General features: G+C 64.5%; 61 protein-coding genes and 1 pseudogene (2 of these 62 only partly in view). 24 read left to right on the plus strand and 38 right to left on the minus strand.

Annotated elements, in window-relative coordinates; translation table 11 throughout:
• Positions 1-537, minus strand: the 5' portion of a protein-coding gene (locus ACQ651_RS13725; RefSeq protein WP_430449554.1) for a ribonuclease T2 family protein. 96 nt of this gene lie to the left of the window's left edge; 537 of the gene's 633 nt are visible here — the first part of the coding sequence; the start codon lies at positions 535-537; its stop codon lies beyond the left edge, outside the window.
• A gap of 131 nt (positions 538-668) precedes the next feature.
• On the opposite strand from ACQ651_RS13725, the gene ACQ651_RS13730 reads away from it, so the two are divergent.
• Positions 669-1421, plus strand: a complete 753-nt coding sequence (locus ACQ651_RS13730) for a DUF1013 domain-containing protein (protein WP_227286852.1) — start codon at positions 669-671, stop codon at positions 1419-1421.
• 72 nt (positions 1422-1493) lie between these two features.
• Positions 1494-1904 (plus strand): DUF4453 domain-containing protein, encoded by a 411-nt coding sequence (locus ACQ651_RS13735; protein WP_227286853.1) that lies wholly within the window; start codon positions 1494-1496, stop codon positions 1902-1904.
• An 8-nt stretch (positions 1905-1912) separates the two neighbouring features.
• On the opposite strand, the gene ACQ651_RS13740 is transcribed toward ACQ651_RS13735, so the two are convergent.
• From ACQ651_RS13740 to clpS, 4 genes are read right to left on the minus strand one after another with little or no spacing between them, the layout of a single operon-like run.
• Positions 1913-3046 carry an aminotransferase class I/II-fold pyridoxal phosphate-dependent enzyme gene (locus tag ACQ651_RS13740; protein WP_430449555.1) on the minus strand — a complete coding sequence of 378 codons (1134 nt, stop codon included), beginning with the start codon at positions 3044-3046 and terminating at the stop codon, positions 1913-1915.
• Positions 3047-3057: 11 nt separating this feature from the next.
• Positions 3058-3867: an SDR family NAD(P)-dependent oxidoreductase gene (locus ACQ651_RS13745; RefSeq protein ID WP_121896312.1), complete on the minus strand. Its 810-nt coding sequence runs from the start codon at positions 3865-3867 to the stop codon at positions 3058-3060.
• 16 nt (positions 3868-3883) lie between these two features.
• Positions 3884-4882, minus strand: a complete 999-nt coding sequence (locus ACQ651_RS13750; protein WP_430449556.1) for a methyltransferase — start codon at positions 4880-4882, stop codon at positions 3884-3886.
• 22 nt (positions 4883-4904) lie between these two features.
• Positions 4905-5249 carry an ATP-dependent Clp protease adapter ClpS gene (clpS, locus tag ACQ651_RS13755; RefSeq protein WP_227286856.1) on the minus strand — a complete coding sequence of 115 codons (345 nt, stop codon included), beginning with the start codon at positions 5247-5249 and terminating at the stop codon, positions 4905-4907.
• Positions 5250-5337: 88 nt separating this feature from the next.
• On the opposite strand from clpS, the gene ACQ651_RS13760 reads away from it, so the two are divergent.
• The 5 genes from ACQ651_RS13760 to ACQ651_RS13780 all read left to right on the plus strand — a co-directional run bounded on the left by ACQ651_RS13760 (position 5338) and on the right by ACQ651_RS13780 (position 7969).
• Entirely contained in the window at positions 5338-6036 is a 699-nt protein-coding gene (locus ACQ651_RS13760; protein ID WP_430449557.1) for an HAD family hydrolase, read from the plus strand.
• Between the two features lie 76 nt (positions 6037-6112).
• The gene (locus tag ACQ651_RS13765; RefSeq protein WP_430449558.1) at positions 6113-6442 is read left to right on the plus strand and encodes an ArsR/SmtB family transcription factor; all 330 of its coding nucleotides are present in this window, start codon (positions 6113-6115) and stop codon (positions 6440-6442) included.
• 7 nt (positions 6443-6449) lie between these two features.
• Positions 6450-6884 (plus strand): SRPBCC family protein, encoded by a 435-nt coding sequence (locus tag ACQ651_RS13770; protein ID WP_227286859.1) that lies wholly within the window; start codon positions 6450-6452, stop codon positions 6882-6884.
• Positions 6885-6906: 22 nt separating this feature from the next.
• Entirely contained in the window at positions 6907-7218 is a 312-nt protein-coding gene (locus ACQ651_RS13775; protein WP_227286860.1) for a YciI family protein, read from the plus strand.
• Positions 7219-7357: 139 nt separating this feature from the next.
• Positions 7358-7969: a CDP-alcohol phosphatidyltransferase family protein gene (locus tag ACQ651_RS13780; RefSeq protein ID WP_430449559.1), complete on the plus strand. Its 612-nt coding sequence runs from the start codon at positions 7358-7360 to the stop codon at positions 7967-7969.
• A gap of 65 nt (positions 7970-8034) precedes the next feature.
• On the opposite strand, the gene ACQ651_RS13785 is transcribed toward ACQ651_RS13780, so the two are convergent.
• Complete coding sequence (locus ACQ651_RS13785; RefSeq protein WP_430449560.1) at positions 8035-9024, minus strand: NAD(P)H-quinone oxidoreductase; 990 nt, start codon at positions 9022-9024, stop codon at positions 8035-8037.
• A 13-nt stretch (positions 9025-9037) separates the two neighbouring features.
• The gene (locus ACQ651_RS13790; protein WP_375551483.1) at positions 9038-9736 is read right to left on the minus strand and encodes a COQ9 family protein; all 699 of its coding nucleotides are present in this window, start codon (positions 9734-9736) and stop codon (positions 9038-9040) included.
• 115 nt (positions 9737-9851) lie between these two features.
• Between ACQ651_RS13790 and rpsU the strand changes: the two genes are divergently transcribed.
• Positions 9852-10058, plus strand: coding sequence for a 30S ribosomal protein S21 (rpsU, locus tag ACQ651_RS13795; RefSeq protein ID WP_121896303.1), 207 nt, complete (start codon positions 9852-9854; stop codon positions 10056-10058).
• A 92-nt stretch (positions 10059-10150) separates the two neighbouring features.
• Here the strand turns inward: rpsU and ACQ651_RS13800 are convergent, their stop codons facing one another.
• From ACQ651_RS13800 to ACQ651_RS13820, 5 genes are all read right to left on the minus strand, one after another.
• On the minus strand, positions 10151-10789 hold the full coding sequence (locus ACQ651_RS13800; RefSeq protein ID WP_430449561.1) for a hypothetical protein: 639 nt from the start codon (positions 10787-10789) through the stop codon (positions 10151-10153).
• Positions 10786-10926, minus strand: a complete 141-nt coding sequence (locus ACQ651_RS13805; protein WP_227286865.1) for an aa3-type cytochrome c oxidase subunit IV — start codon at positions 10924-10926, stop codon at positions 10786-10788. The genes ACQ651_RS13800 and ACQ651_RS13805 overlap by 4 nt, the downstream gene beginning before the upstream one ends.
• A gap of 89 nt (positions 10927-11015) precedes the next feature.
• Positions 11016-11474, minus strand: a complete 459-nt coding sequence (locus ACQ651_RS13810; RefSeq protein ID WP_430449562.1) for a DUF6173 family protein — start codon at positions 11472-11474, stop codon at positions 11016-11018.
• A gap of 3 nt (positions 11475-11477) precedes the next feature.
• Positions 11478-12497: an MBL fold metallo-hydrolase gene (locus ACQ651_RS13815; protein WP_227286953.1), complete on the minus strand. Its 1020-nt coding sequence runs from the start codon at positions 12495-12497 to the stop codon at positions 11478-11480.
• Positions 12497-14194, minus strand: a complete 1698-nt coding sequence (locus ACQ651_RS13820) for an acyl-CoA dehydrogenase (protein ID WP_430449563.1) — start codon at positions 14192-14194, stop codon at positions 12497-12499. The genes ACQ651_RS13815 and ACQ651_RS13820 overlap by 1 nt, the downstream gene beginning before the upstream one ends.
• A 127-nt stretch (positions 14195-14321) precedes the next feature.
• On the opposite strand from ACQ651_RS13820, the gene ACQ651_RS13825 reads away from it, so the two are divergent.
• Positions 14322-15281 carry an L-threonylcarbamoyladenylate synthase gene (locus ACQ651_RS13825; RefSeq protein WP_430449564.1) on the plus strand — a complete coding sequence of 320 codons (960 nt, stop codon included), beginning with the start codon at positions 14322-14324 and terminating at the stop codon, positions 15279-15281.
• On the opposite strand, the gene ACQ651_RS13830 is transcribed toward ACQ651_RS13825, so the two are convergent.
• Positions 15278-15868, minus strand: coding sequence for a YqgE/AlgH family protein (locus ACQ651_RS13830; RefSeq protein WP_430449565.1), 591 nt, complete (start codon positions 15866-15868; stop codon positions 15278-15280). The genes ACQ651_RS13825 and ACQ651_RS13830 overlap by 4 nt on opposite strands.
• A 115-nt stretch (positions 15869-15983) precedes the next feature.
• Here ACQ651_RS13830 and ACQ651_RS13835 point away from each other — a divergent pair, with 115 nt between their 5' ends.
• Positions 15984-16808, plus strand: coding sequence for a protein-disulfide reductase DsbD domain-containing protein (locus ACQ651_RS13835; protein WP_375551477.1), 825 nt, complete (start codon positions 15984-15986; stop codon positions 16806-16808).
• On the opposite strand, the pseudogene ACQ651_RS13840 reads toward ACQ651_RS13835, so the two are convergent.
• The 5 genes and pseudogenes from ACQ651_RS13840 to ACQ651_RS13860 form a co-directional block, all read right to left on the minus strand.
• A pseudogene (locus ACQ651_RS13840) lies at positions 16809-20206 on the minus strand (efflux RND transporter permease subunit).
• 4 nt (positions 20207-20210) lie between these two features.
• The gene (locus ACQ651_RS13845) at positions 20211-21674 is read right to left on the minus strand and encodes an efflux RND transporter periplasmic adaptor subunit (protein WP_430449566.1); all 1464 of its coding nucleotides are present in this window, start codon (positions 21672-21674) and stop codon (positions 20211-20213) included.
• Between the two features lie 96 nt (positions 21675-21770).
• Positions 21771-22313 carry a molybdenum cofactor biosynthesis protein B gene (gene moaB, locus ACQ651_RS13850; protein ID WP_227286873.1) on the minus strand — a complete coding sequence of 181 codons (543 nt, stop codon included), beginning with the start codon at positions 22311-22313 and terminating at the stop codon, positions 21771-21773.
• On the minus strand, positions 22310-22906 hold the full coding sequence (locus ACQ651_RS13855) for a metallophosphoesterase family protein (protein WP_430449567.1): 597 nt from the start codon (positions 22904-22906) through the stop codon (positions 22310-22312). Before ACQ651_RS13855 ends, moaB begins: the two co-directional genes overlap by 4 nt.
• Positions 22903-23721 carry a uracil-DNA glycosylase gene (locus tag ACQ651_RS13860; RefSeq protein ID WP_430449568.1) on the minus strand — a complete coding sequence of 273 codons (819 nt, stop codon included), beginning with the start codon at positions 23719-23721 and terminating at the stop codon, positions 22903-22905. Before ACQ651_RS13860 ends, ACQ651_RS13855 begins: the two co-directional genes overlap by 4 nt.
• Positions 23722-23925: 204 nt before the next feature.
• Between ACQ651_RS13860 and ACQ651_RS13865 the strand changes: the two genes are divergently transcribed.
• From ACQ651_RS13865 to ACQ651_RS13890, 6 genes are read left to right on the plus strand one after another with little or no spacing between them, the layout of a single operon-like run.
• The gene (locus tag ACQ651_RS13865) at positions 23926-24882 is read left to right on the plus strand and encodes an aspartate carbamoyltransferase catalytic subunit (RefSeq protein WP_227286876.1); all 957 of its coding nucleotides are present in this window, start codon (positions 23926-23928) and stop codon (positions 24880-24882) included.
• Entirely contained in the window at positions 24879-25397 is a 519-nt protein-coding gene (locus ACQ651_RS13870; protein WP_430449569.1) for a hypothetical protein, read from the plus strand. Before ACQ651_RS13865 ends, ACQ651_RS13870 begins: the two co-directional genes overlap by 4 nt.
• Positions 25394-25861: a hypothetical protein gene (locus ACQ651_RS13875; protein WP_227286878.1), complete on the plus strand. Its 468-nt coding sequence runs from the start codon at positions 25394-25396 to the stop codon at positions 25859-25861. Before ACQ651_RS13870 ends, ACQ651_RS13875 begins: the two co-directional genes overlap by 4 nt.
• Positions 25858-27132, plus strand: a complete 1275-nt coding sequence (pyrC, locus tag ACQ651_RS13880; RefSeq protein WP_430449570.1) for a dihydroorotase — start codon at positions 25858-25860, stop codon at positions 27130-27132. Before ACQ651_RS13875 ends, pyrC begins: the two co-directional genes overlap by 4 nt.
• Positions 27132-27734, plus strand: coding sequence for a glycerol-3-phosphate 1-O-acyltransferase PlsY (gene plsY, locus ACQ651_RS13885; RefSeq protein WP_227286954.1), 603 nt, complete (start codon positions 27132-27134; stop codon positions 27732-27734). The genes pyrC and plsY overlap by 1 nt, the downstream gene beginning before the upstream one ends.
• A 55-nt stretch (positions 27735-27789) precedes the next feature.
• The gene (locus tag ACQ651_RS13890; protein WP_430449571.1) at positions 27790-28176 is read left to right on the plus strand and encodes a DUF805 domain-containing protein; all 387 of its coding nucleotides are present in this window, start codon (positions 27790-27792) and stop codon (positions 28174-28176) included.
• On the opposite strand, the gene ACQ651_RS13895 is transcribed toward ACQ651_RS13890, so the two are convergent.
• The 5 genes from ACQ651_RS13895 to ACQ651_RS13915 are packed head-to-tail and all read right to left on the minus strand — an operon-like array spanning position 28173 to position 32528.
• Positions 28173-29543: a glutamate--cysteine ligase gene (locus ACQ651_RS13895; RefSeq protein ID WP_430449572.1), complete on the minus strand. Its 1371-nt coding sequence runs from the start codon at positions 29541-29543 to the stop codon at positions 28173-28175. The genes ACQ651_RS13890 and ACQ651_RS13895 overlap by 4 nt on opposite strands.
• Before the next feature lie 59 nt (positions 29544-29602).
• Positions 29603-30121 (minus strand): hypothetical protein, encoded by a 519-nt coding sequence (locus ACQ651_RS13900; protein WP_375551467.1) that lies wholly within the window; start codon positions 30119-30121, stop codon positions 29603-29605.
• The gene (locus tag ACQ651_RS13905) at positions 30121-30909 is read right to left on the minus strand and encodes a hypothetical protein (RefSeq protein WP_430449573.1); all 789 of its coding nucleotides are present in this window, start codon (positions 30907-30909) and stop codon (positions 30121-30123) included. The genes ACQ651_RS13900 and ACQ651_RS13905 overlap by 1 nt, the downstream gene beginning before the upstream one ends.
• Positions 30910-30963: 54 nt before the next feature.
• Complete coding sequence (locus ACQ651_RS13910; protein WP_430449574.1) at positions 30964-31800, minus strand: GNAT family N-acetyltransferase; 837 nt, start codon at positions 31798-31800, stop codon at positions 30964-30966.
• Positions 31797-32528: a 16S rRNA (uracil(1498)-N(3))-methyltransferase gene (locus ACQ651_RS13915; protein WP_375551465.1), complete on the minus strand. Its 732-nt coding sequence runs from the start codon at positions 32526-32528 to the stop codon at positions 31797-31799. Before ACQ651_RS13915 ends, ACQ651_RS13910 begins: the two co-directional genes overlap by 4 nt.
• 12 nt (positions 32529-32540) lie before the next feature.
• Here ACQ651_RS13915 and ubiA point away from each other — a divergent pair, with 12 nt between their 5' ends.
• The 3 genes from ubiA (at position 32541) to ACQ651_RS13930 (ending at position 35805) form a co-directional block, all read left to right on the plus strand.
• Positions 32541-33506, plus strand: coding sequence for a 4-hydroxybenzoate octaprenyltransferase (gene ubiA / locus ACQ651_RS13920; protein WP_430449575.1), 966 nt, complete (start codon positions 32541-32543; stop codon positions 33504-33506).
• A 66-nt stretch (positions 33507-33572) separates the two neighbouring features.
• Positions 33573-35486, plus strand: coding sequence for an OmpA family protein (locus ACQ651_RS13925; protein WP_227286886.1), 1914 nt, complete (start codon positions 33573-33575; stop codon positions 35484-35486).
• Positions 35473-35805: a hypothetical protein gene (locus tag ACQ651_RS13930; protein WP_121896279.1), complete on the plus strand. Its 333-nt coding sequence runs from the start codon at positions 35473-35475 to the stop codon at positions 35803-35805. The genes ACQ651_RS13925 and ACQ651_RS13930 overlap by 14 nt, the downstream gene beginning before the upstream one ends.
• A gap of 29 nt (positions 35806-35834) precedes the next feature.
• On the opposite strand, the gene ACQ651_RS13935 is transcribed toward ACQ651_RS13930, so the two are convergent.
• From ACQ651_RS13935 to ACQ651_RS13970, 8 genes are all read right to left on the minus strand, one after another.
• Positions 35835-36275, minus strand: coding sequence for a molybdenum cofactor biosynthesis protein MoaE (locus ACQ651_RS13935; protein ID WP_227286887.1), 441 nt, complete (start codon positions 36273-36275; stop codon positions 35835-35837).
• Between the two features lie 5 nt (positions 36276-36280).
• A complete protein-coding gene (gene moaD / locus ACQ651_RS13940; protein WP_375551464.1) occupies positions 36281-36526 on the minus strand; it encodes a molybdopterin converting factor subunit 1 in 246 nt (81 codons plus the stop codon).
• 4 nt (positions 36527-36530) lie between these two features.
• The gene (pgsA, locus tag ACQ651_RS13945) at positions 36531-37193 is read right to left on the minus strand and encodes a CDP-diacylglycerol--glycerol-3-phosphate 3-phosphatidyltransferase (RefSeq protein WP_227286889.1); all 663 of its coding nucleotides are present in this window, start codon (positions 37191-37193) and stop codon (positions 36531-36533) included.
• A 163-nt stretch (positions 37194-37356) separates the two neighbouring features.
• Complete coding sequence (gene uvrC / locus ACQ651_RS13950) at positions 37357-39219, minus strand: excinuclease ABC subunit UvrC (protein WP_430449576.1); 1863 nt, start codon at positions 39217-39219, stop codon at positions 37357-37359.
• Positions 39220-39530: 311 nt separating this feature from the next.
• Complete coding sequence (locus tag ACQ651_RS13955) at positions 39531-40304, minus strand: SDR family oxidoreductase (protein ID WP_227286891.1); 774 nt, start codon at positions 40302-40304, stop codon at positions 39531-39533.
• 17 nt (positions 40305-40321) lie between these two features.
• The gene (locus tag ACQ651_RS13960; RefSeq protein ID WP_430449577.1) at positions 40322-41275 is read right to left on the minus strand and encodes a calcium/sodium antiporter; all 954 of its coding nucleotides are present in this window, start codon (positions 41273-41275) and stop codon (positions 40322-40324) included.
• 3 nt (positions 41276-41278) lie between these two features.
• Complete coding sequence (locus ACQ651_RS13965; RefSeq protein ID WP_375551462.1) at positions 41279-41467, minus strand: hypothetical protein; 189 nt, start codon at positions 41465-41467, stop codon at positions 41279-41281.
• Between the two features lie 3 nt (positions 41468-41470).
• Positions 41471-42271, minus strand: a complete 801-nt coding sequence (locus ACQ651_RS13970) for a S49 family peptidase (RefSeq protein WP_430449578.1) — start codon at positions 42269-42271, stop codon at positions 41471-41473.
• 144 nt (positions 42272-42415) lie between these two features.
• On the opposite strand from ACQ651_RS13970, the gene modA reads away from it, so the two are divergent.
• From modA to modC, 3 genes are read left to right on the plus strand one after another with little or no spacing between them, the layout of a single operon-like run.
• Positions 42416-43225 (plus strand): molybdate ABC transporter substrate-binding protein, encoded by an 810-nt coding sequence (gene modA, locus ACQ651_RS13975; protein ID WP_430449579.1) that lies wholly within the window; start codon positions 42416-42418, stop codon positions 43223-43225.
• A complete protein-coding gene (gene modB / locus ACQ651_RS13980) occupies positions 43222-43920 on the plus strand; it encodes a molybdate ABC transporter permease subunit (protein ID WP_430449580.1) in 699 nt (232 codons plus the stop codon). The genes modA and modB overlap by 4 nt, the downstream gene beginning before the upstream one ends.
• Positions 43917-45008: a molybdenum ABC transporter ATP-binding protein gene (gene modC / locus ACQ651_RS13985; RefSeq protein ID WP_430449581.1), complete on the plus strand. Its 1092-nt coding sequence runs from the start codon at positions 43917-43919 to the stop codon at positions 45006-45008. The genes modB and modC overlap by 4 nt, the downstream gene beginning before the upstream one ends.
• A gap of 3 nt (positions 45009-45011) precedes the next feature.
• On the opposite strand, the gene ACQ651_RS13990 is transcribed toward modC, so the two are convergent.
• The 7 genes from ACQ651_RS13990 to ACQ651_RS14020 all read right to left on the minus strand — a co-directional run bounded on the left by ACQ651_RS13990 (position 45012) and on the right by ACQ651_RS14020 (position 51903).
• Positions 45012-45815, minus strand: a complete 804-nt coding sequence (locus tag ACQ651_RS13990) for a 3-hydroxybutyrate dehydrogenase (RefSeq protein ID WP_430449582.1) — start codon at positions 45813-45815, stop codon at positions 45012-45014.
• Positions 45812-47326 carry a class I adenylate-forming enzyme family protein gene (locus ACQ651_RS13995; RefSeq protein WP_430449583.1) on the minus strand — a complete coding sequence of 505 codons (1515 nt, stop codon included), beginning with the start codon at positions 47324-47326 and terminating at the stop codon, positions 45812-45814. The genes ACQ651_RS13990 and ACQ651_RS13995 overlap by 4 nt, the downstream gene beginning before the upstream one ends.
• Before the next feature lie 96 nt (positions 47327-47422).
• On the minus strand, positions 47423-48280 hold the full coding sequence (gene phnE / locus ACQ651_RS14000; RefSeq protein ID WP_430449584.1) for a phosphonate ABC transporter, permease protein PhnE: 858 nt from the start codon (positions 48278-48280) through the stop codon (positions 47423-47425).
• Positions 48277-49185 carry a phosphonate ABC transporter, permease protein PhnE gene (phnE, locus tag ACQ651_RS14005; RefSeq protein WP_430449585.1) on the minus strand — a complete coding sequence of 303 codons (909 nt, stop codon included), beginning with the start codon at positions 49183-49185 and terminating at the stop codon, positions 48277-48279. The genes phnE (ACQ651_RS14000) and phnE (ACQ651_RS14005) overlap by 4 nt, the downstream gene beginning before the upstream one ends.
• A gap of 11 nt (positions 49186-49196) precedes the next feature.
• Positions 49197-50009, minus strand: coding sequence for a phosphonate ABC transporter ATP-binding protein (gene phnC, locus ACQ651_RS14010; RefSeq protein WP_227286901.1), 813 nt, complete (start codon positions 50007-50009; stop codon positions 49197-49199).
• A gap of 122 nt (positions 50010-50131) precedes the next feature.
• On the minus strand, positions 50132-51061 hold the full coding sequence (phnD, locus tag ACQ651_RS14015) for a phosphonate ABC transporter substrate-binding protein (RefSeq protein ID WP_430449586.1): 930 nt from the start codon (positions 51059-51061) through the stop codon (positions 50132-50134).
• A 215-nt stretch (positions 51062-51276) separates the two neighbouring features.
• The gene (locus ACQ651_RS14020) at positions 51277-51903 is read right to left on the minus strand and encodes a DapH/DapD/GlmU-related protein (protein WP_375551452.1); all 627 of its coding nucleotides are present in this window, start codon (positions 51901-51903) and stop codon (positions 51277-51279) included.
• 186 nt (positions 51904-52089) lie between these two features.
• On the opposite strand from ACQ651_RS14020, the gene ACQ651_RS14025 reads away from it, so the two are divergent.
• Both ACQ651_RS14025 and ACQ651_RS14030 read left to right on the plus strand, forming a co-directional pair.
• Positions 52090-53244 (plus strand): alpha-D-ribose 1-methylphosphonate 5-triphosphate diphosphatase, encoded by a 1155-nt coding sequence (locus ACQ651_RS14025; RefSeq protein ID WP_430449587.1) that lies wholly within the window; start codon positions 52090-52092, stop codon positions 53242-53244.
• A gap of 16 nt (positions 53245-53260) precedes the next feature.
• Positions 53261-53674, plus strand: the beginning of a protein-coding gene (locus ACQ651_RS14030) for a sugar phosphate isomerase/epimerase family protein (protein ID WP_430449588.1). 423 nt of this gene lie beyond the right edge of the window; only the first 414 of its 837 coding nucleotides appear in the window; its start codon is at positions 53261-53263; its stop codon lies off the right edge, out of view.

Below are 53674 nucleotides of genomic sequence, written 5' to 3' on the forward strand. Positions count from 1 at the left end.
CCGCACCTCCTGCACGCGGCCATCCCGGCAGGTCACGGTCAGCATGTCCGGCTCCAGCGCCGGATTTGCCTCCAGGAACGCCTCCTCGATCACGGCCGCGGGCAATCGGACCTCCCGGTCCAGCTGCCGCAAAAGGGCCGGGCGGGAGATACGCCCGTAAGCCTCCCGGGAGAGCGCGAAATAATCCCGCGCCGAAAGCCCGGAGCAAACCCCGTGCTTGCGCCACTGGTGCCAGGCCAGACCGCTGGAGCCCATGATATCGCTCATATCCCCTGTCATCGCGCGGGACGGCATCCGCTCCGTGGTCGGGCAGTAACTGGGCCAGCCCCGCTCGAATTGCGGCCAAAGCCCGTGCAGCGTGAAGCCGAACCCGCGGCCCGGATCGCATTGATCCGATCCGCGCGCGTCCCCCTCGATCGCGCACCATGACGGGGTCCAGCTCAGCGCCAGGACATAATAGTCGAACGCACCCGCGGGCTCTCCGTCGGCGCGGACCGCACCCGCCATGAGGACAAGCGCAAAAAGCATCCGGATCATTTGCCTCTTCCCTCCAACGGCCTGCGGGCTTATATAGCGGCCAACTTCCCCGAAATCGAGGAACCGCGAGGGCCAGCCCCCGCAGCCGATTTTCCCGGCACGTCCGAAGTGCATCTGAGAGGAGCCCCGAGATGAACAAACCGATCATGGCCAAAGCCACCGCCGTCTGGCTGGTCGACAATACCACGCTGAACTTTCGCCAGATCGGCGTGTTCTGCGGCCTGCATGAACTTGAGGTTCAGGGGATCGCGGACGGGGATGTCGCAGCAGGCGTCAAGGGCTTCGATCCGATCGCCAACAATCAGCTGACCGCCGAGGAGATCGCCAAGGCCGAGGCCGATCCAAGCTACGATCTCAAGCTGAAGTTCAACCCCGCCGCCGTGGGCGAGGAAAAGCGCCGCGGGCCGCGCTATACACCTCTGTCCAAACGGCAGGACAGGCCCGCGTCGATCCTATGGCTGGTGAAGTTCCACCCCGAACTGACCGACGGGCAGATCTCGAAACTGGTGGGCACCACCAAGCCGACGATCCAGTCGATCCGCGAACGGACCCATTGGAACATCTCCAACATCCAGCCCATCGACCCCGTCGCGCTTGGCCTGTGCAAACAGTCGGAACTTGACGCCGCGGTTCAGAAGGCCAACGCCAAGAAAGCCAAGGACGGCGAGGTGATGAGCGACGAGGAGCGCCGCAAGCTGGTCTCCACCGAGCAATCGCTTGGCATGGACCCGGAACCGAAGATCCCGAGTGCGATCTCGGGGCTGGAGACCTTCTCCCTCGGCGGCAATGACGAGGACGAGCCCGAGGAAAAACTGGTCGACGCCGACAGTCTGTTCAACCTCCCGGACAATCCCGAGGATGACGATGAGGATGAACAGCGCTGAAAAGCCACTTGCACTGGCGCTCGGCGCGGGGGGTGATAGGCTACGGCCAGACACATCAATCGCGGCCCGGACATGATAACCGGACGACCCACTTTCTGCTCCGGACCTATCATTCCGGCCTGGCGCGCCTTTGGCGCGGTTCTGGCCTGTATTCTGGCTTTCTCCCTGACCGGCTCGGTTGCCGCACAGGTGAGCGAGGGTCCGGCCTTCACGCTCGGGCTGCTCACGGTGCTGCCCACCCCTGCCGGGACGGAGACGACCTGCACCGGATACCTCGGTCAAACCGTGCAATTGCGCGCCGCACCGGATGACGAGGCGGACCCTGTCGGCAGCGTGATGGAGGGGGACCGGGTGGTGTTCGCCCACGAGCCGCAAGGCGACTGGCATTACGTGACGGTCACGTCAGGCCAGGGCGTGATCCCCCAATCGGACGGATGGCTTCACCTTCCGGGCGGCATCGACTGCGCGGAGACCACCGACTGATCGCCCGATCAGCCCGCGCCGGCCATGATCTCGGAGGTCAGACCGTTCAGCCGCGCCAGACCTTCCCGCAAATGGGGCTCCGGCAGGGCGGAGCTGAAGCGGAAATGCCCCTCCAGGCCGAATTTGTCGCCGGGAATGACCAGAACATCCTGTTCCCGCAGCAGGCGCAGGGCGAAAGCCTCGGCCCCCAGGGGTAAATCGAATTTCACGAAGGACATGGCCGATGCCTGTGGCGGCACGACGGAGAAAACGCCCTGATGCTCCTGCAGCGCTTCGGTCAGGGTCTCGAAGCCGCGCCGGATCAGGCCCCGCGCCCGTTCTGTCAACTTGGCGCGGGTCGCCGGGGCAAGCGCATGTTCCGCCAGTTTCATCGACATCATGCTGGCCGAAATCGACGCGTATTCATGCCGCCGCCACAGTGCCGGAATCATATCTTCCGGGGCCACCAGCCACCCCAGCCGCAGGCCCGGCAATCCATAGGCCTTGCTCATGGAGTTGATGGCGATCACCCGCGCCTTCTGCCCCCAGAAACTGGCTGTCGGGGTGTCGGTCGCGCGCTCGGTTCCGGCATAGACCTCGTCGGCCACGATCCATGCGCCGACGCGCTCCGCCGCCGCCAGTATCGCCGCCCGGTCCGCGTCCGACAGGACGCCGCCGGTGGGGTTGTTGGGGTTCACCACATGAATGATTTTGGTGCGGTCATCGACGGATGCGGCCAGCGCCTCACGATCCACCGCCCAGCCGTCGGCCTCGATCAGGTCGACGAGGCGCAGCTCGATACCCAGATTGCGAGCGTTGCCGGCCATCTGCTCATAGGTCGGGCGGAAAACGACCATGTTGTCGCCCGGCTCAAGCAGCGTATTGGCGACCAGTGTATTGGCTTCGGTGGCGCCGACGGTGACAAGCACGTTTTCCGCAGCCGCGCCGTCGTAAAGGGCCGCGATCCGCTCGCGCAGCGTCTGGAATCCGTTGACCTGCGGATAATCGACCAGCGTGTCGAACAGGGCCTCGGTATCGATCTGCGCCATGGCGAAAAGCGCGGCATAGCTCATCGGATGCACGCCGCTTTCCGAGAAGTTGAAGCGCACCCCGTGCTCCATCTCCGACAGGAACTGTTCGACGGCGAAGGGATGAAACGGCATGGCGCGCGCCCCTAATGGGCAGCGGTTGTTACGCTGTCGAGCAATGTGCGCCCGCCATCCACGGTCAACACCTCGCCGGTGACGAACCCGGCCCCGTCGGAGGCCAGAAACTGCACCGCGCCCGCCATTTCACGGGCGGATCCGATCCGCCCAAGGGGCGTGCATTCGCGGATTTCCTTGCGCAGGCCGTCGGTTTCGGAAAGCGAGTTCTTCAGACTGGCCGACATCAGCGACCCGAACGCCACCGCATTGACCCGGATGCGGTGCGGGGCCAGCGCCACCGCGAGGCTGCGCGTGGCCTGATCCAGAGCCGCCGCGCTGATCGAATAGCCCAACAGGTTCGGGTGGGTGCGCCGCGACGCGATGGAGGAGATGTTCACGATCGATCCGATCGAGCCCTCTTCCACGCCATCCTCCTCGGCCTGGGCGATCATGCGTTTGGCCACCACCTGGCTCAGGCGCAGAGCGGTGAACATGTTCTGGTCCAACAGCGCCTCGACCGAGCCCTCGTCGGGGTCCAGCGGGTCGGTCTCCATCATCTGGCGGCTTGCATTGACGAGGATATCCACCCGGTCAAAGGCATCCAGCGTGGCCGACAGCAGATTGGCCACCGTCAGTTTCTCGCGCAGGTCGCCTGCGAAGTACTTGGCGTTTTCGGTCTGCTCATCGGGTTTGCCGCATTCGTCGGCCAGACGCGCTTCGTCCCGGTCCGCCATCATGACGTTCGCCCCGCGTTCCAGAAAATGCCGGGCGATCGCCAGGCCAACGCCATTGGCCGCGCCGGTGATGATCGCCGTCTTGCCTTGGATCGAAAGAGACATGTCTCGCTCCTGATGATCAGCGCCTGGCCCGTTTGGGCTTGGACGCCTGATAGAGTTTGTAGCCATGGATCTCGGCCAGCATCGCACCGGCCGTGAAATGGTCTTTCAGCGCGGCCTCATAGGGCAGATGCCGGTTGGCCACCATGAAAAACTGCCCCGAGGGTCTCAGGATGCGCGCCGCCGCGGCGATGAAGGCGCGCCCAAGCCCGGGATCGGCATTGCGCCCGGTATGAAAGGGCGGGTTCGCAACGACAGCATCATACGGCTCGTCGGGTCGGTAGGTCGTGGCATCGCCCCAGATGAACTGCGCGCGCGGATCGTCGATATTGGCCCTCGCGGCGTCCAGTGCCGCGGCTTCCGCCTCGATCAGGTCCAGCTGCGCGATATCGTTCTGCTCGGTCAGCAGTTCCGCGGCGATATAGCCCCAGCCCGCGCCCAGATCGGCGACCCTGCCTTTCAGTGCGGGGACCAGCGCGATCAGCAATTCGGATCCCGGATCCGGCCCGTCGGAGGAGAACACGCCCGGCGCCGTGACATACCCGCCCTCCACCTCCTGCGGTTCGGCGATCCAGGTCAACACCGTTTCGGGCAGATCCGCGGGCCGGGTGAGCCAGAAAAGCTTGCCATGGGCCTTCGACAGAACATGCTCAACCGGCAGCACGCCGCGCACCGTCTTCAGAACGCTCTCGATCCCCTCGGCCTTCTGCCCATCCACCATCAGCACGCCGCCGACGCGCAGATGGGCCAGCCCCTCGGCAATCAGCGACAGGCTTTCGGCCTTCGATTTCACGATCTGCACCAGCGCCGCGTCAAAAACGCCCTCGGCCGCGGTCGAGACGGCGATACCACGCTCCGCCAGAAGCCGGTGGTCGGGATAAAACCCCTGCACCGCCGTCACCTCGCCCAGGCCGCCGAAATCCGCCGTCCCCCGCGCGCGCAAAACCAGGGTCCGCGCCTCCTCGGGCAGGGTCACGATGCCGCTCTCCAGCGCCAGGGTCCATCTGTCAGGGGTCATGAGCCGGAACAGGCCGCGCGGCCTATTCCTCTTTCTCCATCGTGCATTGCAGCGGGTGCTGATTGCGCCGCGCGAAATCCATCACTTGCGCCACCTTCGTCTCGGCTATCTCATAGGAAAACACCCCAACCACCGCCACACCCTTCTTGTGAACGGTCAGCATGATCTCCACCGCTTGGGAATGGGTGATGCCGAAGAATCGTTCCAGCACATGGACGACGAACTCCATCGGCGTATAATCGTCGTTCAGCAACAACACCTTGTACAAAGGCGGCCGTTGGGTCTTCGGCTTTGTCTTGGTTATGACGGCGGTTTCGTCATCCGTATCGGACTTGTCGGCCATCATCGTCCAGGCTTGAGTTTGCATTCGGTCTCCCACGGGGGTTTATGCCTCGTGCTAGGCCGCAATATATAAGGCGTCTGCCGCAACAGAAAAGAGGGTCGGACAAGGAACTATGCCGCAGGGATTGCAAACAATCGGTTTCGACGCGGATGACACGCTCTGGCAGAATGAGAGTTTCTACCGTCTGACGCAGGAACGGTTTGCCGATCTGCTGGCCGATTATACCGACCGCGACCATCTTCACCGCAAGCTGCTTGAGGCCGAACGCCGAAATCTGGGCCGCTACGGGTTCGGCATCAAGGGCTTCATGCTGTCGATGATCGAAACCGCCATCGAAGTGACGGACCAGAAGGTTCCCGCCAGCGTCATCGCCGAACTGCTCTCCGCAGGGCAGGAGATGCTGGCGCAACCCGTTCACCTCCTGCCACACGCGATGGAGGCCGTTCGCGCGCTTTCGGAAACCCACACTCTGGTTCTGATAACCAAGGGCGATCTGCTCGATCAGGAACGCAAACTTGCCCAGTCCGGTCTGGGGGATTTCTTCGACGGGGTCGAGATCGTCTCGCAGAAGACCCCGGCAATCTACATGCAGGCCTTCACCCGGCACGGATCGGGGCCGGAACACGCAATGATGATCGGCAACTCCTTGAAATCGGATGTTATTCCAGCACTCGAAGCAGGCGCCTGGGGCGTCTACATTCCCCATGGCCTCACATGGGAGCTGGAACATGCCGAACCGCCGGTCGGCCATGAAAGATACCGCGAATTTGCGGATCTGGGCGAGGCGGTGGAACTTCTTCGCAGCCTCTAGACCTCCCCCGGGACCGTTTGGCCACCCGTTGTCGACGCGCTTGACTTCATTAAATTAACATGCTTGTTAATTAACAATGAGCGAAAGTATCGATCCCCTCGCCATCCGGTTCGCGGCCCTGGGCGACCCGACCCGGCTCGCCATCGTCAACCGCCTGAAGGAGCACGGCCCGCAAAGCGCGGGCGATCTGGGCGATCTGGCCGATATCTCCGCCCCCGCCATGTCCCGGCACCTCAAAGTGCTGCACAGGGCCGGTCTTGTCCGTCGCGACGTGGACAAGCAGCGCCGGATCTATTCCGTGGAGCCCGAAGCCCTGCAAGCCATCGGCAGCTGGAGTATCGGGCGCGAGGAGTTCTGGACAGCCAGCCTGGACCGCCTCGCCACGCATCTATCGCCAAAGGAGTAGCCCGCCCGTGCCCGATCTTGATCTCACACGCCATATCCCCGCCCCGCCCGACAGGGTTTTCCACGCCATCACCGATCCGGCACAGCTTCTGCGCTGGTGGGGACCGGAGGGCGTGACGATTCGCGACGAACAGCTCGACTTCCGCCAGACCGGCCCCTGGACCTCCACCATGGTCTCGCCCGAGGGCAAACGGTTCAAGGTCTCCGGTCAGATCACCCATGTCACGCCCGGAAGCTCGGTCGGCTTCACATGGGCCTGGCATGACGAGGATGACCGGCGCGGCCATGAAACCCATGTCACCATCGCGGTGGAGCCATCGCCCGAGGGGGGCACCACTCTCACGCTTCACCATCGCGATCTGGCCGATGAAGCGGCGGCGGCCAATCACAACGATGGCTGGACCTCGTCCCTCAACAAGCTCGAAACGCTCTTTGCAACCTGACCCAACCTGGAGGATCCGACCGATGCCGAAATACATTTATGTCTATCACGGTGGCGCAAAGCCCGAGACCGAGGCCGAGCAACAGCGCGTGATGGCCGCATGGGGGGCCTGGATGGACGGGCTTGGGCCCAAGCTAGCCGATGGCGGTGCGCCTGTGGGCCAGTCGAAAACCGTCACCAAAGACGGTGTCAGTGACGGCGGCGGCGCCAATCCGATTTCGGGATACTCCATGGTCGAGGCCGCAGATCACGACGAAGCGGCGAAAATGGCCGCAGGCTGCCCGATCCTCGACGATGGCGGAACGGTCGAGGTTGCCGAGATCCTGCCGATGTAGCCCCGCCACTCCGGGGGCCAGGAGGCGACCGGTCGCCTCACAGGTTCCGCGCAGCATCGTGTCTTGCGCACATGACAACCGCCCGTCAGGGTATCCGGCAATGCCTCCGCCCCGGGGGTAACTCTCACCCGGACGCCTGATGATCGACGCTGCCCTTCAGCCCCTGCAACACCGCCTGCTGACGCGCCCTGCGCGGGTTCTGCACCGCTACGGCGTGGAGCCCGACCAGATCACGATTGCGGGCTTTCTCATCGGCGTCCTGGCCCTTCCGGCGCTTGCATTCGGCCTCTACGGTCCGGCGCTTGTGCTGATCCTGCTGAACCGTCTTGCCGACGGGTTGGATGGTGCCGTCGCGCGGCTTGGCGCCCCCACCGATCGGGGGGCGTTTCTGGATATCGCGCTCGATTTCGTTTTCTATGCGTTGATCCCGCTTGGCTTCGCCCTTGCCGAGCCGGCTGCAAACGCATTGCCCGCCGCCGTCCTGATCGCCGCCTTCGTCGGCTCGGGCACCAGCTTTCTTGCCTTTTCGATCATTGCCGCCAAGCGCGACCTCAAGGCCGAAGACTACCCCTCCAAGGGGATCTACTACCTTGGCGGCCTGACCGAGGGGTTCGAGACGATCACGCTCTTCATTCTGATCTGCCTCTGGCCCGCGCTTTTCCCGCTTCTCGCCTATGTCTTCGCCGCCGCCTGCGTGGTGACGACCGTCACCAGATGGGTGCAGGGCTGGCAGGCTTTCGACGACGGTTGACCAAGGCGGCACCCGGGGGCGCATGGGTCACCTGGGCAGGGCGATGTCACCCGCGCATGCTTGCATTATCGAACCTTGAGCACGATCTTCCCGATATGGGCGCTGCTTTCCATCCGCGCATGAGCACCCGCCGCATCGTCAAGCGGAAACTCACTGTCCATGACCGGCCCGATCCGGCCCGCATCCAGCAAAGGCCACACCTTTTCAAGAAGTTGGCCCGCAATATCGGCCTTGGCCGCATCGCTTTGCGGGCGCAGGGTCGATCCGGTGATCGTCAGACGGCGCACCATCAGAGGCGCAAGATTCATCTCGACCTTGGGCGACTGCAGAAAGGCGATCTGCACCAGCCGCCCGTCATCTGCCAAGGCCTTGATGTTGCGCGGGATATAGTCGCCCCCAACCATGTCTAGGATCAGATCCGCACCGCCCTCCGCGCGCAGGATTTCCACGAAATCCTCCTCGCGGTAATTGATCGCCCGTTCGGCGCGAAGTTCCATGCAGGCGGCGCATTTTTCGGCCGTTCCCGCCGTGGCGAACACCCTGTTTCCGAAATGGTTCGCAAGCTGGATCGCCGTCGTCCCGATCCCGCTCGACCCCCCATGTACGAGAAACCGCTCGCCCCCGGACAGGCGACCGCGCATGAATACGTTAGACCAGACGGTGAAAAACGTCTCGCACAGTGCCGCCGCCCGGTCCATCGACATCCCCGCCGGCACAGGCAACGCATGGTCCTGATGGGTCCGCGCAAATTCCGCGTAGCCTCCCCCGGGCAACAACGCGCAAACCGCATCTCCCACGGCCCATTTCGTCACACCGGGCCCGACCGCGGCAACCACGCCCGCAGCCTCCAGACCCGGCAGGTCCGAGGCACCGGGGGGCGGCGCGTAATTGCCGGCCCGTTGCAACGCATCGGGGCGGTTCACGCCTGCGAAATCGACCGCGATCACGATCTGCCCCGCCAGCGGTTCGGGCACCGGGCGGTCGGTCACGCGCAGCACCTCCGGCCCTCCGGGGCTGCTGATCTCGACGGCGCGCATCACGGAAGGCAGGGGCATTGGCGGTTCCTTGTCAGGTGTCGGTCCTTCCCCGCCCGGTCCAACTGCCGGGCAGGTCCACTCGCGGCATCTTGGCAGGTGCCTTCACCTGGCTCAACAGCCAGTTCGGCCCGGCCAGAAACGGCTTCAGCAGTTTGTTGTCATTCACCTGTTTCTTGAGTTTTTCGAATTGCATCACATTCTCGATCCGCCGATCCAGAAAGGCCCATGTCGCCGCGTGGCCCTCGGACTGATCGCCCAGCCAATAGAGCACTGTGGCGCTGTAGACGCCCGAAAGCGTGCCGCGTTTCGTGTACCAGTTGATGTCATCCGACGGATCCCCCAGCCCGTCCCAGATGGCATCGCAGGTTTCCCAGACGGCCCGCGCACCATCTGCGGCATAAGGCGGCAAGGCAAAGAGGGTCGAGCCGCGGCGCACGGCCTCCTTGTGATCCTCGATCAGTTCCAGCCGTTTGCGGACCGCGAAGGTGATCCGCTCGCGGATGCGCATCTCGCTGAGATCGGTCGTGCGCAAGAGCTCTCTCAACGCCTCGTCCCCCCGGCGATGAAACGCCAGCGCAAGATCGACCGGACCGCGCGGAAACAACGCCCGGGCGGTCGCTTCATCGATCTCCGTGTCCTGCATCGCGGCCTTGAACGTAACCTCGGACCAGCCGTCGAACGGCACGTGGTCCAGCGCTGCATCAATCAGTCTGTTGCTTGGATCGGTCATGGAACTCTCCGCGAATTGGATGGATGTGCATTGCTGGACAAGCTAGGGGGGCTTTGCTATACGGCCACCTCCTGCAATCTCTTGCAACTCAAACTTAGGAAGGTGGTGACACCACATGCAGGTTAGTGTTCGCGACAACAATGTCGATCAGGCGCTTCGTGCCCTGAAGAAGAAGCTGCAGCGCGAAGGCGTTTTTCGGGAAATGAAGCTCAAGCAACATTACGAAAAGCCCTCCGAGAAAAAAGCACGCGAGAAGGCGGAAGCGATCCGCCGGGCCCGCAAACTGGCTCGGAAAAAAGCGCAGCGCGAAGGGATGATGTAAGTCATCCGTCGATATGCGAACCGGCGGGTTTGACCGCCCATGAGATGCCCCCGCGCCGACCGGCCCGGGGGTTTATCTTTTCCGGCCCGCTCCTAATCCCGTCGGAATTCGTCCGGCAGGTAAAGCTGCGCACGGCCCTGGGCCTGCAACAGCTCCAGATTGTCGTCTGAATCATCGTCATAGACCCGGGAGGTCCGCACGCCCGGCAGCTCTTCGAAACGGTCCATCATGCGGTTCGGGAACCAGCCGGTGCCGATGCTCTCGAAACCCGGCGTTTCCGACAGGATCCGCGAGATCGACAGGGCACATTGCGCTTGCGACACCGGCCCGTACTCCCGCACGGCCTGCGACAGGCGCGCGGCAATCTCCGGCGACACCTCTATCTCCTGCACCACCATGTGGTAGGTCTCACGCGCATGGTAATCCATGTAGAAATCGAACAATTGCGGCGACATGCCGAACAGCACATCGTTGCGTTCGGCGACGTTGGGGTGGTGCCAGCTTCCCGCGGGATCGAACAGAAGCCGTTCGGCCCCGTCGATCAGCAGCGCGGAATGCCCGCCCGAACCGGATCTGTTGTTGATCGCGGTCAGCAAGGTCACCGTCGACGGGCCGGGCGGCACGTAGGTTGCCCGTGCGACGGCCTCATCCGGCGCCCAGACCGACTCTGCCGCGCAGGCTGACAAGGCCGCAAGCGCGGCCAGCAGCACGCACGCCCTGCGAAAGCTCATCGGGCGAAAATCGCCAGAAATACTACGATCACGATGCAGGCAATCGCCACGTTCACGGACCAGCGGATAAAACCGCTGAAGGTCTTCTCCTGCTCGGTGATGTCCATTTCGCCCTGTTTGTGCTGCTTCTCAGCCATTCGTTGTCTCCAGAGATCCGGTCAAATTCGTTGTTTTCGCGATACCCGATTTCACACAGGCTGTCACGGGCCGCAAAGCGCCGCAGGTGTCACGTTTCTTCCAGATCCGCCACAAGCCGGAACCCGATGCGCTGCGCCGGGGCGTCGGTCGCCTTGGGAAGGGCGCGCAAGGTCACGTTCAACTGGCTGACATGCTGGATAAGCTGCGTCTTGAGCCCGGCCGTGTCGGTCCCGTAGAAGGTCACGATATCGGGGGCGAAAAAGCCCATTCCCTCAATCCGGAGCAGGCCCGCGTCGCTGCCCGCAAAGCCCATCGCGGCTTCATGCTCCGAATCCAGCTGTTCCTCGAAACTCTTGATATATAGGATAATCCGCTCATAGGCCCATTCGGCGGGGGATTTCTGATCCACCGGTTTCTGCGTCACCGCCACGGGCAAAGGCATCTGTTCGGCCGATCTGGGGGCGTTCGGGTCGCAATGAACCGCACCGGCATCGGGCAGGGCAGAACCTTCCATCACCTCTGCGGATGTCATGATTTCGTCGCCCATCACCTACCCTTTCACTTGCCAGACCCACGCACCGTCCCCGCGCTTTTCGCGGGTGATCTCCTGAAGGGCAAGCAGATGGTTGAGATGCGCGAGCGATTCGACCAGAGCCAGACCATAAGTTCCGGCATCGATCTGCCGCTTGAACAGCGGTGCGAAACACTCCGCTGCCGTGCGCGGGACACGCAGGTGATCACGCAGACGGTCCAGCGCGCCGTGATGGTTGTCGATCATCTGCCGCAGCCGGTCGGGCAAACCGCTATAGGGCAGCTTGTGGCCGGGCAATATCAACTGATCCCCGGTCGCGTGCGGTTGAAAGGCCCTGCAACTGTCCAGCCATTCACGCACCGGGTCGGCATTGGGTTCGGTCGCGTAAACCCCCAGATTGGGGGAGATCGAGGGCAGCAACTGATCCCCACCCAACACGAGATCGTCCTCACCTGACCAGAGCGTTGCGTGTTCGGGCGCATGGCCGTGACCGATCCGCACATGCCAGTCGCGTCCGCCCGCCGTGATCACGTCGCCCTCGGCGATCCGGGTATAGCCAAGCGGCAGGGCATGCACCATGTCGGCAAAGTTGAACGGACGTTCCTGCGCCCGTTGTGCCAGTATCCCGGGCTCCATCCCGGCGCTGCGCCAGAACCGCAGGGTTTCCACTGTGGGCCGGTCCTGTTCGTCCAGAACCAGCATCCGGGCCATCAGCCACGCGGTGCGCGTCGTGAGCAGCTCCGCCCCGTTTTCCACGAACCAGCCGGCCAGGCCGATATGATCGGGGTGATGATGGGTGGCGATGACACGCGTGACGGGGTCGCCGCCAAGGGGACCTGCCAGAAGATCGGCCCAGATCCCCCGCGCCTTGCGGCTGTCGAAGCCTGTGTCGACCAGCGTCCACCCCGCCATATCGCGCAGCGCATAGATATTCACATGATCCAGCGCCATGGGAAGCGGCAGCCGGATCCAGAGAATACCATCGGCGATCTCCGTCGCGGCGCCGGTTTCAGGCGGGCTGTCGAACGGGTATCGGATCACGCGGCGAAATCATCGTCGCGTAGCGCATAGAGGTCTTCTGCGCCAAGCCGCACCTGCGCCAGCAGGCTGTGCAGTTCAGGCAGCTGCCGCAAAAGAAAGCTCTCGGCCAGTTTGGCCCGGACGCCGCCCGGCTCGGCCATGGCGGCCTTGAGGTGGTAATGCCCGCCAAGTGCCAGCGCGAAAGCCCGCAGATAGGGCACGGATCCGGCGAAGCGGTCATTCATCTCCATACCCGTCAGCATATCGGTTGCCTCGCCGAGCGCCGCCACCGCGTCGGTCAGCGCGCCACCGATATCGCTGGCCGATGCGGTCGCCGCGATCTCCGCCAGCAATGCCTTGGCGGCAGCGCCCCCATCCATCATCTTGCGTCCCACGAGGTCCATGGCCTGAATGCCGTTGGTGCCCTCGTAGATCGCGGTCACCCGCACATCGCGCAGATATTGCGCGGCACCGGTCTCCTCCACGAAGCCCATGCCGCCGTGAACCTGAATGCCCATATCGGCAACCGCAATGCCGGTATCGGTGCCATAGGCCTTGCAGATCGGCGTCAGGAACGCCGCGCGGGCGGTCATATCCGCATCGCCTGTGGCATGGGCAAGATCGATCGACACCGCCAGATCGAGTGTCAGCGCGCGCGCCGCGAACACCTCGGCCTTCATGCCGGTCAACATGCGCCGCACATCCGCATGGTCCAGAATGGTGCCAAAACCCTCATCGGTCGGCACCCGGCCCTGTTTGCGTTCCAGCGCATAATTCAGCGCATGCTGATAAGCGGCTTCGGCGATACCCACGCCCTGCACGCCCACCCCAAGCCGCGCATTGTTCATCATCGTGAACATGGCCGCCATTCCCTGATGGGGTTCGCCCACCAGCCAGCCGGTCGCGCCGTCATACTGCATCACCGCCGTGGGAGACCCGTGAAGGCCCAGTTTGTGCTCAAGGCTCACCACCTTCAGGCTGTTGCCCACGCCGGCCGATCCGTCTGCGTTCGGCAGGTTGCGGGGTACCAGAAACAGGCTGATCCCCTTGGTGCCCGGTCCGCCATCGGGCAGGCGCGCCAGCACCAGATGAACCACGTTCTCGGTGAAGTCGTTGTCGCCCCAGGAGATGTAGATCTTCTGCCCGCTCACCGCGTAGGTCCCGTCCCCCTTCGGCTCGGCCCGGCTGCGGAGCGCGCCCACGTCCGATCCTGCCTGCGGCTCGGTAAGGTTCATGGTTCCGCACCATTCGCCGGAGACGAGCTTGGGCAGATACAGCTCCTTGATCTCGTCGGAGGCGTGGTTTTCCAGTGCCTCGATCTGGCCTTGCGTCATCAACGGGTTGAGCTGCAACGACAAACAGGCCGAGGCGATCATCTCGTTGACCGCCGTGGTCACCGACATGGGCAGACCAAGCCCGCCATACTCCGGGTCCGCGGAAATCGCGACATAGCCGCCTTCGGCAATTGCCCGGTAGCCGTCGGCGAAACCCGGGGATGTGCGCACCACACCGTTTTCAAGCCGGGCCGGTTGCAGATCGCCGGTCCTGTTCAGGGGGGCCAGAACCTCCTCCGCCATCTTGCCGGCTTCGGTCAGAACGGCCTGCACCGTGTCAGGCGTCGCCTCGGCGAATTTCTCGGTTGCGGCGACGCGGTCCATGCCGACCACGTGGTCCATCAGAAACGCGAACTCGGATACCGGGGCGCGATATGGCATATCAGATCCTCCAACTGCGGGCGGCGCATTGCGCCGGCGGGCGCTTCACGCTATGTCCCGGCGGCCTTGCTCTTGCGGTAGCTAGGAAACCAGCACCGCTCCCTTCAACCGATACGTTACGTCACGGATGCCTGAACGCCAGCCCGAATTTCTTGTAGAAGAAAACGATGGGGTGACCCGCGCCGCCGCGCTTTTGAAACGCGGTGCGCTGGTCGCGCTTCCCACCGAAACCGTCTACGGCCTGGCCGCGGACGCGCGGAACGATGCCGCCTGCGCGATGATATTCGAAGCCAAGGGCCGGCCCCGTTTCAACCCGCTGATCGTGCATCTCGCCGACATCTCCCAGGTCGCGCAGATCGCCGAGCTGTCGCCCGTTGCCCGCGATCTCGCGCAAGCCTTCTGGCCCGGCCCGCTGACACTGGTTCTGCCGCTGAAGCCCGGCCACGGCCTGTCGCCACTGGTGACCGCCGGGATGGACAACGTGGCCATCCGCCTGCCCGCTCATCCGACTGCGCGCGCCGTTTTGCAGGCGTTTGGCGGGCCGGTCGCCGCACCGTCGGCCAACCCCTCCGGCCGGATCAGCCCGACAACGGCGGCCCATGTTGCCGAGGAGCTTGGCGACCGCGTGGCCGCTATTCTCGATGCCGGGCCCTGCGCGGTGGGGGTGGAATCCACCATTCTCGCTCCGTCGGAGGCAGGCACGCGCCTGCTGCGTGAGGGCGGCCTGCCGCGCGAAGCCATCGAGCCGCTGACAGGGCCGCTGATCGTCGACACCACGCCGGGCCGGATCGAGGCGCCCGGCCAGTTGAGCCGCCACTATGCCCCCTCGGTCCCGGTGACGCTCAACAGCGCGCTGGATGACGCGTCGGCGGTGCGCGTCGGCTTCACCAAGGCCGATGGCGGGGATCTGTATCTGTCTCACTCCGGCGATCTGGTCGAGGCGGCGGCCGCGCTCTTTCATATCCTGCACCTCGCCGATGCGATGGCGCGCGCGGGGCAGAAAGCGGCCATCCATGTCGCCCCCGTACCGGATACCGGGCTTGGCCGGGCCATAAATGACCGGCTGCGCCGCGCAGCCGCACCCTAGGCGTGCCCCGCCTCGGAGGACAACATCAGCGGATCGATCCCAAGACTGGCCAGTGCGGCCTCCCATTTCCCGTCCATTCGCCGGCCGAAGACCAGTGTGGGAGAGGCCGCGCAGGTCAGCCATCCGTTTCGCAGGATCTCGCTTTCCAACTGTCCGGGCCCCCAGCCTGCATAGCCAAGCGCCAGGAGCGCCTGTTTCGGCCCGTGGCCGTCGGCAAGATCGCGCAGCACATCCAGCGTCGCGGTCATTGCAAACCGGTTATCCACGCGCAGCGTGCCATCCTCGGCGGCATCGCGGGTGCGCGGCGCATATTCCGCCGAATGCAGAACGAACCCACGGCCCGTTTCGAGCGGCCCACCGAAGCAGACGGGCAAATCGGGCGCCGCATCCACCGGGATCTCGAGCTGGTCCAGCATCTCTGCAAAGGTCAGCTCGGTGATCGCCTTGTTGACAATCAGACCCATCGTGCCGGTTTCCGAATGCGCGCAGAGAAAGACCACGCTGCCATGAAAGCGCAGATCGCCCATGCCGGGCATCGCGATAAGAAGTTGACCGGTCAGATCACTGGGCACCGTTTCAGGGGTCATCCGCCAACCATGTGGCCGATGGCGGTTTCGTTCAAGACCGGTTTTGCCGCATGACAGCAAGGTTTCGCCGAAACGTGATTTTCCATTTCAGGTTCCAGCCCCTAGGTGCATGGGTATGAAAAACCGACCGATCCTCCGCGCCTTTCTCGCCGCCGCCCTCATTCTTTTGCCGCTCGGCAGTGCCGCACAGGCCCAGTTTCTCGGCCGGTCGGCCGACGATGTGGTGCAGGTCCGTCTGATGGAAGGCTGGCGGATCGAAAACGGCCGCCACATGGCCGCGATCCAGATCACGCTCGCGCCGGGCTGGAAAACATATTGGCGCGCGCCCGGCGAAGGCGGCATTCCGCCCCGGGTGCGGCTGGATCGGGCCGAAGGGGTCACGGGAATGCAGATCCACTGGCCCCGCCCAGAGGTTTTTTTTGCCAATGGCATCCGCAGTATCGGCTATCGCGACGATGTCATCCTGCCGATCGAGTTTGCGGTGTCGGATAGCGGCGCCATCGAGATTGACGGCCGGATCGATTTGGGTGTCTGCGAAGATGTGTGCATGCCGGTAACGCTTGACCTTGACGGGCTGTTGCCGCCCCAGGGCAGTCGCGATGCGCTGATCGCGGCAGCCTTGTCGGACCGCCCGCTGACCCGTGCCGAGGCTGGCGCGGGCGCCGCGACCTGCCGGATCACACCGATCTCCGATGGGCTGAGGGTCGAGGCGCAGATGCGCGTGCCGCCCGTGGGCAATGACGAAACCGTCGTGTTCGAACTGCCCGATCCGGGCATCTGGATTTCCGGCGCTTCGATGCGGCGGGACGGCAATACGGTCACGGCAACAGCCGATGTGGTGCCGGCCGATGCAGGCCCGTTTGCCATGAACCGATCCGATTTGCGGATCACCGTTCTTGGCACGCGCATGGCGGTGGAACTGTTGGGCTGTACCGGCTGATCAGGCCTGCCTGCGGGTCGAGAGGCCGTGTGCGACCGCCGCGACAACCCACGCAACCACGCATAGGGCCGCCGTTCCGGCCACGAAGCCTATCAACGCGCCAAGAGGCGAGCCTTCGCCAAGCGGGATCAGGGCGGCCACCGGGCCCACGACCTCTCCGGTCATCACCACCGCGCCCAATGTCGCGGCAAACCAGGCGGCCACGGCCAGGCTCAGGGCCAGCATGACCGCCCCAAGTCCCGGAGCCCGGGCAAATCCACCGAACACTCGACGGAGCGCGCGGACCTGCTTGCCCACATCCTGCTGCATCGCCAGAATTGCCGGAACGACGAGCAGGACCACTACCAGCCCGAACCCCAGCCCATAGACCAGCGTGATCACGGTCGGCTTCAGGAACTGCGCCTGCTGGGAGCTTTCGAACAGCAGCGGGGCCAGGCCAAGCACGGTGGTAAGCGTGGTCAGCAGGACAGGCCGCAGGCGGTCCGTCGCGCCATCCACGATTGCCGGGATCAGCCCCCTGTCCTCCGCATACTCGTCGATCGTGGTCACCAGGACGATGGAATCGTTGATGATGATGCCGGTCATCCCGATCAGGCCCACGACGGTGAACATGCTGAGCGGCACATCCCATGCGGCATGACCGTAAATCGTTCCGATCAGGCCGAACGGAATGATCGCCATCACCACGACCGGCCGTGTCCAGCTGGCGAAGATCCAGGCCAGCACCAGATAGATGCCGATCAGGCAAAGCGCAAAGCCCACCGCCGCGTCGCTCAGGAAATCACGCTCCTGCTCGGCCAGGCCCGAGAGCACCCAGGCCACGCCGTAATCGGCCTCCACCTGCGGCAGGATCACATCTCGCAGCTCGTCCATGATGGCCTCTGCACGGGCGGGATCGTCTTCGGAAAGATCGCCCGTCACCGAGACGACGCGCAGGCCGTTTTCCCGCGTGATGGTCGAAAATCCGGTGCGGGAACTGACACTCACGATATCGGCCAGCGGCACGTATTCGCCGCTTTCCGCACGCAACAGCGTCCGGTCCAGAAAATCGGCAGTCAGTTCCCCTTCGGGTAGTTCCACGCGAATCGAACCGGTGCGGATGCCGACCGGGAAACTCGCCGCCTCGATCCCGCCAAGCCGGTTGCGCAAGACCCGCCCAAGCGTGCCGATGTCAAACCCCAATGCCTGACCCTGGGGCGTCAGCTCAAGGCTCAACTCCTCCCGGTCATAGGCGAGGCTGTCTTCCAGTGCCGAAACCTCGGGAAACCCGATCAGGCCCGTTTTCACGGCCTCGGCCGCGGCCTTCAGCACATCCGTGTCGGCCCCGAACAACTGCACGTCCAGCGCATCGCCGCCCGGCCCGCCGCGCCAGCCGCGGAACGACACCGCCTCGGTCAGGGGCAACTGGCGCACCTCATCTTGCAGATCGGCCACGAACTGGAACGAGGAATAGGGGCGCAAATCGGCATCGATCAGCTCGATCGCGATGGAGCCCAGAAGATCCGAATCCTTGTTGTCGGCCACGGTCAGGCCGCGCCCAGTGGTGCCGCCGACCTCTGCCAGCACATAAAGCAGCGGGTTGGTGCCATGCTCCGCCTCATAGCGCGCGGCGACCGCATCCGCTGCGCGCTGCATCTCGCGCATCATCGCGAAACTGTCCTCCCGAGTGGCCCCGTCCAACATCGCAAAGTTGCCCGACACGCTGGACAGTTCCGGCGCGTTGAAAAAGCGCCACGTGACATCGCCGCGAACGAATACCGCCACCTGCGTGGCAAGCACCAGGATCACAGCGGCCAGCACCGGATAGCGCGCCTTGATCACCAGCCGCATCGCCGGTCGGAAAAGCGTATCGCGGACCCATTCGAAGCCCGCGGTTCACCTGCCGCGACGGCCAGTCATACCAGTGCTCCTTGGCGGAATGCGCCAACGCGTGGGCCATGTGATTGGGCAGGATCAGGAAGCATTCGACCAGACTGGCCGCCAGAACCACGATGACGGTAAACGGAATATCGGCGATCAACTCCCCAAACCGGCCGCCGATGGCCACCAGCCCGGCAAAGGCAAGAATGGTCGTGATGGTCGCAGAAAACACCGGCGCAGCCATCCGCTTCGCCGCATTCTCGGCGGCGACCACCGGCGATTCCCCGAGGTTTCGGGCCCGGAAATCCGCATGTTCCCCCACGACGATCGCGTCGTCCACAACGATCCCGAGCGTGATGATCAGCGCAAAGAGCGAGATCATGTTCAATGTCAGCCCCGCCACATACATGAGCGCGATCGCGGCCAGCATCGCCACGGGGATGCCGGCGGCCACCCAGAACGCGGTGCGTGCGTTCAGAAACAGGAACAAGAGCAGGACAACGAGACCGAGCCCCACCAACCCGTTATCCAGCAGGATGTTCAGACGGGCGGAGATCGATTCGGCCCGGGTGCGGATCAGATCGATGGTGACGCCTTCGGGAAGCGTCAGCTGCATCTCGTCGGCCACCGACTGCACGATCTCCTGGATGCCGATGGCGTCGCCCTGATCTGTCCGGTCGACCCGGATCGAAATGGCCGGGTTCTCGCCCACGAAATAGGCCCGCTCCCTGTCCACCCCTTCGGTGGTGATCGCGGCGATTTCGCCGATGGTGAGGGTCGATCCGTCCGCATTGGTGCGCAGAACGATGCCCGCGATCTCATCGGCGCTGCGTCGCGCGGTCCCCGTGCGCACCCGCGCATTGGCGCTGTCCACGTCGCCTGCGGGGGCGGTTTCGGCTTCCGCCGCGATGGCTTCGGCGATCTCCGCCATGGAGATATCGTGCCGGATCAACGATGCCGACGGCACCTCCACCACGGTTTCGGGCGCGGCCACCCCGCGGATCGTTGCCCGTGTGACCCCCTCCGCGAAAAGGCGCGCGACGAATTCATCGGCAAAGCGCCCGATCTGCTCCACACCGACGGGCCCGGTGATCACCACATCGGTAACCCTGTCACGCCACGCGCCGCGCCTCACGGACGGATCCTCGGCATCATCGGGCAGAGTCGGAGATCGCATCGACCGCCGCCTGCACGTCATCGGCGGCACGCCCCATGTCCCAGCCTGGTTCGAACTCCAGCTCGATCGAGGCTCGCCCCTCGCGCGCGGTCGAGCTGGATTGCGTCACCCCTTCGACCACCAGCAGGCGTGGCTCGATCACCGCGATGATCGCCTCATCCACATCCTCGGCTCCCGCCCCGTCCCAGTCGACGGTCACGGTGACCTCGTCGACCACCACATCGGGAAAGAACTGCGCGCGCATGTTCGGAAACGCCGCCAGACCAAGCACGATCAGCGTGACCAGCAGCAGGTTCGCGGCTGTCCGGTGACGGGTGAAATAGGACAGGATCCCGCCCGCGCGCCCGGGAAGCCGCCGCACCGCCCTAGCTCCCCATCCGGGCTTCGATCCGCGCAACCATGCGGGCCGGAACTTCGTCCTGATTGAGCTGAAGCAGCATCCGCTCTTTCACATCCGCGGGGATGAAGCTGTTGCCTTCGACAAAAGCGATCAGCCGGGCGCGGCGCTCGGGGTCAAGCGCAAGCGTTTCGGGCGTGGTGGCGGCCTCCTCCTCCGCGTCCGCCGGGCGCAGCGGGTTAATGCGGATGCCCGCCCCCAGAACCGGCGTGCGCGCCTGAACGACCTCCCGACCATGAAGATCGGGGGCACGGACGATCACATCGTCGCCCTGTCGGCGCAGCACAGTCACGTCGGCCTCCTCAAGCCGGTTCTCCTCCCCCAGAACGAGGATGCGGCCATCGCCATCGACAGCCGTCGATGGCAGCAGGACGACACCGCTCAACGGGGCCTCTTCCAGTTGCACCGTGACGAAATCGCCCGCGCGAAACCCGCGCACCTCCTGCAATTGCGCGAACAGCAGCCGGCCCGACTGCCCTTCCTCCACGGCGCCGCTTTCGCGTGTGAGAACGGCCGGCGCGGTGATGTCCAGCCCGAACACATCCAGCACCACGGTCACATCCAGACGCGGCAGGCGCCCGTCGGCATCCAGCAGGCGCGAATACTGCGTGGTCGACACACGGAACGCGACCTCCAGCGCATCGGGGTCGATCAGCCGGGCGATCTGTTCGTTCCGGTTGACGAGACGCCCGGCCACCACGTTCACCTCTGCCAGCACACCGGAGAACCCGGCGGTCAGTTCGGTTTCGGCAAGACCCCGGTCGGCCTGGGCCAAGGTGATACGGCGTCGGTCGATCGCGGTGGACGCCTGGTCCAAACGCGCTTCCGCGAGGGCCAGAGCCTGCCTGCGGGACAACACGGCCTGTGTCGCCGTTGCGGCGGCCAGTTCGGCGGTTTCCACCGCAGACGCGCTGCCGACCCCGCGCTCCGCCAGATCTTGCTGCCGAGTCAGGGCGCGCAGGCGCAGATCGGCCTGGGCCTGGGCGGCGGCGACATCCTCGCGCGCCAGATCCAGCGCGCGGGTGGCATCGCGCAACTCCGCCTCCGCCTCCCTCAGATCGGCCGCGGCGGTATCCCGCGTGGATTGCGCCTCCGCAGGGTCGATCCGGAGCAGCACCTGCCCGGCCTCCACCGCGCCGCCATCTTCAAACCCGTCTGCCAGTTCGATCACCAGCCCCTCTGCGGGCGCGCGCAATTCAAGCGTGCGCCGGCTCCGCACCTCTCCGAAGGCCGTCAGAACAGGGGTAATCGTCTGCGGCGCCATGACGCCGACCTCGGCGGTAAACACCCGCTCGCGCACGTCGCCCGGCCGGCTTTCCTCCGCCCAACGCGATTGCAGCCCGGAATAGACGGCGTTGCCGGCCAGAGCCAGAAGACCCACGGTCAGCGAGATCAGAAACAGGCCCACCAGGGAGCGTCGGAAAAATCGCATTAAGGTGCCTATCAGGTGCCGTTGCACAGAAAGGTAGTGTTCGGGCGGAAACAGTCCAAGTCTATGGCCTTATGGGGGCTTTCACGTGGATTCGGGTCATTTCCGTCGCTTGTGTTCATCCAGACGCGGCAGGATCTCCACGAAGTTGCAGGGGCGGTGGCGGTAATCGAGCTGCCAGCGCAGGATTTCGTCCCAGGCATCCTTGCAGGCCCCGCTGCTGCCGGGCAGCGCGAACAGATAGGTGCCGTTCGCAACGCCGCCCGTGGCCCGCGACTGCACCGCCGAGGTGCCGATCTTCTGCATCGACACGATGGTGAAGACCGTCCCGAACGCCTCGATCTCCTTTTCATAGACGTCGCGATGCGCCTCGACCGTCACGTCCCGGCCCGTCAGTCCGGTGCCGCCTGTGGTGATGATCACGTCGATCTCGGGATCGTTGCACCAGACCCGCAACTGGTTCGCGATCTGGTCCCTCTCGTCCCGAAGGATATGGCGCGCGGCCAGATGGTGGCCCGCGTCGGTCAGGCGCGCCACCAGAACATCCCCCGATTTGTCCTCGGCCAGCCCGCGCGTGTCCGATACGGCAAGAACGGCGATCCTGACCGGAACGAACTCCTTGCTTTCGTCAATCCTGCTCATGCATGAACCTCGAACCAAGTCGGCGCGGGTCCAAGGTTGTGCACCCGCGTCGCGCCGATCATTCCGGAAACGCCCCAGCAATCATGGACGTGCCCGCACAGAAGAAGCCCGGGCTGGAGACGCGCCGCCGCCTCTCTCAACGCCACCGATCCGATCTGCCCGCCCCGGCTGTGCGTGTCGGCCACACCTTTCGGCGGCGAGTGCGAGATCAGCACATCGGCATGGGGGATCCGATCAAGCAGGGCGCGAGCCTCATCCTCGGTCAAATCGGCCGATCCCCATGGCAGGGGCGGCAAAGGCGGCACCGCGCAACCGATGCCGGCAAAGGTGATGCCGTCGCGGTCGACCGCACCGCCGTGGAGCACGGGCGCCACGGTTGCCGCCTTCAGTTCGGCGACCGTTTCGTTATTGCCGGCGACGTAGATCGCCTTGCCGTCGATGGCGGACAACCCAGTCATGAAACTCTCAAGCCCTTCCCGGCGCTGCGCGAAATCTCCAGCGCCGATGATGACATCTGCCTCCGGCGCAGCTGCGAGGATCGCATCGCGCGCGGCAATGTCCAGATGCAGGTCCGAGAAGGCCAGGATCTTCATGCCTCCCCCTCCAACCGCGCCCGGAGGCTCAGCAGATCGGCCCAGGCTTCCCGCTTCATGATCGGATTTCTCAGCAGATAGGCAGGATGGAACATCGGCAGGACCGGCTTGCCCAAGGCTTCGGTCCATTGCCCGCGCATCCGCGTTATCCCCTTGCGGCCCAGTATCCCCTGACAGGACACATTGCCCATCAGGATCAGGATATCGGGATCGGCCAGCGCCACGTGCCGCTTCACGAAAGGCAGCATCATCGCCATTTCGTCCGGGCTCGGGTCGCGGTTCTGCGGCGGGCGCCACGGCAGAATGTTGGTGATGTAGAGTGCGCCGTCATCTTCGCGTGCCCGGCCCATCTCGATCGCGGCAAACATCCGGTCCAGCAACTGCCCGGCCCGGCCCACGAAAGGTTTGCCCTGAACATCCTCGTCGCGGCCCGGGGCCTCGCCGATGATCATCACCCGCGCCGCGGGGTCACCGTCGGCAAAGACGAGGCTTCGCGCGCCTTTTTTCAGGTCGCAATGGGAAAACTCCGCCATGGCGTCGCGAAGGGCACCCAGATCAGCCGCGGCCGCCGCCATCCGCTCGGCATCGGCGACCGCATCGGCCGGCCCGAGTTCGGGTCTGGCTCGGGGGCTTGCCGGATTCGGCGGCGCCCCGACGGCAACGGGCCCCGGATCGGCGTTCGGGGCCGGCTTCGGAGCCGTGTCCTCAAGTTCATAGCGGTTGATCGGAACATCGCCAATCGCTTCATCGGCACCAAGCTCCACCTGCCACTCCAGAAGAGCCTTTGCGGTATGAAAATCCAGTGCCTGATCCATGGGTCCAAGCTAGGCCCGCCTGCGACCAAGGTAAATGGCTATCGCGCCTCCATTCGGCATTGCGGCCCCGGGCCGCAGCACCCCGCCACGCGGTCCGGTCCGCCTTTTCCGACAGCGCCGGAATGCGCCATCATCTCCGGATGTCCGGAGCCTTGCCAGCACGCGGTCCGGATGCCTATAACCGGCCGAAGCTGCGAGGGTCCGATGAGTTTTCGCCAGAAGCATCTGCTTGGAATCGAGCCTCTGCGGTCGGAGGAGATCACCACAATTCTCGATCTTGCGGACCGCTATGCCGAAATGGAACGCGGCACCCGGAAACATGGCGACGCGCTGACCGGCCTGACCCAGATCAACATGTTCTTCGAGGCCTCCACCCGGACCCAGGCCAGTTTCGAGATCGCGGGCAAGCGCCTTGGGGCGGATGTAATGAACATGGCGATGGCGGCAAGTTCGCTGAAAAAGGGCGAAACGCTGATCGACACGGCCCTGACGCTGAACGCGATGCATCCGGACCTTCTGGTTGTCCGGCATCCGCATTCCGGGGCGGTCAACCTCTTGGCCGAAAAGGTGAATTGCGCCGTCCTGAATGCCGGTGACGGACGACATGAACACCCGACGCAGGCCTTGCTGGATGCGTTGACGATCCGCCGTGCGAAGGGGCGTCTGCATCGCCTCAACATCGCGATTTGCGGCGATATCGCCCATTCCCGGGTGGCGCGGTCGAATATCCTGCTGCTTGGCAAGCTGGAGAACCGGATCCGGCTGATCGGCCCGCCCACCCTGATGCCGTCGGGCGTGGCCGAGTGGGGCGTGGAGGTTTACGACAACATGGCCGAAGGGCTTGAAGGTTGCGATGTGGTCATGATGCTGCGGCTTCAGAAAGAACGGATGGACGGTGCCTTCATCCCCTCGGAACGCGAATATTACCATCGCTTCGGGCTGGATGCCGAGAAGCTGGGCGCAGCCAAGGAGGATGCCATCGTCATGCATCCGGGGCCGATGAATCGCGGCGTGGAAATCGACGGGACGCTGGCCGATGACATCAACCGAAGCGTGATTCAGGAACAAGTGGAAATGGGGGTGGCCGTGCGTATGGCGGCGATGGACCTTCTGGCCCGGAACCTGCGCGCCAGCCGGACGCCGGAAGGGGTGATGGCGTGACGGACGCAACGCTTCATATCCTCGCGCTGAACCTGCCCGTCGACACCCGGCATACCCATCTGACCCGGCAGCAGGGCGCGCACCCCGATCTGCCGCCGCTTGCCGACTGGATCGGGGTCGCAGATCTCGACACCGACCGGATCGAGATGTTTCCGCTTGAGGATCTGGCGGGCATGCCACTCAGCACCTATGCCGCCGAGGCCTTCGATCTGGAGGAGGGTGCCATGGCCGGGGCCGCCGCAAGGATGGATGCGTTGGAGGGCGCGGTCCTGCTCGTCCCGTCTTCTGCCGTGGACCGAACGCCCGAACCGGGTGCCAAGGCCACGCTGATCGCCTCATTGCCCATGGCGCGGGCCGATCACGCCGCCGAGATGCCGGCGGCCAGCCTTGCGCGCAAACCGCCCGCCGGGGCCACGCCCGCCGCGACCGGCCGTGCCGGTTCCACGGGCACCGTTCTTGTGGGCTTGCTGCTGGCCGCGGCACTGGCCGTGCTGATCTGGTGGGTTTTGACATGAGCGACGCGCTTCAGACGCACACTCCGATGGCGCCAACCTCCGAACTGGCCGAAGGGGAACGTGTGATCGCGCATTTCACCGGGGATACGGCGACCTATTGGCGGGCCCATGCCTGGATGGCCGCGATTGCCATGGCGCTCGGGATGGCGATTCTGGCCGCTCTTGGAAACGCGCATATCTGGACGGGGGCCATCGGCGGGCTTGCCGCCATCGCTGTGCGCGCGTTCTATCTTGCCAGCGACGAAGTCAAGGCGCGGTGGGATCTGACCAATCGGCGCCTGCTTGGCCCGGGAACACGCAGCATCCCGCTGGAAGAGATCGCCGTGACCCGCAGCCTGCTCGGCGCGGTACAGGTGGTGACCGAGGGCGGCGACAAGCATCTGCTGAAGTATCAGGCGGACCCCGCCGCCGTCATTGCCGAGATCGACCGTGCGCGCGGTGTCGCAACCGGGCCGTCGTCATGACCAACGCGCTTTACCGCAACGCCCGGCTGATCGATCCCGAGGCCCAGACCGAAACCCATGGCTGGCTGCGCATCGAAAACGGAGTGATTGCCGAGATCGGCGACGGCGACCGTGCGGGCGGCGTGAATTGTGGCGGGCTGTGTCTGGCCCCAGGTATCGTCGATCTTGGCGTCAAGGTTGGCGAGCCCGGCGAACGCCACAAGGAAAGCTTTCGCACCGCGGGCGCCGCGGCCGCCGCGGGCGGGGTGACGACGATCGTCACCCGGCCGGACACCACAACGCCGATCGATACGCCCGAAGTACTCGATTTCGTGCGCCGGCGGGGGCAGGAGGCCGCCGCGGTCCGGTTCCGCCCGATGGCGGCGCTGACCAAGGGCCGCGCGGGCCGCGAGATGACCGAGATCGGGTTCCTTCTGGATGCGGGCGCCGTGGCCTTCACCGATGGCGATCGCGTGGTCAGCAACACAAAGGTGTTCAGCCGCTGCATGAGTTATGCGCGATCCGTCGGCGCGCTGATCGTGGGTCACCCACAGGATCCCGGCCTGAGCGAGGGGGCGGCCGTCACCTCGGGCAAGTTCGCATCGCTGCGCGGGCTGCCGGCGGTCTCTCCCATGGCGGAGAGGATGGGGTTGGAACGGGATCTCGCCCTGGTGCAGATGACGGATGCCCGCTACCACGCGGACCAGATCAGCACCGCCGCCGCCCTGCCCGCCCTTGCGCGCGCGAAGGCCGAGGGGCTGGACGTGACCGCGGGCGTTTCGATCCACCATCTGACCCTGAATGAGCTGGATGTCGCCGATTACCGGACCTTCTTCAAGATCAAGCCGCCGCTTCGTGCCGAAACGGACCGGATCGCCATGATCGACGCGGTGCGCGACGGGCTGATCGATGTGATCTGCTCCATGCACACACCGCAGGACGAGGAAAGCAAGCGTCTGCCGTTCGAGGCCGCGGCAAGCGGGGCCGTCGGGCTTGAAACGCTTCTGCCTGCCGCGCTGCGCCTCTATCATGCGGAACAACTGACGCTGCCCGTTCTGTTTCGCGCCATGGCCCTCAACCCTGCGCGCCGGTTGGGCCTGCCGGGCGGGCGGCTCGGCGTGGGGGCCCCCGCCGATCTGGTCCTGTTCGACCCGGATGTGCCTTTCGTGCTTGACCGGGCCACACTTCGGTCGAAATCGAAAAACACACCGTTTGACGGGCAGAGGATGCAAGGCCGGGTCGAGACGACGCTGGTCGGCGGCAACATTGTCTACAGCAGGGGCGCATCATGATCCCGGAGTTCCAGACCCCGATGGCGGTTCTCGGTCTTGTCGGTCTGGCAGCCTATGTTCTGGGATCGGTTCCATTCGGACTGGTCATGGCGCGGCTTTTCGGGCTGGGCGATATCCGGCGGATCGGTTCGGGCAATATCGGGGCCACAAACGTGCTTCGCACCGGCAACAAACCGGCGGCGTTTCTGACGCTCATCCTCGATGCGGGCAAAGGCGGCATCGCCGTTCTGCTTGCCAGATGGCTTTTTGCCGAGGACGCGGCGCAGGTGGCGGGCTTCGCGGCCTTCATGGGCCATTGCTTTCCGGTTTTCCTCGGGTTCAAGGGCGGCAAGGGCGTGGCCACATTTCTTGGCACGCTTCTGGCGCTCTTCTGGCCTGCGGGTATCGCCGCTTGCCTGACATGGGCCGCCACCGCCGCCATCAGCCGGATCTCATCGCTGTCGGCTCTGGTCGCGGCCTTTCTGGCCCCGGTCTGGATGACGCTTCTTGGCATGCCCGAGGCAAATCTGGTCACCGTCGCGCTGGCCGCACTGATCTTTGTCAGGCATCAGAAGAACATCGAACGCATCCGGGACGGCAGCGAACCCAGAATAGGCAAGTGACCTTGTTTTGATAGGCCCATTCTATTAAGGTAAGGGCCTGTTAACGAGGTTCATTATGAGTTTTCAAACAGCCGTCCGTACCGTTCTTCTGGAAAAATACGCCACCTTTTCGGGCCGCGCCCGGCGATCGGAATTCTGGTGGTTCTTTCTGTTCAATATCATTGTCAGCGCCATCCTCAACATCATCGACCGCGCGATTTTCGGGACCTCGATGACAACCGGTGTGACCAACAGCGTCTTCGGGGTACTCTATTCGCTCGCAGTGCTGCTGCCCTTTATCGCGGTCGGCGCAAGACGGCTTCACGATACCGGCCGGTCGGCCTGGTGGCTGCTTATAGCGTTTATCCCGCTGATCGGCGGATTGATCCTGATCTATTGGTATATCCAGCCAAGTCAGGATGGCAGCAACGAGTACGGGCCCAATCCGATCGCTGACGACTAGTAGCTGTATTCCTTGTAGATACGGGTCAGATCACGGCCCCAATCTCCGCTATACCGCGCCAGAAGCTCGTCCGCGGGGACCTGCCCGCTGTCGACGCTTTCCTTCAGGGCATTCAGGAAATGGGTCTCGTCCGGGATCAGCCCGCCCGCGCCCGGCATCGCGCGGTCGGCAAGACCCGCCTCGGCGATCTGCACGACCTCGCGCGCCAGATCGTGCATCCTGATCCCGCCGACCTGGGCCTGAAGCCCCTCGACCGACGCCGCAACGCGCAGCGCCTCCCGCGTTTCCGCGTCCCAGCCCTTCACCAAATCCCAGGCCGCATCCAGCGCGCCCTGATCGTAGGTCAGCCCGACCCAGAAGGCCGGAAGCGCGCAAAGCCGGCGCCAGGGCCCGCCATCGGCGCCCCGCATCTCGATGAATTTCTTCAGCCGGGCCTCGGGGAAAATCGTGGTGAGGTGATCTGCCCAGTCGCTCAGCGTGGGTTTTTCGCCGGGCAGCGCCGGGAGGTCTCCTTTGAGGAAGTCGCGGAAGCTCTGCCCCAGAGCATCCACATAGACGCCATCGCGATAGACAAAATACATCGGCACATCGAGCGCATACTCCGCATAGGCCTCGAACCCGAAGCCGTCTTCGAACACGAAGGGCAACATGCCGGTCCGATCCGCGTCCAGATCCCGCCACACCCGGCTGCGCCAGCTTTTGTGGCCGTTGATCTTGCCCTCGAAGAACGGGGAATTGGCGAAAAGTGCGGTTGCCACCGGCTGCAAGGCCAGAGCGACTCGGAATTTCTGGACCATGTCCGCCTCGGACCCGAAATCAAGGTTCACCTGAACCGTACAGGTCCGCCGCATCATCGTGGTGCCCATGGTGCCAACGCGCTGCATATAGGCATCCATCAGCTTGTAGCGCCCCTTGGGCATCAGCGGCATCTGATCGTGGGTCCATATCGGGGCCGCCCCCAGCCCGATGAAGCCGACGCCGATTTCATCGGCGACCGATTTGACCTCCCGCAGATGGTCGTTCACCTCGTCACAGGTCTGGTGGATCGTCTCCAGCGGCGCGCCGGACAGCTCAAGCGCGCCACCGGGTTCCAGAGACACGTTCGCGCCGTCCTTTTCCAGCCCGATGATGTGCCCGCCCTCGGTCACGGGCGACCAGCCGAACCGGTCGCGCAGCCCCTCCAGAACGGCCCGGATCGACCGATCGCCCTCATAGGGCAGCGGTTTCAGAGTGTCCTGACAATAGCCGAATTTCTCGTGCTCCGTACCGATGCGCCAGGCGGCTTTCGGTTTGCACCCCTCGGCGAGATACTCCGCCAGTTGTTCATGCCGTTCGATCGGGCCGCCGCCGGATTGGGGGATGGACATGGGGACTGGCTCCGGGATTGTGGCTGATCGTGGGGGCAAGGACTGGCCCGCGCGCGGGGTCAAGTCAAGGCCGGGAGAGTGTCGCGACGCCAGAGCGTGACGGTTCCGGGCCCGGTCCCGCGCAGGCTTGCCAGAAGATGGGAGGTGGAAAGCCCGTCGAGGCGCGTGAACGCATCGTAAAGCACATCCGCACCATGGGCATCGGTGGGGATCACCAGAACCTGCTCCGCCTCGGCCATGACCCAGAAGGATTTGCCATCCGCGCCCCGGCGCAGCGACAGGGCCGTCAGATCGTCCAGCGAAACCGCACCCCCGTAGTAAGGGCCCATATAGGTGACTTTCCCCTCGATCAGGCCGACCACGCCCGGACCGTCCCCGGAACCGGCGAACCGTGCCCGGCGCAGCGCGACGGCGCCCAGAGGCACGGCAAGCGCCACCAGAATCCAGCCGAATCCCGGTACGATCCGCCCCTGATCGAGCGCGATCCAGAGACCGAGTGCCGCCACCACGACCGCGGCCAGCACCTCGCGCCAGCGATAAAGCATGCGGCGGATCTCGGGGCGAAGAAACCCGCCCATCACCGGTTGACCCCGACATAGGGCGCGGGGCGCGCCACGAATTTCAGGCCCTTGAAATCGTGTATCTGCGCAAGCTCTTCCAAGCCGTCTTTCCCCGGCTTCGCAAACCACAGCGCGCCGTCACGCGCCAGTTGCAGGCCGCCACCCCACGGCTCGGCCCATTCCCAGTCCGGTTGAGGCATCTCCACCCCGTCGCTTCGCATCAGGGCATAGCGGTTGCTGATCAGCGCCCGGTTTTTCTGCCCGATCTCGAAGCGCAGGATAACCTGCCACCCATCCGCAAAGGGTTTGACCAGTTCGGCCTGATATGCGTCGCCCTTGGCATGCGTCCAACCCCGCGCGCCCATCATCGCAAGGTAAAGCCCGCCCATATGGATGCCATCGGTGGCGTGGGGATAGGCATCGACCTTCGCCGCGCGCAACCCGTCCGGCGGGTCCGACAGCGGCTCGGCCCCGTTCAGCCATATCCGCCCCTCGGGCGTGAACGCGCCGCCCCCGTGCCAGGCATCGCCTTGCATCCGGACGCTGAGCGCGGTCAGCCAGGGGGCCCGCGAAATCGCGGTCCACCAGCGCGCGCCGGTGGCCGCAAAGACGATCATATGCCGCGCATCCGGCGACAGATCGCTCCGGTATTCATGGATCCGGCCGTGCAGCCACTGGCCAAGCGTCACCGCGCCGCTGTCCCTGTCCCACAACAGGCTGGCGACCTGATCGGTCGGCCCGCGTCTGAGGACAAGGGCCTTGTGGCAGCCGATCGCGGGTATGACATGCAGGCGCGGCGCGGTCATGCCGGATCACCGGCGCATGCGCCGCATCGCCCGCGCGGCTTCGGACAGGGATGATCAGACATGGGCCGGCTCCTTCAGCAAGCTGATCGTGAAGGTCCCGATGTGGTGGAATCCGATCGTGATATAGGCCCGTGCCGCGGCCTCGCTCGCAGCGAAGAGTGTTGCCCGATCCGCCCGGCCCGCATCGCGCAGTTGGGCCAGATGCAGGGCTACGGCCCGCCGGGCATGCCCACGCCGCCGCAGGGCGGGCGGCGTATACACTCCGCCGACCTGCACAACCGACATCGCCGATGCGTTGATCCCGGTCAGCGCCAGTGGATCTTTTCCGTCGGTCAGAATCATGTGCGATCCCTCTTCGATCCAGCCCGAAACAGTGGAGGCCGCATCGACCCTCGCGGTTTCCGCGCTCTGCCCGAGGGTCTCCATCTGATATGCCGCGCGCCAGTCCAGCAGAACCGGAAGATGCGCCGCCGTGGCCGGGATCAGCCGTCCGGGACCGTCCGGGATCACAAGACGCTCAAGATCAAGCGCGTATTGCGGTTCGTCCGCGCTGATCGACATCTTGTGGCGCGATAAACCAAGCGCTTCGCTGAGCGGGCGAACCTGATCGGCAGCTCCCACAATCCCGGTCACGCGCGCACCGCTCAGGGTATCGCGGGCGGCCTGCCAGGGTTCGGTCGGGCATTGCGGCAGAACCATACCGCTACCGGTCAGACCAAGCACGTCGGTAATCCGCCCCGCCCGTCTGATCACCCAGAACCGCGTGGCATGCGGGTGCCCGCCGCCCATCCCGTATCTCGTCAGGTTGGACAGCGGGAACATGGAGCTCAGGATATGCCGGCTCAGAAAATCGGTGATGGCGTCCCGGTCCGTGGGGTGGGCAGGCGTCATTCCCAATCCCCCCGCGTGGCCTGAAACAGCGTCAGAGCCGCCACCGCAGCCGTGTCCGCCCGCAGAATGCGGGGCCCAAGGCTGATCGGGGTGACGAATGGCAGATCGTGCAGACGGTCACGCTCGGCGGGGCTGAACCCGCCTTCCGGGCCGATCAGGATGGCCCATTTGTCGGATCGCGGTGCTGCTTCAAGCGCGGCCCTGGCACCGACGAGCGCCTCATCGGCGAAGATCAACCGGCGATCCCCGGGCCAGTCCGACAGCACCCGTTCCAGACGCTGTAAGGCGGCCACAGGGGGCACATATGTCCCGCCGCATTGCTCCGCCGCCTCGACGGCATGGGCTTGCAGCCGGTCCTGACGGATACGCTCGGCATTGGTAAACTCGGTCTGGACCGGGCAGATGCGGCCCGCCCCGAGCTCTGCGGCCTTTTCGACGATGAAATCGGTGCGCGCCTTCTTGATCGGGGCGAAAAGCAGCCACAGATCCGGCGGCAGGCGCAGCGGGGCCGTCTGCTCGACGCAGGCAAGCATGCCGCCGCGTTTGCCCGCCTCGACGATTTCGGCGCGCCACTCGCCGTGCTCTCCGTTGAACAGCAGGACCGCACCGCCAACGGCCTGCCGCATCACCCCGAACAGATAATGCGCCTGGTCCCGCGACAGTGGGACCGTTTGCCCTGCAGCCAAAGGGTGCTCTACATAAAGCCTGATTTTCGCATGCGTCGACATGGAGCAAAACCTATGGCCGGGACCAGGGAAACGCCAGAGGGGCAAGTGGCCGATGCCGTTCGCGGTAATTGGGTCGATACGCTCGCGCCCGCCGCGGCGCGCCCCTATCTCAGGCTCAGCCGGGCGGACAGGCCCATCGGCACATGGTTGCTGCTCCTGCCCTGCTGGTGGGGCGTGTTGCTGGCAGCCTCGGCAGATCCGGACGGCCTGCGCCTGTTGGATCTGTGGATCATCGTCGGATGTGCGATCGGTGCTTTCCTGATGCGGGGGGCCGGGTGTACATGGAACGATATCACCGACCGCGACATCGACGCCGCGGTGGCGCGCACCAAATCGCGCCCGATCCCGTCGGGTCAGGTGAGCGTCAGACAGGCCCTTGTCTGGCTGGTGATCCAGTCGCTGCTCGCCCTCGGGATTCTGTTGACCTTCAATCTCAACGCCATCCTGCTGGGGCTTCTCTCGCTTCTGCCGGTGGCAATCTATCCCTTCGCCAAGCGCTTCACCTGGTGGCCGCAGGTCTTTCTGGGCCTCGCCTTCAACTGGGGCGCGCTTCTGGCCTGGACGGCACATTCCGGCAGCCTGGCCTGGCCCGCCGTGGCGCTTTATCTGGCGGGCATCGCCTGGACCCTGTTCTACGACACGATCTATGCCCATCAGGACAGCGAAGACGACGCGCTGATCGGGGTGAAATCCACCGCGCGCCTGTTCGGGGAGAACAGCAAGGCGTGGCTGCGCGGCTTCATGGTGGCGTCGGTAGTGTTGATGGCCGTTGCGATCATTCTGGCGCTGATCCCGGGCGGCAACTTTCTGGCGCTGACACTTGCACTCGCCGGCGCCTGGGCCTTCAGCTGGCACATGGCGTGGCAACTGGGCCGGCTTCAGATCGACGAGCCCGAGACCTGCATGCGCCTGTTCCGCAGCAACCGGGATGCCGGGCTGCTTGTTGCGCTGTTTTTCGCCTTGTCGGCGTTGCTTTGATTGAACGCCCTCCGCCAAGGCGTTAAGGCCAAGGCCACTCCCTTGGGCAAAGTCGGACCTTGAGACATGAGCAAAACCTCCACCCTCGTCGCTGTCTTCGCATTCCTGATCGCCGGCCTGCTCTTTGTGGGCGTGGCAGTGATGGCGGCGAACACGATCGAGGACCGCTCGACCGAGGCGGTCACGTTCTCCATGCGTGAAGAGGGCCTGGATTGGGTGACCGTCACCGCCAACGGTTTGCAGGTGGAGTTGACCGGCACCGCACCCGATGAAGCCGCCCGCTTCCGCGCGCTGAGCCGGGCGGGCGCCGTTGTGGATGCCGACCGGATCATCGACGCGCTGGACGTGGCCGAACCCGACAGCGTGGCCCCGCCGCGCTTTTCGCTTGAGATGTTGCGCAACGGCGACGGGATTTCGCTGATCGGCCTGATCCCTGAAGACATCGGCCGGGAGGCCGTGGCCGAGGGCATCGCGGGTATCCGCAACGGGGTCGAGGTCGCCAATATGGTGGAAACCGCAAGCTACCCCGTGCCGCCGAACTGGCGGGCGGCGATGGATTTCGGCCTGCGCGCACTGAACGAGTTGCCCCGGTCCCAGATCTCGGTCTTTGACGGGCGGGTGACGATCACCGCCGTCAGCGAAAGCATCGAGCAACGCGCGCGCTTCGAAGCCGCTCTGAACCGCGCGATGCCGGAGGGCATAGAAGTGGAGATGGACATCTCGGCCCCCCGCCCGGTCATCACACCCTTCACTTTGCGGTTCGTGCGCAGCCTCGACGGAGCCCGGTTCGAAGCCTGTTCCGCCGATACCGAAATGGCGCGCACCGTCATTCTGCGTGCCGCGCGCAGCGCCGGGCTGACCGGCCCGGAGGACTGCGAGATCGGCATCGGCGTTCCGTCGCCTCAATGGGCGCAGGCGGTGGAAACCGGGATGCAGGCGCTCACCGCACTGGGTGCCGGAACCCTGACCTTCTCAGATGCCGATGTGACGCTGATCGCGGCCGAAGGCACGCCGCAGGGTCTTTTCGATCGCGTCGTCGGAGAGCTGGACGCGGATCTTCCCGCGGTCTTCTCGCTTCACGGTGTCCTGCCCGATCCGCCGGATGGCGGCGGGAATGACGGCCCGCCCAGCTTTGTCGCGACACGAAGCCCCGAGGGCTATGTCCAGCTGCGCGGGCGTCTGCCGGACGATCAGGTGGAGCGCGTGGTCTACGCCTATGCCCGCGCCACGCTTGGCGGCGACGATACCTATCTGGCCACCCGGAGGGACGACAATCTGCCCAATGGCTGGGCCGTCCGGGTTCTGGCTGGGCTTGAGGCTCTGGCGATGCTGAACAACGGCAGCGTGACGGTTGAACCCGGGCTGGTCACGGTTCGGGGCAATACCGGCAGCCAGAACGCGGTGTCGGACCTGTCCCGGCTGTTGTCGGAGAAACTGGGCGAGGCCCAGAATTTCGAGATCGACGTGACCTATCAGGAACTGCTGGACCCGACCGCCAATATCCCGACAGCGGAGGAATGCGTGGAGCGGATTCGCACGCTGCTTTCCGAACGCAAGATCACCTTCGATCCGGGGTCGGTCGAGATCAACGAGGAATCCGGCGCGATTCTGGATCGCGTGGCCGAGATCCTGCCCGATTGCCGCCATGCGCGGATGGAGATCGGTGGGCACACCGACAGCCAGGGCCGCGAAACCATGAACCTCAACCTGTCCCAGGCGCGGGCGGATGCGGTGCTGAACGGTCTTCTGGCGCGCGGTGTTCTGATTTCGAACCTGACGGCGCAGGGCTACGGCGAAACGCAACCGATCGACACCAACGAGACCGAGGAAGGCCGCGAGCGCAATCGCCGCATCGAATTCCGGTTGCTTGCGGGCGGTGTGCCGTCTAGCCAGAGGTCAGATACAGAGGAACCCGTCGAAACCGCCCCGGCGGAGGCGGAAGAACCGCCCGCCGAAGAGGACCCGGATGAACAGAACTGAGTTTATCGTCGCCATTGCGATCATCCTGTTTGTGGCCTTTGCCCTTGGCTGGTTCGCAAACTGGCTGGTGCATAGGTTCAGCCGCGTGACCGGCGCGGATCTGAGTGAAATGGACGAGATGGCCAGAGCGCTGCACGATGCGGAGGAAACCCGCGATCAGGCGATCATCTATCTTCAGCAGCGGGAGGCCGAGTTGACCAATCAGCTGAGCCAGACCGAGGCGGAGCTGCGTGCCGCGATGGAAGGATTGCGCGAGGCGCGCCACGAGGCCGAGGAATTGCGCGCCTATGTGGAACGCGTCAATCAGGGACAGGGCTGAGAGGCCAGCGAGGCCGAAACAGGAGCCCACTACCAGCGTTTGAGTGCCGCTTCGTCTTCGTCTTTCGCCGCGACCCACTGGCCGCCATCAGCCGTGATTTCCTGTTTCCAGAAGGGCGCGCGGGATTTCAGGTAATCCATCAGGAACTCGGCCGCCGCGAAGGCATCCGCCCGATGCCGGGACGCGGTGGCGACCATCATGATCGGTTCGCCCGGGCGCATCTCGCCATAACGGTGCAGCACGAAGACACCGGCCAGAGACCAGCGCGCACGCGCCTGATCCGCGATCCCGGCCAGGGCTTTTTCGGTCATGCCCGGGTAGTGTTCGATCACCATCCGGTCCAGATCACCGCTGGCCACATCCCGGACAAGACCTGAGAAGCTGACCACCGCACCGGCCCCGGATACCGATCCGGTGAAGCGGGTCAGCTCCGCCCCCATGTCGAATGGTTCGGCCTGAACGCGGATCATCGCCCCTAGCCTCCGGTCATCGGCGGGAAAAACGCGACCTCGCGGGCGCCGGTAATGGGCGCGTCCAGTTCCACCAGATCCTGATCCACGGCGGCCCGAATCGCCGTGAGATCGGAGAAGGCGAAGGCATAGGCCTCGTCCCGTCGTTTCAACTCGTCGATCAGCTCGGCAACCGTCGTGGCCTCGGTCTCGACCTGTTCATGGCCGGTTCCGATCCGTTCTCTCAGCCAAGCGAAATAGCGCAGGTCCATCCGGTCATTCCTCCCGCAGATAGGGCATCGCCTTCAGAAAATAGTCCCCCCCGGTGATCAGTGTAAGGCCAGCGGCCAGCCATAACAGCGCCAGCCCGCCCCATGAGGTCAGAAGCAAACCGTAATACTTCCAGATCAGCCCGAACTCGTCTTCCACGAGGCCGCCCAGGACATCGCGGACGATCTCGCCGTCCATGCCATAGGTCTGCATGCCGAAGAAATGCTCGAACAATCCCCAGGCGAACAGCAGCGAGATCGCCACCATCTGCACCGTCGTCTTCCATTTCGCCAGTTGCGTCACTTTCAGCGTGCCTGCCGTGTCGCCCAGAAACTCCCGCAGGCCGGACACGAAAACCTCGCGGAACAGAATCGCCACGACCGGGATCATCAGCCAGCCGCTAACGCCCAGAATACCCAGCAACACCGCCAGCGCGATCACCACCATGGCCTTGTCGGCAATGGGATCGAGCATCGCGCCGAACTTGCTGACCTGGCCCCATTTGCGCGCCAGATATCCGTCGACATAGTCGGTGAGTGACGCGGTGATGAACAGGATCAGTGCCAGCCAGTCCGCGTAAGGCCGCGCAAAAAGCAGGAAAACAAGGCCCAGGGCCGGCGCCGCGATCAGCCGGAAGACAGTCAGTATATTGGGCAATGTCCAAGTCATGAAGCTAGGTGTAAATGCCGCCGCGCCCGAATGCCATCACCTAGTTAACGGCTCGGGCCGTGACGGGCGCGGGCCGCGCATCCGATCTCGGAACCGGCCCTGCACCTCCGGCGGAAGCATCCCGCGCGGAACCGCGATCGGGCCCTTGTTGCGGATGGCCGCCTCAACGCTCGTGAAAGAAGTCATAGATCGTTTCCGCCATCGCATCGGAGATCCCGTCCACCGCCTTGAGATCGGAGAGACCGGCACGGGCCACCGCCTTGGCGCTGCCGAAATGGCCAAGAAGGGCGCGTTTGCGGGTGCTGCCGACGCCGGGCACATCGTCCAAGGGCGTGGCCGAGACCGCCTTGGCCCGTTTCTGGCGATGTGCGCCGATGGCGAAGCGGTGCGCCTCGTCGCGAAGACGTTGGATGAAATAGAGCACCGGATCATTGTGCCTGAGCGCGAAGGGTCGGGCGCCGATGCGGTGGAACTCCTCTTTCCCTGCATCCCGGTCGATCCCCTTCGCGACGCCGATGAAAGGAATGTCATCGACACCCAGATCGCCCATGATCTCGGCTACGGCACTGATCTGCCCGGCCCCACCGTCGATCAGAAGCAGATCGGGCCACGCCTCGCTCTCGCGGTCGGGATCCTCTTTCAGCAGGCGCTGGAACCGGCGGGTCAGAACCTCTTTCATCATGCCGAAATCATCGCCGGGGGTGATATCGGTCCCCTTGATATTGAACTTGCGATACTGCGATTTCATCAACCCGTCCGGCCCCGCGACGATCAGTCCTCCGACCGCGTTGCTGCCCTGGATATGGGAGTTGTCGTAGACCTCGATCCGTTTCGGCGGGGCATCGAGACCGAAGGCCGCGGCCAGCCCGGCAAGAAGCTTCGACTGGGTCGCGGTCTCGGCCATCTTGCGCGCAAGGCTCTCGCGCGCGTTTCGCGCGGCGCCTGCGACAAGCTCCATCTTCTCGCCCCGTTGCGGCACGAGGATCTCCACCTTGCGGCCGAGTTTCTCGCTCAACGCGTCGGCCATCAGATCGTCGTTTTCGATACCGTGCGACAGGAGCAATTGCCGCGGCGGATCCTTGGTGCCGTAGAACTGGCCGATGAAAGCCTCTAGAACTTCGGGCGCCTCGGCCCCTGAGACCCGCGGATAGAAATCGCGATTGCCCCAGTTCTGGTTGGCGCGGATGAAGAAGACCTGCACGCAGGCCTGCCCGCCTTCCATATGGAGCGCGATGACATCGGCCTCGGTCACGCCCTTGGGGTTGATGCCCTGAGCCGACTGCACGTTGGTCAGGGCGCGGATCCGGTCGCGAAGCGCCGCGGCACGCTCAAACTCCATCGCCTCGGATGCGGTGGCCATCTCACCGGCCAGCGCCTCCTGTATCTTTGTGCTGTTGCCCGACAGAAACCGTTCCGCATCCTTGACCGAGGCGGCGTAGTCCTGTTCGGAGATATAGCCGACGCATGGCGCGGAACAGCGCTTGATCTGATAAAGCAAGCAGGGCCGCGTCCGGCTGTCGAATGTCGCATCCGAACAGTTGCGGAGCAAAAACGCCTTCTGCAACTGGTTCAGCGTCCGGTTGACCGCCCCCGCGCTGGCGAAGGGCCCGAAATAGCTGCCTTTTTCCTTCTTTGCCCCGCGATGCTTCTTGATCTGGGGAAAGGGATGTTCGGCGGAGACCAGAATGTTGGGGAAGCTTTTGTCATCCCGAAGCAGCACGTTATAGCGCGGCTTGAGCTGCTTGATCAGGTTCTGTTCAAGAAGCAGCGCTTCGGTTTCCGTGCGCGTGGTCAGAAACATCATCGACGCCGTCTCGCGGATCATCCTGGCGATCCGCGGATCGTGACCGGCGGGCTTGGCGTAGCTCGAAACCCGCTTCCTGAGCGCGCGCGCCTTTCCCACGTAAAGCACGCGGGATTGCGGATCGAGCATCCTGTAGACGCCCGGCGAGTTGTCGAGCGTCTTCAGATAGGACTGGATCACGGTGTGCCCGGTCGGCACGGCTTCTGCACGGTTTTCAGGCATGTCTCAAAGGTCTCGGCGATTCTCTGCCTCGCTGCAATGAGAGCAGGCAGGGTTCAACCCCAAAGCTTTCCACGGTTCCTGTGGACAAGCCTCAGGATAAATCTTGGTCAGGACGATTTTCTCCTTGTTTTTGGCCCCCTTCATCGATTTGCCTATTTTTTAGGCGCATTATCAACTACTTGTTTTGTAACGATAATTTTTCCCGTTTGCCGTCGGGTCACAGCCCCGTCATAAAAGCGTGATCGCCTTGTTACACTGTCTAGGGCGGTGGACAACTGGCCGATCACGCACCAGGTACGGCGGATCTGGCCTTATTCAACCCCAAGCACATCCGGCGTCTGCCATGCCAGATGCTGCCCCCCATCAACGCAGATCAGCTGCCCGGTCACCGCCGGGGCACCGATGAGATACCGGAGCGCATTGCAGATATCGGCCGGGTCTGCGCCGCGTTCCAGAAGCGTGGCCGCGCGCTGCGCCGCGAAATGCTCCGCCGACTGCCGGACGCCTTGCATCGTGGGCCCGGGGCCTATGGCGTTGACCCGGATGCGTGGCGCCAGCGCCTGCGCGGCGGTTCGGGTAAAGGCCCAGAGGCCCATTTTCGCGATGGTGTAGGTCATGAATTCGGGCGTCAGTTTGCGCACGCGCTGGTCGATCATGTTGACGACGAGCCCGTCGGCCATGGGGCCACCTTCCTGCCCGAGGGCGACGGGCATCTGTGCGGCCATGGCCTGTGTCAGCAGAAACGGTGCGCGCAGGTTCGATCCGATATGCCTGTCCCAGCTTTCGCGCGTCGCACTCGACAAGGTGTCGTACTCGAAGATCGAGGCGTTGTTGACGAGCACGGTAATCGGCGCTTCCAAAGCATCCGCCGCGCGGGGGACCAAGGCGACCGTTTCTTCTTCCGACAAAAGGTCCGCCTGCAGGGCGACGGCCTTTTGGCCAAGAGCCCTGATCTCGTTCACCGTCTCGGCGGCTTCCGCGTGCGAACTGGCGAAATGCACGGCCACGTCATGGCCCATCTCCGCAAGCGTCAGGGCCATGGCCCGGCCAATACGCTTGCCGGCTCCGGTCACCAATGCAGCCATGTCGCCGCCTCCCCGCCTCAGGCCAAAAGCATCGCGATATAAATGACGTAAAGTGCCACGAATACCAGCCCCACGACCCGCCCCATCCCCAGCTTCAGGAAGACGAACGGCGCCAGCACGAGCGAGGCCGCCAGCATCACCCAGAAATCGAACGCGAAAAACGAGGGGTCGACCGGGATCGGACCGACCAGCGTGGCAACCCCGATGATCGCCAGAAGGTTGAACATGTTGGACCCGATGACATTGCCGAGCGCCACCTCCGCATGTTTGCGGATCGCGGCCATCACCGTTGTCGCCAGTTCCGGCAGAGAGGTGCCGACAGCCACGAGGGTCAGGCCGATGACCGTCTCGCTGATACCGTAGGCACGGGCAATCGCGGTCGAACTGTCGACCAACAGGCTGGCACCCAAGGGCAACCCGACCAGACCCAGAACCAGATAAAGGCCGATCTTCCAGCCGGGCATCGACGGGTCGGCCTCTTCAAGCTCTTCCTCGGGGGGCACGCCGTTCGCCGCCGCGCGATGGGCCTGCGCATCGCGAAACGCGTCGCCCAGAACCAGCCCGAGCGCGGCCAGAAGAACAAGCCCGTGCCACCAGAGAAACGGCCCGGCATAGGCGAGACCAATGAACAGGAACGTGCCCGCGATCATCATCAGATAGGTCCGCCGGGTCTCGCATTTGCGGGTATCGAGCCCCGAGATCAGGGCAGGCACCCCCAGAACCAGCAGGATATTCGCAGTGTTGGAGCCCACCACATTGCCGAGAGCCAGACCCGGCACACCGTCAAGAATCGCCTGAATCGAGATCAGAAGTTCGGGTGCCGACGTGCCGAAAGCCACCACGGTCAGACTGACGATCAGCGCCGGGATACCGAGCCTGAGGCTGAGATTCACCGCGCCGCGGACAAGGACGTCACCAGCCAAGAGCAGGATGACCAGGCCAAGGCCCGCCAGCAAGAACTCGATGACCATCGCTTAGCTTTGCCCTTCGGAACAGTGGCGGCACGGCCCGCCCTTGAGATTGTAACGCCCGCATTCGGGGCACAGCCGTGGTTTCGGCAGACCGCCGGGCCGACCGCCGCGCCCGATCCGCGGCAGCCGCAGCCGGCCAAACAAGGCCAGAACCACCATGCCGATCAGAAAAAGGGTGACGATCTTGACCATGGGTTACAGACCGTATCGCGCATAGGCCGCGCGGGTATCGAGGGCGCCCGCCGCTTCTTCCACGATCTGGACCCCAAAGCGCTGAAGAAGGCCGCGCCTGGGCCCGTACACGGCAAACCGGGTCTTGTCGCCGTAGATCTCCTTCATCTTCGGCCGCAAATGGCTCAGACCATCGGCAAGCCCCAGATCGACCGCTTTGCGGCCAACCCAGAATTCACCCGTGAAAAGGTCTTCGCCCTCGCCGATCCGCGCGCCGCGGCTGTCCTTGACATGGGCGATGAAGGCCTCGTGGATCTGCTCCTGGATGGCCCGCAGGCGCGCCACATCCTCCTCCCGCTCCGGGCGAAACGGATCGAGCATGGATTTGTCCTTGCCCGCGGTATGAACCCGCCGTTCGATCCCGAAGCGCCCGATGAATTCATGCAGCCCGAAGCTGGCCGAAATCACCCCGATCGATCCGACGATGGAGCTTGCATCAATCCAGATCTTCTCGGCCGCGCAGGCGAGCCAATACCCGCCCGATGCCGCGACATCTTCCACAAACGCGTGGACGGGCACGTCTTTTTCCTCGGAAAGTCGTTTGATGCGGGCCGCGATCAACGAGGATTGCACCGCCGACCCGCCGGGCGAATTGATCGATAGTGCCACGGCCGCAGGTTTGCCTCGGGCGAAGGCCTTTTCGAGTATCGGGCCCATCGCCACATCGCTCAGAACCGGGCCCCGCCCTGCCCCGGTGATCACACCCTGAAGGCGCACGACCGCCACCAGAGGATCATTTTTCATGAATGGGATGAAGCGCTTCATGGGACGGCATGTAGCCTGCGGGTCGGGTCCGAACAAGGCACGGCCCCAAGAAATAGGGTCTCTGTGCCCGTCATGTGGCAGCGGGGCCGGAAAAACCGTCATCGGCGCTGGACTTTAGCCCGAAACTGACGCGCAATTGCGCAGATGAGTACAAGATCCCAACCTTCCAGCCGTCTGCATCCCAGAGCTTTTTCAAGCCGGCTTCTGCCGGCACTGGCCGCGCTTTTTCTGAGCCTCGCCCCCTTTGGCGGGGTGAGTCAGGCGCGCGCCGACACCATTCTGATCTTCGCGGCGGCCAGCCTGCGCGAGGCGCTGGACGAGGTGGCCGCCGTCTGGACCGGCGCGCCGCTGTCGGTGTCCTACGCAGGCAGTTCCGCCCTTGCCCGGCAGATCGAGGCTGGTGCACCGGCGGATCTGTTCCTGTCCGCCAACATGGCCTGGATCGCGCATCTGGCCGAACGCGGCATCTCCGCCCCCGAACGGACTATCGCACTGCTTGCCAACCGGCTGGTCCTCGCCGGGCCGGCAGATGCCGTTCATCCGGTCGAAGATCTTGCCGCCGCACTGGCCGCGCTGCCCGGGGATGCCCGGATTGCGACCGGATTTCTGGAGGCGGTCCCTGCCGGGATATATGCGCGCCAGGCGCTTGAGGCCTCGGATCTGCTTGAAGATCTCATACCCCGCATCGTCCAGACCGAAAATGTGCGCATCGCGCTCGCCCTCGCCGCGCGGGGGGAGGTCGCCCGGGCAATTGTCTACCGCACCGACGCGCTGGCAGAGCCCGGCGTCGCGATCGAGGTGCTGATCCCCGATACGCTGCATGACCCGATCCGCTATCCCGCCGCCCTGATGACGGCCAGCACGCACCCGGAAGCGGCCGCGTTTCTGGCATTTCTCACCTCGCCGCAGGCCATGGCGATCTTTCGATCCCACGGGTTCGAGGTGCCGGAATGACATTTGGACTTGGCCCGGCGGAGTGGCAGGTGGTCGCCCTGTCGCTACAGGTCGCAATATGGGCGACGCTGGCAAGCCTGCCCTTTGGCATCCTTGCGGCGATGGCGCTGGCCCGCGGCCGGTTCTGGGGGCGCGAGGCGCTGAACATCGCGGTTCATCTGCCGCTGGTGCTGCCGCCCGTGGTCACGGGATATCTTCTGCTTGTCCTCTTCGGCTCCCAGGGGCCGTTGGGTCGTTTTTTCGAGGCCACACTTGGCCTGACCTTCGCGTTCCGCTGGACCGGGGCGGCGCTGGCCTGCGCGATCATGGCCTTCCCGTTGATGGTTCGTGCGATCCGTCTGGCACTTGACGCGGTGGACCCGAAGCTGGAGGAGGCCGCGGCGACCCTCGGGGCCTCCCGTCTGCGCATCTTTGCAACGGTTACCCTACCGCTGATGCTGCCGGGCATACTGGCCGGTACCGTCCTTGGCTTCGCCAAAGCATTGGGCGAGTTTGGTGCGACGATCACCTTCGTCTCCAACATCCCCGGCCAGACCCAGACCATCCCCACGGCAATCTACAGCCTGTTGCAGGTCCCCGGGCAGGAGAACGCGGCGCTGCGGCTGATCGTGATGTCCATCGCCCTGTCGGCGGCGGCACTCGTCGCTTCGGAATGGCTGGCGCGCAACATGGCGAAACGGGTGCGCGGATCATGAGCATCCAGTTGAGCCTGCATCACCGGTTTCCGGATATGGAGCTTTCCATCGATTGCACGCTGGAGGGCGGGCTGACGGCCATCTTCGGCCCCTCCGGCGCGGGCAAGACAAGCGTGCTGCGCGCCGTCGCCGGTTTGCTGCATCCCGATCAGGGGCGGCTCCGGATCGGCGAGCGCCTGCTGCTGGACACCGGCGCAGGCATCAGCATGGCCACAGCGGATCGCCAGATTGGATATGTCTTTCAGGAACCGCGCCTGTTCCCGCATATGACCGTTGCCGCCAACCTGCGCTATGGCGAGGCGCGCGCAAAGGGCCGCGCCCTGCCGCTCGGGTTCGACCCGCTGGTCGCTCTGCTTGGCCTTGGGGAGCTTCTGAACCGCCGTCCCGCCACGCTGTCCGGCGGCGAAGGCCAGCGGGTCGCCCTTGGCCGCGCGTTGCTGTCCGCCCCGGATCTTCTGTTGATGGACGAGCCGCTTTCGGCCCTCGACACGCGGAGGAAGGCGGAGCTTCTGCCCTATTTCGAGAGGCTTCGCGATCAGGTCGGGATCCCGATCCTCTATGTCAGCCATGATGTGAGCGAGGTTGCCCGTCTCGCAGATACCGTCATCCTGATGGACAAGGGACAGATGCGCGCAATCGGCCCGGCGGCGGATGTGTTCGCGGGCGGCGAGACCGGGGACCAGATCAGCCGGGATGTGGCCGGCGCGATCCTGCATGTGACGGTCGCCGGATATGATGAGCGGGACGGCCTGACGGAAGCGCGCATCGGTCAGCATCCGATCTGGCTGCCGGGGCGTATCGGCGCGATGGACGACCGGCTGCGCCTGCGGCTGGATGCGCGCGACGTGATGTTGATGCGCGAGGTGCCGCAGGGGATCAGTGCGCTGAACGTCCTTCCCGCGACGGTTCTGGGCATCGCGGCGGGACCCGGCTCGGGCGCGTTGGTCAGGTTGGATCATCAGGGTCAGACCCTTGTCGCGCGGGTCACCAAACGATCCGTCCGCGCGCTTGATCTGAAACCCGGGCTGGCGCTGCATGCCATCGTGAAATCCATGTCGGTCACGCAGGAACGTGTCGGCCCGGCGTAGCCGCTATTGCGCGGTCCAGCCCCCGTCCACCGGAATTGACGTCCCCGTGATGTTATGGGCGACGGGCGCGCAGAGCCACAGCGCCATCGCCCCGATTTCAGCCGGATCGGACATCCGGAGTGTCGGTTGCTTTTCTGCCAGAAGATCGGCGATCCCCGCGTCGCGGTCATCGCCATGCGCCCTGGCGCGTGCTTCGATCTGCGGCCCGATGATCGCGGTCTCGGTCCAGCCGGGGCAGATGCAATTGACCGTCACCCCGCCCGATGCCCGGGAACCCGCCGTCGCATATTCGAGGGCCGCGACGCGGCTGAGCCCCACAAGCCCGAATTTCGCCGCCACATAGGGCGCCTTTTTCGTCGAAGCGACCAGCCCGTGAACGGAGGCGATGTTGATGACCCGGCCATAGCCCCGCTCCGCCATGCCCGGCAGGGCCGCCTGCATCGTGTGAAACGCGGCGGAAAGGTTGACGGCAAGGATTGCCTCCCATGCCTCGCGCGGCATCCGGGTCAGGGGTGCTGTATGCTGGATCCCTGCGTTGTTCACCAGAATATCCGCGCCGCCCCATGCCTCCACCGCCTCCATCAACTCCACGATGCGGTCGGGGTGGCGCAGATCCCCGTTGAAAAACTCCGCCTGCGGCGCGCCAAGCTTGCGCAGATGCTCGCAAACCTCATGGATCTGCGCATCGCCCGCCAGCCCGTGAACCGCGATCCGGGCGCCGGCGCCGGCCAGCGCCTCGGCAATCGCCAGTCCAATACCCTGAACCGAGCCGGTGACCAGCGCGGTCTTCCCTCTCAGATCGGTCATCTCTCCTCCTCCAGAAATCTGCGCAGTTCGGTCTTGAGTATCTTCCCATAGTTGTTCTTGGGCAGGTCCGGCATCGAGATATAGCGTTTCGGGCGCTTGAACCGGGCGATATGCTCGATGCAATGGGCCTCCAGCACGGCCGGGTCCATCTCGTCACCCGGCGCGCTGACCACGAAGGCGACCACCTCCTCCCCCCACTCCGCGGAGGCTCGCCCGACAACCGAAACCTCATGCACCGACGGATGCTGCAAAAGCACCTCCTCGATCTCGCGGGGGTAGATGTTGCTGCCGCCGGAAATGATCACATCCTTCGACCGGTCCTGCAATGTCAGGTAACCGTCGGCGTCCAGCTGCCCGATATCGCCGGTCATCAGCCAGCCGTCTTTCAGGGTCTTCGCGGTCGCGTCGGGGTCATTCCAGTATCCGGGCATGACAGGCGCGCCGCGCACCATGATCTCGCCGGGGGTGCCTTGGGGCAAGGGCGTGCCGGCGTCATCCCCGATGGCGATTTCCACCATGGACTGGGCCCGCCCGACCGAGGCCAGCCGCGCCCGCCAGTTCGGGTGCGCCCGATCCGCGACATCCCCGCGCGACAGGGCGGAAATGGCCATCGGGCACTCGCCCTGCCCATAGATCTGAACGAATTTGGGGCCGAACCAGTCCACCGCCTCTTCGATATCGGCCAGATACATCGGGCCGCCGCCATAAACGATGGTCTTGATCCCGCGGCCGTCTCGACCCGCGGCCTTGGCGGCATCCGTCAGACGGCGCACCATGGTCGGCGCCAGAAACATCGAGGTCGGGCCGAAACGTTCCGAAAGCTCCAGCAGCTCCGCCGGGTCGAACCCGCCGCCGACGGGGCAGATATGCCGCGCGCCCATGCGCACGTGGATCAGGGCGTACAAGCCCGCCCCATGGCTCATCGGGGCCGCGTAATACGCAGCGTCTTCCGGGCTGACCGGATCGACATCGACGGGGTAGCAGAGCGAGGTCGCGGCCAGCATCCCGTGGGTTATCCGTACACCCTTGGGCTTGCCGGTCGTGCCCGAAGTGTAGAACAGCCATGCCAGATCGTCCGAACTCCGGCTGACGGGCGGCAGCCGGCCGCCCGAAGTCATGCGCGCAAAGCGGCTGCCAGAGATGTCGATCAGGTCGGTATCCGTTTCGGCGGCAAGGGCCTCCGCCAGATCCGGGGTCACGAAGACCCTCTGCGCGCCGCTGTCCTTGACGATCCACGCGGTCTCTTTCGCATGCAGCTTTGCGTTGATCGGCACGACGGCGCCACCGGCGATCCAGACACCGTAGCAGACGATCAGGTAGTCCGGGCAATTGGTCATGAAAATACCGATGCGGTCCCCCGGCATCAGCCCGCCATCGGCAAGCGCGCGGGCCAGAGCCCCGGCGCGCGCGGCAAACTCGGCATAGCTCGCCACCGGCTTCGCGCCCCGCATCAAGGCCGGGCGGTCACCCGCCACGCCGGCGGTTCGCAACAACCAATGGGCCGTGTTCATGCTCTCCTCCCCCTCGGATCGGGGGTGATTGAGCATGCAACTATGGGCAGGCGCAAGTTCTGCGGTCGGGGCGACCGCGTCAGAGCGGCGGAAGATCTAGCGTTCCTGCGTCCCGATGGCCCAGCCCCGCACCCGTTTCGACAACCAGTCGATGGCGAAGATAAGGATCAGCACGTTCAGAACGACGAAGGCGACCTGATCGTAGAGCGACGCCCGGAACCGTTCGATGATGATCATCCCGATCCCGCCCGCGCCGACGATACCGAGGATCGTGGCCGAGCGCGTGTTGCTTTCCAGAAAATAGAGCGACTGAGAGATGAATACCGGCAGAACCTGGGGAATGTAGCCGTAGCGGATGACCTGAAGCGGCCCGGCCCCGGTGGATTTCACGCCCTCGACCTGCTTGCGATCGATGTTCTCGATCGCCTCCGAATAGAGCTTGGACAAGGTGCCCACGTCACTGACGAAGATCGCTAGCACGCCGGCAAGCGGCCCCAGCCCCACGGCCCGCACGAAGACAAGGCCCCAGACCAGCTGGTCGATGCCGCGCAGAATGTCGAGAAACCGTCGCACCACTTGCCGAAGCGGCGCGAAGGTCACGATGTTGCGAGCGGCCATGAACCCCACGAACAAGGCGCCGATCGTGCCCAGAAGCGTGCCCAGAAAGGCCATCGCCAAGGTTTCGGCAATCCCGCGATAGATATTGGCATATTGCCAGTTGGCCATGTCCTCCCAGACCACGAAGGCCCGAAGAAGCGACAGAACACGGTCGGACGTCTCGAAGAACCGCGCGATGTCGAAGTACCAGAGCGACCAGAACACGTAGAGGACGGCAACCGCCCAGGGCGCCCAGCGTCTGACGAGTTTGCCGGGTGTGTCGAAAACGCCGGGGTGGCGGGCGCGGATTTCCGCGATCTCGGCATCGGAGACCGCCGTGACGGTAGCCAGGGTCATGCGAAATTCTCCCGCCCGATATAGCCAAGGCGCAGCCGCTCGCTCAGCAGATCAATGATCGTGACGGTCAGCACGACGAAGATCAGGACCGCCAGCACACGGTCATCGGAATAGAAACTGATCACACGGTTGAGTTCCTGACCGATGCCGCCCGCGCCGACGAAGCCGATGATGGAGGAGGCGCGGACATTCACCTCGAACCGGAGCAGCGCGTAGCTTACGAAATTCGGCGTGACCTGCGGCACCACACCGTAGAGCATTTTCTGCACCCATGTGCCGCCGACCGCCGTGATCCCCTCCACCGGGCGTGACGAAGCGTTCTCGTTCACCTCGGCGAAAAGCTTGCCCAATGCGCCGGCCGAATGGATCGCGATGGCGATCACCCCGGCAAGCGGGCCAATCCCGATCATGAAGACGAAGACAAGCGCCAAGAGGATCTCGGGGATGCCACGGCAAATTTCGAGAAAGCGACGTGACACCCAGTAGATCCAGCTGTTGGGGGCGAGGTTGGCCGCCGCCGGAAAGCTGAGGACAAAGGCCACCGCCGTTCCGATCAGCGTTGCCGTGATGGCCATCAGGATCGTTTCCCAGATCAGCTCCAGATAGAGCCAGAAATCCGTGTACCAGTAGGTGATGGAGCCCGGCACAGCGCGGCCTTCCTCCGTCCTGCCCTCCAGCAGGTTGCCCCATTGCAGATCCGGGATGATCGTGCCGAAATACTCGAAGATACGCGGGATCCCGTTGGCCAGACGCTCGGGATAGAACTGGCTGATCCAGACCGACAGCGCGAGGCAGACCAGAAAGGCCGCCAGCATGATCAGGTTCATGGTGCGTTTGGAGGCCTTCAGCTCGGCCCGGTGCCGTTCGAAGAGTGCAACGGAGCTGTCTGCGGTCTGATCGCTCATCCCGGGGGCCCTCACACCGCTTCCTTGGCGCGCGGTCGGGGACCGGGCGCCAGACTAGTGGAGGTCGCGGCCTCGTTGAAGGCCTGATCGGCCTCGGCCCCGTAGATTTCCCGCGCCATGCCTTGCGTGAGCTGCGCGGGCGTGCCGTCGAACACCACCCGCCCGGCCTGCATGCCGATGATCCGGTCGCAGTAATCGCGGGCGGTATCCAGCGTGTGGAGGTTGCAGATGACGGTAATGCCGTCTTGCTGGTTGATGGTGCGCAGCGCGTCCATCACGATCTTCGCATTCAGCGGATCAAGGGAGGCGATCGGCTCATCGGCCAGCAGGATCTTCGGCTCCTGCGCAAGGGCGCGGGCGATGGCCACACGCTGCTGCTGACCGCCCGAAAGCGTCTCGGCCCGCTGCAAGGCGGTATGCGCCATGGTCAGCCGGTCCAGCGCCTGAACCGCGAATGCGCGCTCCGCCGGGGTGTAGATCTGCGCCAGCGCCCGCCAGGCAGGCAGATCGAAAAGCCGGCCCGTCAACACATTGGTCAACACATCCAGGCGACCCACCAGATTGAACTGCTGAAAGATCATCGCGCAGTCCGAACGCCACTGGCGCAAATCGCGCCCCTTCAGTTGCGCGATGTCCCTGTCCCCGAACAGGATCTGCCCCTCCGAAGGGTCCGTCAGCCGATTCAGCAGGCGCAGGAGCGTCGACTTGCCGGCCCCCGACCGGCCGATGATGCCGACCATCTGGCCCTCGGCGATTTCAAGGTTCACCCGGTCGACGGCAGCGGTATCGCCAAACCGGCGGGTCAGGTTGTCTAGCTTCAGCATCTAAAGGTGCCCCCTGAAGAAGTGGACCTTGCGCCGTGACCGTCCCGGTCCGATCGGCACACAGGCGAGATACGAAAACGGGGCCGGGCACTTGGCCCGACCCCGGTATGGACAGATGCCGCCTAGCGCTCGCCCTGAAGCTCGCGACGCATGTTGATGATCGGCTCGTAGAACTCATGGTTGATCGGCCAGTAGCCCATGGACTCGCCGTCATTGATCGCATCGAAGCAGTCGCGATCTGCGACCTGCAACTGCATCATCGCGCCCATGACCAGATCCTTCAGTTCCTGCGGCAGGTCGGAGCGGATCACGCGGGGGCCATTGGTGATCAGGTTCGACCGCCAGATGATCTGGATCTCGGACATGTCCAGCATGCCCTTGTCCACCATCGAGCGCAGGTTGCCGCGGCTGTAGCCTTCGTTGATATCGCCCACGCCCGAGGTCCAGGTCACGCCGGCGTCGTACTGCCCGTTCAGAACCGCGATGACGGCCTGTTCATGACCACCGCCGAAACCCGTTTCCGAGAAGAACGCCTCCAGCACGAGCCCCTCTTCGGCGGCCAGTTCGTAGGACGGCACCAGATAGCCGGACGTGGAGTTGGGGTCGGCAAAGGCAAGGGAGTGGCCTTCCATCTCCTCAAGCGAGGTGATGCCGCTGTCGGCGCGGGTATACATCACCGCGTAATAGCCAAGCGAGCCGTCGATCTGCATCGTGGTGTAAAGCGGCTCGACCGCGTCGGGATCCTGCAGGGAGATACCCGCATAACCCGAGGAGCCGAGGCCGGCGAATTCCAGCTGGCCGGCCAGAAGGCCCTGCATCACGCCCGCGTAGTCGGATGCCGGATAAAGCTCGACCGGAATGCCGAGACGCTCTTCCAGATAGGCCTGCTGGCAGGCATGTTCACGCAGGCGGTCGGCCTCGTTCTCGCCGCCCAGAATGCCGATCCTGAAAACCGGAACCTCTTCACGCCAGTCAGAAGCCTGGGCAAGTGCCGCGGTGGAGGTCAATGCGGTGGCGCCGATAATCGCGGCGGTCAATGTCATCTTGAGCATTTGGTTTGTCCTGTCCTGAACGTTTCTATGTTCAGAGCCAGGGCCGTCCCTTGTGGCCCCGGTCCCCTTAGGTGCAAGGGCTGCGTAGGGGCCTGTCGTGACGGTTTGGCGACGGAATTGTTAAACCTCTGTAAACCGCGTCTAGACAAATCCGCCGCTTGCGCGCGCAAGCCTTTGGCGCGCGCGCGCTTTCCAATGCGACACCTCGTCGGGCATCATGCGGAGGCACCGTATTTTTCGATGAAGGCATCGATATCGAGTGCCCGAAAATCGGGCAAACCGTCCCGCAATTGATCATGGGACCAATCCCACCAGGCGATGTCCATCAGCGCCTCGCCCTGCGATCTGGAGAAGCGCGGCCGGATCTCCCGGGCTGGAACGCCGCCCATGATCGTGTAGGGCGGTACATCGCGCGTGACGACGGCGCCGGCGCCGATCACCGCCCCGGTGCCGATGGTGACACCCGCGGTCACGGTCACGCCGTGACCGATCCAGACATCATGGCCCAGGGTCACCCAGTTGTCCTTGCGCCATTCGAAAAACTCCGCGTCATCCTCTCCCAGACCGTACGCTTCGGCGCGGTAGATCGCGTGATGCTGGCAAACCCGCCACGTGGGATGGTTGCCCGGGTTGATCCGCGCGCCATTGGCGATGGAACAGAACTTGCCGATCGTGGTCCAGACCACGTGGCCATCCTCGGTGATGTAGGAGTAATCGCCCATCTCGCTGGCTTTGATCCGGGTCCGGCGGCCTACCTCCGTCCACCGGCCGAGGGTGACGTCGTCGGCCACCTCCGCCTCGGGGTGGATGCTCGGGCTGGGGCTCAGGCGTGTTTGGTCCATCGGCAAGTCTCGCGGGATATGGCGTGTCTGGGGCGACCCTAATCGCGATATCCCGTCCGCCGAAAGACAAAGCCGGGCTTGTCATGAAACTGTCACCGCCCTTGCACGGATCCGTTACACTAGCATTGTCAAGAAAGGCCGAATCCCGAACGCCCTTCCCTCCACCTCCGAACAAGGACCAACGCGATGTTCGATGCCCCCGCCGATCGTCCGCTGCTGATCAGCAACGCCACTCTGGTAACCCCGACCGGGTGCGTGACCGGCGGTGTGGCGGTGGAGGGCGGGACGATTGCCGAGATCGGCCCGGGGATCACCGGCGGCGTCGATCTGGACGGTCAGATCCTGATCCCCGGCATCGTCGATCTGCACACCGACCATGTGGAGACCCATATTCACCCGCGAAGCCACGTGCAGTGGGCCTTTCTGCCCGCCCTCATGGCCCATGATGCGGTTGTGATATCCGGCGGCACGACAACGGTGTTCGACAGCCTGTCCGTCGGCGCCTCGATGCAGCGGCCCGAGCGCAGGACGATACTCGGGCCCCTGATCGACGCGCTGGAACATGGCCAGCGCAAGGGCATGTTCCGCGCAGAGCATTTTCTGCACATGCGCTGCGAGGTCTCGGACCCGGCGACCATTGCTCTGGTCGACGCGAATGTGACCCGCGACATCGCCCATCTGATTTCGGTCATGGACCATACGCCGGGCGACAGGCAGAGCCCGAACATCGAGAAATGGTTCTGGCACATGATCCGCGATATGGAATTGAGCGAGGCCGAAGGCCGCGAGCGGATGGCCGAACTGCTGGAACGCTCCGCGCGGTTCGGACCAAAGGTCCGCAGCCATGTGGTTTCCGCCGCCCAGCGCCACGACATCCCGCTGATGGCTCATGACGACCGGACCCTTGCCCATGTGGATCAGGCCCAGGCCGAAGGTGTCACCATTTCTGAGTTTCCGACGACGATCGGGGCGGCGCGGCGCGCCCGCGGCCACGGCCAGACAATCGTTGCCGGGGCCCCGAACTATCTGCGCGGCGGATCCCAGTCCGGCAATGTCGCCGTGCGCGAGCTTCTGGCCGAGGGGCTGGTGGATGTACTGGCGTCGGATTACGTGCCGCGCAGCCCGCTTGACGCAGCCTTCGCCATCGCCAGCGACCCGGCCCTGCCATACGACCTGCCACAGACCGTGGCGATGGTGACGGATGCACCGGCGCGGGTTGCGGGACTGACCGACCGGGGCCGTATCGCCACGGGCCTGCGCGCCGATCTGGTCGCGATACGGCTGGTCGGGCAGCAACCTCAGGTCAGCGCGGTATGGCGCGCCGGCCGACGCGTGTTCTGAACGAAAGGCCCCGCAGATGACGACCCCTTTGACAGTCGGCGCAGCCCTCACCACGGCCGATCTGCCCACCTTTCGCGACTGGCTGATCGACGGGCAGCGCGATCTGGAATTGCAGGATTTCCTGAACACCGAGATCCTTCTTGGCGACTGGCAATCCCCTGTCGATCAAGCAAAATCGCTTCTGGACGGCTTCGACGGGCGGCTTGGCATTCACGGGCCTTTCATCGGCGTGCCGATCGACAATGATGACCCCGAAATCGCCCCGATCATCACCCGCCGGTTCATGATCGGGCTGGATATCTGCGCCGCGCTCGGGGCGACGCAGATGGTCGTCCATTCGCCCTACACCACCTGGGACTACAACAATTTCGACAATAATCCCCGGGTGGGCAACGCCCCTTCGGCACGGGAACGCAAGATCGCGCAGACC

Source organism: Rhodophyticola sp., from assembly GCF_965284195.1.
In the GTDB taxonomy this organism is placed as follows: Bacteria; Pseudomonadota; Alphaproteobacteria; order Rhodobacterales; family Rhodobacteraceae; genus Rhodophyticola.

Excerpts from the sequence above, each read along its gene's own strand:
- ACQ651_RS13965 (WP_375551462.1), bottom strand. The coding sequence starts at position 41,467 with ATGGTCAAGATCGTCACCCTTTTTCTGATCGGCATGGTGGTTCTGGCC.
- ACQ651_RS13740 (WP_430449555.1), bottom strand. The coding sequence starts at position 3,046 with ATGCCGTTTCATCCCTTCGCCGTCGAACAGTTCCTGTCGGAGATGGAG.
- moaB (WP_227286873.1), bottom strand. The coding sequence starts at position 22,313 with ATGAGCAGGATTGACGAAAGCAAGGAGTTCGTTCCGGTCAGGATCGCC.
- ACQ651_RS13745 (WP_121896312.1), bottom strand. The coding sequence starts at position 3,867 with ATGTCTCTTTCGATCCAAGGCAAGACGGCGATCATCACCGGCGCGGCC.
- ACQ651_RS13875 (WP_227286878.1), top strand. The coding sequence starts at position 25,394 with ATGAGCGACGCGCTTCAGACGCACACTCCGATGGCGCCAACCTCCGAA.
- ACQ651_RS13930 (WP_121896279.1), top strand. The coding sequence starts at position 35,473 with ATGAACAGAACTGAGTTTATCGTCGCCATTGCGATCATCCTGTTTGTG.
- modB (WP_430449580.1), top strand. The coding sequence starts at position 43,222 with ATGACATTTGGACTTGGCCCGGCGGAGTGGCAGGTGGTCGCCCTGTCG.
- clpS (WP_227286856.1), bottom strand. The coding sequence starts at position 5,249 with ATGCAAACTCAAGCCTGGACGATGATGGCCGACAAGTCCGATACGGAT.
- ACQ651_RS13780 (WP_430449559.1), top strand. The coding sequence starts at position 7,358 with ATGATCGACGCTGCCCTTCAGCCCCTGCAACACCGCCTGCTGACGCGC.
- ACQ651_RS13890 (WP_430449571.1), top strand. The coding sequence starts at position 27,790 with ATGAGTTTTCAAACAGCCGTCCGTACCGTTCTTCTGGAAAAATACGCC.
- ACQ651_RS13905 (WP_430449573.1), bottom strand. The coding sequence starts at position 30,909 with ATGACCGCGCCGCGCCTGCATGTCATACCCGCGATCGGCTGCCACAAG.
- modC (WP_430449581.1), top strand. The coding sequence starts at position 43,917 with ATGAGCATCCAGTTGAGCCTGCATCACCGGTTTCCGGATATGGAGCTT.
- pyrC (WP_430449570.1), top strand. The coding sequence starts at position 25,858 with ATGACCAACGCGCTTTACCGCAACGCCCGGCTGATCGATCCCGAGGCC.
- ACQ651_RS13775 (WP_227286860.1), top strand. The coding sequence starts at position 6,907 with ATGCCGAAATACATTTATGTCTATCACGGTGGCGCAAAGCCCGAGACC.
- rpsU (WP_121896303.1), top strand. The coding sequence starts at position 9,852 with ATGCAGGTTAGTGTTCGCGACAACAATGTCGATCAGGCGCTTCGTGCC.
- ACQ651_RS13730 (WP_227286852.1), top strand. The coding sequence starts at position 669 with ATGAACAAACCGATCATGGCCAAAGCCACCGCCGTCTGGCTGGTCGAC.
- ACQ651_RS13830 (WP_430449565.1), bottom strand. The coding sequence starts at position 15,868 with ATGACCCCTGAAACGGTGCCCAGTGATCTGACCGGTCAACTTCTTATC.
- ACQ651_RS13910 (WP_430449574.1), bottom strand. The coding sequence starts at position 31,800 with ATGACGCCTGCCCACCCCACGGACCGGGACGCCATCACCGATTTTCTG.
- ACQ651_RS13995 (WP_430449583.1), bottom strand. The coding sequence starts at position 47,326 with ATGAACACGGCCCATTGGTTGTTGCGAACCGCCGGCGTGGCGGGTGAC.
- ACQ651_RS13825 (WP_430449564.1), top strand. The coding sequence starts at position 14,322 with ATGCCTGAACGCCAGCCCGAATTTCTTGTAGAAGAAAACGATGGGGTG.
- ACQ651_RS13990 (WP_430449582.1), bottom strand. The coding sequence starts at position 45,815 with ATGACCGATCTGAGAGGGAAGACCGCGCTGGTCACCGGCTCGGTTCAG.
- phnC (WP_227286901.1), bottom strand. The coding sequence starts at position 50,009 with ATGCTGAAGCTAGACAACCTGACCCGCCGGTTTGGCGATACCGCTGCC.
- pgsA (WP_227286889.1), bottom strand. The coding sequence starts at position 37,193 with ATGACTTGGACATTGCCCAATATACTGACTGTCTTCCGGCTGATCGCG.
- ACQ651_RS13750 (WP_430449556.1), bottom strand. The coding sequence starts at position 4,882 with ATGACCCCTGACAGATGGACCCTGGCGCTGGAGAGCGGCATCGTGACC.
- ACQ651_RS13805 (WP_227286865.1), bottom strand. The coding sequence starts at position 10,926 with ATGGCTGAGAAGCAGCACAAACAGGGCGAAATGGACATCACCGAGCAG.
- ACQ651_RS14025 (WP_430449587.1), top strand. The coding sequence starts at position 52,090 with ATGTTCGATGCCCCCGCCGATCGTCCGCTGCTGATCAGCAACGCCACT.
- ACQ651_RS13970 (WP_430449578.1), bottom strand. The coding sequence starts at position 42,271 with ATGAAGCGCTTCATCCCATTCATGAAAAATGATCCTCTGGTGGCGGTC.
- phnD (WP_430449586.1), bottom strand. The coding sequence starts at position 51,061 with ATGCTCAAGATGACATTGACCGCCGCGATTATCGGCGCCACCGCATTG.
- ACQ651_RS13925 (WP_227286886.1), top strand. The coding sequence starts at position 33,573 with ATGAGCAAAACCTCCACCCTCGTCGCTGTCTTCGCATTCCTGATCGCC.
- ACQ651_RS13855 (WP_430449567.1), bottom strand. The coding sequence starts at position 22,906 with ATGAAGATCCTGGCCTTCTCGGACCTGCATCTGGACATTGCCGCGCGC.
- ACQ651_RS13900 (WP_375551467.1), bottom strand. The coding sequence starts at position 30,121 with ATGGGCGGGTTTCTTCGCCCCGAGATCCGCCGCATGCTTTATCGCTGG.
- phnE (WP_430449585.1), bottom strand. The coding sequence starts at position 49,185 with ATGAGCGATCAGACCGCAGACAGCTCCGTTGCACTCTTCGAACGGCAC.
- ACQ651_RS13765 (WP_430449558.1), top strand. The coding sequence starts at position 6,113 with ATGAGCGAAAGTATCGATCCCCTCGCCATCCGGTTCGCGGCCCTGGGC.
- ACQ651_RS13895 (WP_430449572.1), bottom strand. The coding sequence starts at position 29,543 with ATGTCCATCCCCCAATCCGGCGGCGGCCCGATCGAACGGCATGAACAA.
- ACQ651_RS13860 (WP_430449568.1), bottom strand. The coding sequence starts at position 23,721 with ATGGATCAGGCACTGGATTTTCATACCGCAAAGGCTCTTCTGGAGTGG.
- ACQ651_RS13915 (WP_375551465.1), bottom strand. The coding sequence starts at position 32,528 with ATGTCGACGCATGCGAAAATCAGGCTTTATGTAGAGCACCCTTTGGCT.
- ACQ651_RS13835 (WP_375551477.1), top strand. The coding sequence starts at position 15,984 with ATGAAAAACCGACCGATCCTCCGCGCCTTTCTCGCCGCCGCCCTCATT.
- uvrC (WP_430449576.1), bottom strand. The coding sequence starts at position 39,219 with ATGCCTGAAAACCGTGCAGAAGCCGTGCCGACCGGGCACACCGTGATC.
- ACQ651_RS14020 (WP_375551452.1), bottom strand. The coding sequence starts at position 51,903 with ATGGACCAAACACGCCTGAGCCCCAGCCCGAGCATCCACCCCGAGGCG.
- ACQ651_RS13845 (WP_430449566.1), bottom strand. The coding sequence starts at position 21,674 with ATGCGATTTTTCCGACGCTCCCTGGTGGGCCTGTTTCTGATCTCGCTG.
- ubiA (WP_430449575.1), top strand. The coding sequence starts at position 32,541 with ATGGCCGGGACCAGGGAAACGCCAGAGGGGCAAGTGGCCGATGCCGTT.
- phnE (WP_430449584.1), bottom strand. The coding sequence starts at position 48,280 with ATGACCCTGGCTACCGTCACGGCGGTCTCCGATGCCGAGATCGCGGAA.
- ACQ651_RS13820 (WP_430449563.1), bottom strand. The coding sequence starts at position 14,194 with ATGCCATATCGCGCCCCGGTATCCGAGTTCGCGTTTCTGATGGACCAC.
- ACQ651_RS13960 (WP_430449577.1), bottom strand. The coding sequence starts at position 41,275 with ATGGTCATCGAGTTCTTGCTGGCGGGCCTTGGCCTGGTCATCCTGCTC.
- modA (WP_430449579.1), top strand. The coding sequence starts at position 42,416 with ATGAGTACAAGATCCCAACCTTCCAGCCGTCTGCATCCCAGAGCTTTT.
- ACQ651_RS13810 (WP_430449562.1), bottom strand. The coding sequence starts at position 11,474 with ATGGGCGACGAAATCATGACATCCGCAGAGGTGATGGAAGGTTCTGCC.
- ACQ651_RS13935 (WP_227286887.1), bottom strand. The coding sequence starts at position 36,275 with ATGATCCGCGTTCAGGCCGAACCATTCGACATGGGGGCGGAGCTGACC.
- ACQ651_RS13865 (WP_227286876.1), top strand. The coding sequence starts at position 23,926 with ATGAGTTTTCGCCAGAAGCATCTGCTTGGAATCGAGCCTCTGCGGTCG.
- ACQ651_RS13955 (WP_227286891.1), bottom strand. The coding sequence starts at position 40,304 with ATGGCTGCATTGGTGACCGGAGCCGGCAAGCGTATTGGCCGGGCCATG.
- ACQ651_RS13760 (WP_430449557.1), top strand. The coding sequence starts at position 5,338 with ATGCCGCAGGGATTGCAAACAATCGGTTTCGACGCGGATGACACGCTC.
- ACQ651_RS13790 (WP_375551483.1), bottom strand. The coding sequence starts at position 9,736 with ATGACCGATCCAAGCAACAGACTGATTGATGCAGCGCTGGACCACGTG.
- moaD (WP_375551464.1), bottom strand. The coding sequence starts at position 36,526 with ATGGACCTGCGCTATTTCGCTTGGCTGAGAGAACGGATCGGAACCGGC.
- ACQ651_RS13735 (WP_227286853.1), top strand. The coding sequence starts at position 1,494 with ATGATAACCGGACGACCCACTTTCTGCTCCGGACCTATCATTCCGGCC.
- ACQ651_RS13785 (WP_430449560.1), bottom strand. The coding sequence starts at position 9,024 with ATGCCCCTGCCTTCCGTGATGCGCGCCGTCGAGATCAGCAGCCCCGGA.
- ACQ651_RS13800 (WP_430449561.1), bottom strand. The coding sequence starts at position 10,789 with ATGAGCTTTCGCAGGGCGTGCGTGCTGCTGGCCGCGCTTGCGGCCTTG.